This window comes from Vreelandella stevensii S18214 (genome assembly GCF_000275725.1).
GTDB classification, from domain to species: domain Bacteria; phylum Pseudomonadota; class Gammaproteobacteria; order Pseudomonadales; family Halomonadaceae; genus Vreelandella; species Vreelandella stevensii.
This window is the reverse complement of sequence record NZ_AJTS01000051.1, coordinates 1-57,671: the sequence shown is the minus strand read 5'-3', so window position 1 is coordinate 57,671 and position 57,671 is coordinate 1. Positions and strand designations below refer to the sequence as shown.

At 59.5% G+C, this 57,671-nt stretch carries 46 protein-coding genes, 1 pseudogene and 1 riboswitch (1 of these 48 running past the window's edge); of the genes and pseudogenes, 17 read left to right on the top strand and 30 right to left on the bottom strand.

Annotated features, from left to right (window positions below; translation table 11 throughout):
- Together HSS18214_RS0116895 and HSS18214_RS0116890 are read right to left on the bottom strand one after the other, a co-directional pair.
- A protein-coding gene (locus tag HSS18214_RS0116895) for an SLC5/6 family protein (protein ID WP_016916456.1) crosses the window boundary here: on the bottom strand, positions 1-933 show its 5' portion. The gene continues 459 nt to the left of window position 1, outside the view; 933 of the gene's 1,392 nt are visible here — the first part of the coding sequence; the start codon lies at positions 931-933; the stop codon falls past the left edge of the window.
- Positions 923-1,026: riboswitch (TPP riboswitch) on the bottom strand. It overlaps the preceding gene by 11 nt.
- 68 nt (positions 1,027-1,094) lie before the next feature.
- A complete protein-coding gene (locus HSS18214_RS0116890) occupies positions 1,095-1,682 on the bottom strand; it encodes a peroxidase-related enzyme (protein ID WP_016916455.1) in 588 nt (195 codons plus the stop codon).
- Between the two features lie 174 nt (positions 1,683-1,856).
- Here HSS18214_RS0116890 and HSS18214_RS0116885 point away from each other — a divergent pair, with 174 nt between their 5' ends.
- Complete coding sequence (locus tag HSS18214_RS0116885) at positions 1,857-2,546, top strand: hypothetical protein (RefSeq protein WP_016916454.1); 690 nt, start codon at positions 1,857-1,859, stop codon at positions 2,544-2,546.
- Positions 2,547-2,605: 59 nt separating this feature from the next.
- Here HSS18214_RS0116885 and HSS18214_RS0116880 read toward each other — a convergent pair whose 3' ends face one another.
- Positions 2,606-4,102, bottom strand: coding sequence for a CoA-acylating methylmalonate-semialdehyde dehydrogenase (locus tag HSS18214_RS0116880; protein WP_026002010.1), 1,497 nt, complete (start codon positions 4,100-4,102; stop codon positions 2,606-2,608).
- Between the two features lie 223 nt (positions 4,103-4,325).
- On the opposite strand from HSS18214_RS0116880, the gene HSS18214_RS0116875 reads away from it, so the two are divergent.
- Positions 4,326-5,387: a zinc-binding metallopeptidase family protein gene (locus HSS18214_RS0116875; protein WP_016916451.1), complete on the top strand. Its 1,062-nt coding sequence runs from the start codon at positions 4,326-4,328 to the stop codon at positions 5,385-5,387.
- Here HSS18214_RS0116875 and HSS18214_RS0116870 read toward each other — a convergent pair whose 3' ends face one another.
- Together HSS18214_RS0116870 and HSS18214_RS0116865 are read right to left on the bottom strand one after the other, a co-directional pair.
- Complete coding sequence (locus HSS18214_RS0116870; protein WP_016916450.1) at positions 5,388-6,386, bottom strand: alpha-E domain-containing protein; 999 nt, start codon at positions 6,384-6,386, stop codon at positions 5,388-5,390.
- A gap of 4 nt (positions 6,387-6,390) precedes the next feature.
- A complete protein-coding gene (locus HSS18214_RS0116865) occupies positions 6,391-7,875 on the bottom strand; it encodes a circularly permuted type 2 ATP-grasp protein (RefSeq protein ID WP_016916449.1) in 1,485 nt (494 codons plus the stop codon).
- 429 nt (positions 7,876-8,304) lie between these two features.
- On the opposite strand from HSS18214_RS0116865, the gene HSS18214_RS0116860 reads away from it, so the two are divergent.
- The 3 genes from HSS18214_RS0116860 to HSS18214_RS0116850 all read left to right on the top strand — a co-directional run bounded on the left by HSS18214_RS0116860 (position 8,305) and on the right by HSS18214_RS0116850 (position 15,014).
- Positions 8,305-11,658 carry a transglutaminase family protein gene (locus HSS18214_RS0116860; RefSeq protein WP_016916448.1) on the top strand — a complete coding sequence of 1,118 codons (3,354 nt, stop codon included), beginning with the start codon at positions 8,305-8,307 and terminating at the stop codon, positions 11,656-11,658.
- 72 nt (positions 11,659-11,730) lie between these two features.
- The gene (locus HSS18214_RS0116855; protein ID WP_016916447.1) at positions 11,731-14,139 is read left to right on the top strand and encodes a circularly permuted type 2 ATP-grasp protein; all 2,409 of its coding nucleotides are present in this window, start codon (positions 11,731-11,733) and stop codon (positions 14,137-14,139) included.
- A complete protein-coding gene (locus tag HSS18214_RS0116850) occupies positions 14,136-15,014 on the top strand; it encodes a transglutaminase family protein (protein WP_016916446.1) in 879 nt (292 codons plus the stop codon). Before HSS18214_RS0116855 ends, HSS18214_RS0116850 begins: the two co-directional genes overlap by 4 nt.
- Positions 15,015-15,050: 36 nt before the next feature.
- On the opposite strand, the gene HSS18214_RS0116845 is transcribed toward HSS18214_RS0116850, so the two are convergent.
- The 5 genes from HSS18214_RS0116845 to HSS18214_RS0116820 all read right to left on the bottom strand — a co-directional run bounded on the left by HSS18214_RS0116845 (position 15,051) and on the right by HSS18214_RS0116820 (position 20,421).
- Positions 15,051-16,316: a TRAP transporter large permease gene (locus HSS18214_RS0116845; RefSeq protein ID WP_016916445.1), complete on the bottom strand. Its 1,266-nt coding sequence runs from the start codon at positions 16,314-16,316 to the stop codon at positions 15,051-15,053.
- Entirely contained in the window at positions 16,313-16,855 is a 543-nt protein-coding gene (locus HSS18214_RS0116840) for a TRAP transporter small permease (RefSeq protein WP_016916444.1), read from the bottom strand. Before HSS18214_RS0116840 ends, HSS18214_RS0116845 begins: the two co-directional genes overlap by 4 nt.
- 20 nt (positions 16,856-16,875) lie before the next feature.
- Positions 16,876-17,862: a TRAP transporter substrate-binding protein gene (locus HSS18214_RS0116835; protein WP_016916443.1), complete on the bottom strand. Its 987-nt coding sequence runs from the start codon at positions 17,860-17,862 to the stop codon at positions 16,876-16,878.
- 297 nt (positions 17,863-18,159) lie between these two features.
- Entirely contained in the window at positions 18,160-19,317 is a 1,158-nt protein-coding gene (locus tag HSS18214_RS0116830) for an RNA-guided endonuclease TnpB family protein (RefSeq protein WP_016916442.1), read from the bottom strand.
- A gap of 396 nt (positions 19,318-19,713) precedes the next feature.
- Complete coding sequence (locus tag HSS18214_RS0116820; protein ID WP_016916440.1) at positions 19,714-20,421, bottom strand: DUF3581 family protein; 708 nt, start codon at positions 20,419-20,421, stop codon at positions 19,714-19,716.
- Between the two features lie 107 nt (positions 20,422-20,528).
- On the opposite strand from HSS18214_RS0116820, the gene HSS18214_RS0116815 reads away from it, so the two are divergent.
- A complete protein-coding gene (locus tag HSS18214_RS0116815) occupies positions 20,529-23,486 on the top strand; it encodes a translocation/assembly module TamB domain-containing protein (RefSeq protein WP_016916439.1) in 2,958 nt (985 codons plus the stop codon).
- 14 nt (positions 23,487-23,500) lie between these two features.
- Here the strand turns inward: HSS18214_RS0116815 and HSS18214_RS18390 are convergent, their stop codons facing one another.
- Positions 23,501-24,235: a trimeric intracellular cation channel family protein gene (locus tag HSS18214_RS18390; RefSeq protein ID WP_016916438.1), complete on the bottom strand. Its 735-nt coding sequence runs from the start codon at positions 24,233-24,235 to the stop codon at positions 23,501-23,503.
- 88 nt (positions 24,236-24,323) lie between these two features.
- Positions 24,324-24,746, bottom strand: coding sequence for a CopM family metallochaperone (gene copM, locus HSS18214_RS0116805; RefSeq protein ID WP_016916437.1), 423 nt, complete (start codon positions 24,744-24,746; stop codon positions 24,324-24,326).
- Between the two features lie 446 nt (positions 24,747-25,192).
- Between copM and HSS18214_RS19155 the strand changes: the two genes are divergently transcribed.
- Positions 25,193-26,962, top strand: a complete 1,770-nt coding sequence (locus HSS18214_RS19155; protein WP_156808548.1) for a hypothetical protein — start codon at positions 25,193-25,195, stop codon at positions 26,960-26,962.
- A 110-nt stretch (positions 26,963-27,072) separates the two neighbouring features.
- Here the strand turns inward: HSS18214_RS19155 and HSS18214_RS0116785 are convergent, their stop codons facing one another.
- Complete coding sequence (locus HSS18214_RS0116785; protein ID WP_016916433.1) at positions 27,073-27,993, bottom strand: bile acid:sodium symporter family protein; 921 nt, start codon at positions 27,991-27,993, stop codon at positions 27,073-27,075.
- Between the two features lie 202 nt (positions 27,994-28,195).
- Here HSS18214_RS0116785 and HSS18214_RS0116780 point away from each other — a divergent pair, with 202 nt between their 5' ends.
- The 4 genes from HSS18214_RS0116780 to HSS18214_RS0116765 all read left to right on the top strand — a co-directional run bounded on the left by HSS18214_RS0116780 (position 28,196) and on the right by HSS18214_RS0116765 (position 31,785).
- Positions 28,196-29,110: a cation diffusion facilitator family transporter gene (locus tag HSS18214_RS0116780; protein WP_016916432.1), complete on the top strand. Its 915-nt coding sequence runs from the start codon at positions 28,196-28,198 to the stop codon at positions 29,108-29,110.
- A gap of 113 nt (positions 29,111-29,223) precedes the next feature.
- Positions 29,224-29,901 (top strand): DsbA family protein, encoded by a 678-nt coding sequence (locus tag HSS18214_RS0116775; protein ID WP_016916431.1) that lies wholly within the window; start codon positions 29,224-29,226, stop codon positions 29,899-29,901.
- Complete coding sequence (locus HSS18214_RS18385) at positions 29,901-30,890, top strand: M23 family metallopeptidase (protein WP_016916430.1); 990 nt, start codon at positions 29,901-29,903, stop codon at positions 30,888-30,890. Before HSS18214_RS0116775 ends, HSS18214_RS18385 begins: the two co-directional genes overlap by 1 nt.
- Positions 30,891-31,002: 112 nt before the next feature.
- A complete protein-coding gene (locus tag HSS18214_RS0116765) occupies positions 31,003-31,785 on the top strand; it encodes a ZIP family metal transporter (RefSeq protein WP_016916429.1) in 783 nt (260 codons plus the stop codon).
- Between the two features lie 28 nt (positions 31,786-31,813).
- Here the strand turns inward: HSS18214_RS0116765 and HSS18214_RS0116760 are convergent, their stop codons facing one another.
- Positions 31,814-32,272: a MerR family transcriptional regulator gene (locus HSS18214_RS0116760; protein ID WP_016916428.1), complete on the bottom strand. Its 459-nt coding sequence runs from the start codon at positions 32,270-32,272 to the stop codon at positions 31,814-31,816.
- Positions 32,273-32,358: 86 nt separating this feature from the next.
- Between HSS18214_RS0116760 and HSS18214_RS0116755 the strand changes: the two genes are divergently transcribed.
- Genes HSS18214_RS0116755 through HSS18214_RS0116740 form a run of 4 tightly spaced genes read left to right on the top strand, consistent with a single transcriptional unit; the run spans position 32,359 to position 37,679 of the window.
- Entirely contained in the window at positions 32,359-34,545 is a 2,187-nt protein-coding gene (locus HSS18214_RS0116755; protein WP_016916427.1) for a heavy metal translocating P-type ATPase, read from the top strand.
- Positions 34,542-35,045, top strand: a complete 504-nt coding sequence (gene lspA / locus HSS18214_RS0116750) for a signal peptidase II (protein ID WP_016916426.1) — start codon at positions 34,542-34,544, stop codon at positions 35,043-35,045. Before HSS18214_RS0116755 ends, lspA begins: the two co-directional genes overlap by 4 nt.
- Before the next feature lie 4 nt (positions 35,046-35,049).
- Complete coding sequence (gene lnt / locus HSS18214_RS0116745) at positions 35,050-36,582, top strand: apolipoprotein N-acyltransferase (protein WP_016916425.1); 1,533 nt, start codon at positions 35,050-35,052, stop codon at positions 36,580-36,582.
- A 53-nt stretch (positions 36,583-36,635) separates the two neighbouring features.
- Positions 36,636-37,679, top strand: coding sequence for a L,D-transpeptidase family protein (locus HSS18214_RS0116740; protein ID WP_016916424.1), 1,044 nt, complete (start codon positions 36,636-36,638; stop codon positions 37,677-37,679).
- A gap of 126 nt (positions 37,680-37,805) precedes the next feature.
- On the opposite strand, the gene HSS18214_RS0116735 is transcribed toward HSS18214_RS0116740, so the two are convergent.
- The 7 genes and pseudogenes from HSS18214_RS0116735 to HSS18214_RS0116715 form a co-directional block, all read right to left on the bottom strand.
- Complete coding sequence (locus HSS18214_RS0116735) at positions 37,806-38,711, bottom strand: hypothetical protein (protein WP_016916423.1); 906 nt, start codon at positions 38,709-38,711, stop codon at positions 37,806-37,808.
- 518 nt (positions 38,712-39,229) lie between these two features.
- Positions 39,230-40,318 carry a TniQ family protein gene (locus HSS18214_RS19805; protein ID WP_081139052.1) on the bottom strand — a complete coding sequence of 363 codons (1,089 nt, stop codon included), beginning with the start codon at positions 40,316-40,318 and terminating at the stop codon, positions 39,230-39,232.
- Positions 40,318-41,120: pseudogene (locus HSS18214_RS18380) on the bottom strand (TniB family NTP-binding protein). The gene HSS18214_RS19805 and the pseudogene HSS18214_RS18380 overlap by 1 nt, the downstream one beginning before the upstream one ends.
- A 65-nt stretch (positions 41,121-41,185) precedes the next feature.
- Entirely contained in the window at positions 41,186-43,114 is a 1,929-nt protein-coding gene (locus tag HSS18214_RS0116725) for a TnsB C-terminal domain-containing protein (protein ID WP_016916422.1), read from the bottom strand.
- Entirely contained in the window at positions 43,107-43,379 is a 273-nt protein-coding gene (locus HSS18214_RS19800; RefSeq protein WP_371827799.1) for a TnsA endonuclease C-terminal domain-containing protein, read from the bottom strand. Before HSS18214_RS19800 ends, HSS18214_RS0116725 begins: the two co-directional genes overlap by 8 nt.
- Before the next feature lie 63 nt (positions 43,380-43,442).
- A complete protein-coding gene (locus HSS18214_RS19795) occupies positions 43,443-43,787 on the bottom strand; it encodes a TnsA endonuclease N-terminal domain-containing protein (protein ID WP_202801290.1) in 345 nt (114 codons plus the stop codon).
- A gap of 120 nt (positions 43,788-43,907) precedes the next feature.
- Positions 43,908-44,966, bottom strand: a complete 1,059-nt coding sequence (locus HSS18214_RS0116715; RefSeq protein ID WP_016916420.1) for a transposase — start codon at positions 44,964-44,966, stop codon at positions 43,908-43,910.
- A gap of 190 nt (positions 44,967-45,156) precedes the next feature.
- Between HSS18214_RS0116715 and HSS18214_RS0116710 the strand changes: the two genes are divergently transcribed.
- Both HSS18214_RS0116710 and HSS18214_RS0116705 read left to right on the top strand, forming a co-directional pair.
- The gene (locus HSS18214_RS0116710; RefSeq protein WP_016916419.1) at positions 45,157-45,651 is read left to right on the top strand and encodes an NfeD family protein; all 495 of its coding nucleotides are present in this window, start codon (positions 45,157-45,159) and stop codon (positions 45,649-45,651) included.
- A 2-nt stretch (positions 45,652-45,653) separates the two neighbouring features.
- A complete protein-coding gene (locus tag HSS18214_RS0116705) occupies positions 45,654-46,706 on the top strand; it encodes an SPFH domain-containing protein (RefSeq protein ID WP_016916418.1) in 1,053 nt (350 codons plus the stop codon).
- Positions 46,707-46,894: 188 nt separating this feature from the next.
- Here the strand turns inward: HSS18214_RS0116705 and HSS18214_RS0116700 are convergent, their stop codons facing one another.
- The 9 genes from HSS18214_RS0116700 to HSS18214_RS19625 all read right to left on the bottom strand — a co-directional run.
- Positions 46,895-47,923 (bottom strand): methionine synthase, encoded by a 1,029-nt coding sequence (locus HSS18214_RS0116700; RefSeq protein ID WP_016916417.1) that lies wholly within the window; start codon positions 47,921-47,923, stop codon positions 46,895-46,897.
- 25 nt (positions 47,924-47,948) lie between these two features.
- Positions 47,949-48,926 (bottom strand): DUF1852 domain-containing protein, encoded by a 978-nt coding sequence (locus HSS18214_RS0116695; RefSeq protein ID WP_016916416.1) that lies wholly within the window; start codon positions 48,924-48,926, stop codon positions 47,949-47,951.
- A 210-nt stretch (positions 48,927-49,136) separates the two neighbouring features.
- Positions 49,137-50,486, bottom strand: coding sequence for an N-succinylarginine dihydrolase (gene astB, locus HSS18214_RS0116685; protein ID WP_016916414.1), 1,350 nt, complete (start codon positions 50,484-50,486; stop codon positions 49,137-49,139).
- Entirely contained in the window at positions 50,483-51,955 is a 1,473-nt protein-coding gene (gene astD / locus HSS18214_RS0116680; protein WP_026002008.1) for a succinylglutamate-semialdehyde dehydrogenase, read from the bottom strand. Before astD ends, astB begins: the two co-directional genes overlap by 4 nt.
- 74 nt (positions 51,956-52,029) lie before the next feature.
- Positions 52,030-53,061 carry an arginine N-succinyltransferase gene (gene astA, locus HSS18214_RS0116675; RefSeq protein WP_016916412.1) on the bottom strand — a complete coding sequence of 344 codons (1,032 nt, stop codon included), beginning with the start codon at positions 53,059-53,061 and terminating at the stop codon, positions 52,030-52,032.
- The gene (locus HSS18214_RS0116670) at positions 53,061-54,125 is read right to left on the bottom strand and encodes an arginine N-succinyltransferase (protein ID WP_016916411.1); all 1,065 of its coding nucleotides are present in this window, start codon (positions 54,123-54,125) and stop codon (positions 53,061-53,063) included. Before HSS18214_RS0116670 ends, astA begins: the two co-directional genes overlap by 1 nt.
- A gap of 35 nt (positions 54,126-54,160) precedes the next feature.
- Positions 54,161-55,375, bottom strand: coding sequence for an aspartate aminotransferase family protein (locus tag HSS18214_RS0116665; protein WP_016916410.1), 1,215 nt, complete (start codon positions 55,373-55,375; stop codon positions 54,161-54,163).
- A gap of 100 nt (positions 55,376-55,475) precedes the next feature.
- Positions 55,476-56,450 carry a GlxA family transcriptional regulator gene (locus HSS18214_RS0116660; protein WP_026002007.1) on the bottom strand — a complete coding sequence of 325 codons (975 nt, stop codon included), beginning with the start codon at positions 56,448-56,450 and terminating at the stop codon, positions 55,476-55,478.
- A gap of 155 nt (positions 56,451-56,605) precedes the next feature.
- Positions 56,606-57,671: RNA-guided endonuclease InsQ/TnpB family protein (locus HSS18214_RS19625; RefSeq protein WP_016914995.1), on the bottom strand; the 1,066-nt coding region annotated here is incomplete at its 5' end.

Genomic DNA, 57,671 nt, shown 5'->3' with positions numbered 1-57,671 from the left:
GACGGCCAGCACCAGAGCCGGGAGTGTGATCCAGACAGGAGCCTCTGCCAACAGGGCAAAAAAGGGCATCGGTGGCTCGCCCAGGCTCACCCCACTGAGTGCCGCCATCATGCCGACACCACCAATCACCATGACCACCAGCACCGTCATGACGGCCCCCAGCCACGCGCCACGGCCAAGACTGGCGCTATCCTGAGCCGCCCAGAGCCGCTGCCAGTAGCCCTGGTGAAACAAATTGGCCGCGGTCACGGCAATGATCAGCGTCAGCGCCACGCTCAGCGACGCCCCGAGGGGGACGTCCGGTAGCGCCGCATCGCTGGGCATGGAAGGCAGGCGCCATAACGTGACGCCCGCCACGGCGCATAACAGTATCAAGAGCAGCCAGGCCTGCCAGCGGTCGGTGGCCAGGCTAGCGCGCAGGCCACCGAGCACGGTATAGATGAGAGTCGTCAGCGCCACACCAATGATGACCCAGGCAGGCGGAACGTCTGACAGTAGCGCGGTAATGGCGCCGATGGCCGTCAGCTCAGCTGCCAGAAAGCACCCCATATACGCCACGGAGGCCAGCGTGACATAGTGACGGACCCCCTTGCCATAACACGCTTCGGCAAACTCGGCGATACTGCGCCCGGCGGGTAGCGCACGACGTATTCTGGGGCCATAAAGCCCCAGCACCAGGAAGGGCAGCGCCGAGCCCACGGCATAGCCCAGCAGCGCCACCGGCCCCACGAAGGCGCCAATTTCAGGCGGCGCAAAGAGAATCCAGGCCCCCATTCCCGAGGCCAGAAAAGAGAACCCCAGGGTCGTTGCCGTTTGCGAGTTGCGCGCCGTGACGTAGTCATCCAGCGAGCTTCCCCCAAAACGCGCCCGAAGGCCTAAAAATGCAAAGCAGCACAGCGCTGCGCCCAGCACTGCAGACGTCAGGTACGGCATGTCGCGCTTCCTCCGCCGGTACTATCCGGATCAGGTTCCAGGGTCTGCATGGCGTGCATTCTCAGCCCACGAAGGGCTCCCCTGGCGACAGTGAATGAAGGCGGTATCTTCACTGAAAGGAGCGCCCCGGTAAAGCGCTGCCGTGCGTACTGCGCTCTGGCCTAAGCAGGTTTGGGCACGCGCCCCATCAGGTAGAACTCCGGGTTGGGCGGCGTGCCTGCCAGGGTGACCAGACGATTCGACATGCCAAAGAAGGCGGCCACGGCACCGATGTCCCAGCAATCATCCAGCGTAAAGCCCACTTCCGCCAGCCGGGTTTGCCATTCGGGCGTCAGCTCGCCCAGCTCGATGGCGCTGTGTAGCGCAAAATCGAGCATGCGCCGATGCCGCTCGCTCAACCCCGCCGCCTGGTGGTTGATGGCAACGTTATCGGCCAACAGAGGGTCTTTGGTGTAAATACGTACCAGCGCGCCATGTGCCACAACGCAGTAAAGGCAGCGATTGCGCGCGCTGGTAGTGACCACAATCATTTCCTTTTCGGCCTTGCTCAGGGTGTCGGACTCCCGCTCCATCAAGGCGTCGTGGTAGGCAAAGAAGGCACGAAACTCCGCTGGACGGTGGGCCAACATGAGGAACACATTGGGCACGAACCCGGCTTTTTCCTGTACCGCCAATATGGCCGTGCGAATGTCGTCAGGCAGGTCGTCCAGGGTTTCGGGAATTTTAAAACGGCTTAATGACGCAGACATGCTTACCTCTTTTTTGTCGTGTTGATAAACGCCTTGCGCGATACGTGGTCATGGTTAACAAAATGCTAACGGATTAGACTTTCATTACACCTTGAGGCTCGCCATACTCTTATCGACTGTATTTCATAAAAAAGGCAGCGTTGAGCAAACGGCGTCTGTAACAGGGAAACCACCATGTCTTATTCTGAAGCAAGAGAGCACACGCCGGGGCGTTTGCATGCATTGTTCGCCGACCCTTACCGTGCGTTCGAAAACGACACGGATGAACGCCAGCTGCATATCCGTATCATGCTTCATGCCTTATTGGCCCGCCCCATCGCCCGGGGTCAAATTACGCTACGTGTCATTCACGGCTGGGAGAATGGCGGTTTCGAGCCAGCCGACCTGCAACATGCGGACTTCCATCTCAACAGCCTGGCAGATTTTCATGCTGCTGCTGCGCGCTTTACGGCGGCGAATCAGCAAAATGCACCGCTGCCAGCCGATGGCAGCGCCATTCTGGCAGAACCGCTGGCCGACGCCATTGCCGATGCCGAGGCCGAAGGTCTGGTCTTGAACGAAGACATTCGAGAAACACCCGCTCGCTGGCAAGCGTTCGAAGGGGGGCTAGCGCTGTACACGCTGTTCAAGATGTATCACCGCCTGGTGTACGGCGAAGACGACACCTATCGCTGCTCTCAGTGCGAAACTCCTCACGGGCTGCGAGAAATCCATGAGTTCCATCTTGAAGAGGGCGAGTTTGCACTCCTTGCGCCACTCAACGATGAACAGGATGCTCCTTACCTGCTGGTGCTGCATGAAAGCCAACTGGAGCCTATAGAACAGCTCCTGCGCGACAGCCTGCCTTTATTCGAACCCGTCTGATCCCCAGGGCCCTCTGCCGCGGCAGAGGGCCCCTGATGCGTCAGCGGTTCGCCAAATATCTAGAGCGCAATGGTGCTATTGATGCCGCTGGAGACGTTTTCGGGCTCGAACCAGCGTGCGGTCACCGTTTTGGTTTGCGTCCAGAACGCGATGGCCTGCTTGCCGTTGGGGCCCAAATCCCCCAGTTTGGAAGCCCGAGAGCCGGTGAAGCTGAAGTAGGCCACCGGCACCGGGATCGGCACGTTGATACCGATCTGACCAACGTCGATATCGGTTTCGAATCGGCGCGCCACCCAGCCCGAGTTGGTGAAAATCGACGTGCCGTTGCCGTTCGGGTTGGCGTTGATGAAGTCGATGGCATCATCCAGCGTCTCGACCCCCACCACGCATAGCACCGGACCAAATATCTCTTCCCGGTAAATGGTCATCTCCGGCGTGACGTTGGCAAACAGCGTCGGCCCCACGAAGTTGCCCTCCGGATACCCTTCTACTGTGTAGCCTCGGCCATCCACCAGCAGCGTGGCCCCCTCTTTTTCACCGGCGGTGATCAAGCGCTCGACACGCTCCTTGGCCTGAGGAGACACCAGCGGCCCCAGGTCGGCATCCCGCTGGGTACCGGGGCCGACCTTCATGCTACGGGCGCCTGCTTCGATATCGCTCAGCCACTCTTGCGCCTCGCCTACCAGCACCACCACCGAGTTGGCCATACAGCGCTGACCCGCTGCCCCAAAGGCCGACCCCAGCAGGCTGTCGATGGCCTGACTACGGTTGGCATCCGGCATCACCACACAGTGGTTCTTGGCCCCCATCATGGACTGCATACGCTTCCCTGCCGCCGCCGCACGACCATACAGCAGCGATCCCACATGGGTAGAGCCAATGAACGACAGCGCCTTGATGTCCTGGTGGTCGGCAATCTGGTTGGCGACTTCGGGTCCGCCATGCACCACGTTGAGCACGCCCGCCGGAATACCCGCCTCATGGGCCAGTTCCACCAGCCGCATGGTCGAGCTGGGGTCCTGCTCGGAAGGCTTCAGAACGAACGTATTGCCCGTGGCAATGGCCAGCGGAAACATGAAGCAAGGCAGCATGATGGGGAAGTTGAACGCCGTGATCCCGGCGCCCACGCCCAGCGGCTGATGCATGGTATACACATCGACCTCATTGGCCGCGTTTTCGGCGAGTTCACCCAGTTGCAGAGACGTAATCGAGCAGGCGTGCTCGACCACTTCCAGCCCGCGGCCTACTTCGCCTTCTGCGTCAGGCAGCGTCTTGCCATGCTCTTCGGTGATCAGCGCGGCGAGTTCCGCGGTGTGCTCACGAATCAGGGCCTGAAGTTTCAGCATGATGCGCATGCGCTTGCCCAGCGGCACCTTGCGCCACTCCTTGAACGCGGTTTTGGCACTGGCAATGGCACGCTCTACCTCGTCAGGGGTACAGAAAGGCACCCGGGCCACGACCTGCTGGGTCGCCGGATTGACGACATCGCGCCACTCCTGGCTTTGCGACTCGACCGGCTGGCCATCGATATACATGGGTATCTGGCGAACGGACATACAGACGTTCCTCGTGGTTGTGTTTGTTATGGGGTTGAATAAGGAGCCCCTAGGGTATATCAGTAAGTTGACGTAAACGTCAATTAGCCACTCGATAAAGCTAAATTCACCGCACTGGGGAAATAGCCTTTCCCTCAAGGAAAGAGCCTCGCTATGCTGTCAGGGCGCCTTCTCAACCTGCCTATCGACGATGCATAACGTGGCTTTCCACAAGGAGGTATCCATGCAAGCGTTCAATTGCCAGTGCGGCAACCCGCTGTTCTTCGAGAACACCCATTGTGTTGCCTGTGAGTCGGAAGTCGGCTGGTGCCCGGCCTGCAGCAATATCGTTGCCTTGGCCCCTTTGGAAGGCGGGGGATACCGCTGCACCCACGAAGGCTGCGGCACCCTCTTGATGAAGTGCCATAATTACGCGGTAGAGAACGTATGCAACCGCATGGTGATCATGACCGAAGGCGAAGCCGACACGCTGTGCGACTGCTGCCGCTACAACGATGTGATTCCCGACCTGAATGTAGAGGGTCACCGCGAGCGCTGGGCCGCACTGGAAGCTGCCAAGCGTCGTCTGTTCCACACCCTGGAGATTCTCAAGCTCCCCCACGGAACCCAGGGCGATGATATTCGCGTCCCCTTGAACTTCTCGTTCATGGCCGACGCCCTCCCTGACAAAGGGCTCTGGCGCTCCACGGCGAATCAGGAGAAAGTCTATACCGGCCATGCCAACGGCCATATCACCATCAACGTCAAGGAAGCCGACGACGTCGAGCGTGAGCGACTGCGGGTGGACATGAACGAGTCCCACCGCACCCTGATCGGTCATTTTCGCCATGAGGTGGGGCATTACTACTGGGACTTGTTGGTCAAGGATCAGGATGAGGCCGCCAGCGTCCGAGTGTTTGGCGACCATAACGCCCCCACCTACGGTGATGCGCTGGAAACCTACTATCAGCAAGGCGCGCCGGCCGACTGGCCAACACGGTTCATTTCTGCCTATGCCGCCATGCACCCGTGGGAGGACTTCGCCGAAACCTTTGCGTTTTATCTGGACATGGTGGCCGTGCTGGACACCGCTCTACACATGGGGATTTCACGGGCCGAATATGACGGCACGCTGGACAGCATGTTAAGAGCGTTTCATCAGGTGGGGATGGTCGTCAATGAGCTCAACCGTGATATGGGGCTACTGGACCTGGCACCGGGGGTACTGCCTCCCCCGGTGCGTGACAAGCTGGCGTACCTTCATGAGTTAGTACACAGCGCCAGCGCTAACGCTCGATCTACTTGATCAATCGTTATCATGATCCCCCAGGTGGCCCTGACTTTGTCGCTGGGTCACCTTGGGCACGTTGTCGCTATTCACGAAGTACGTTGCCCTGAGCGTGTCATGGATCGCGGCAAAGCCAATCTGTAGCTCATCCACGAACGCATGCAACTTGCTGGGGGAGTGAGCCAACGCCTGGATATCGGCATCGACCACATCGGCACGCACCAGCGACACCGTGGCGGCCACCCGGTCCTGCCTGGGCAGTAGCTGTAGCTCATGGCCCAGCGTTTCCAGGCTACAGGCAATCGAGCGCGGCAGGTTCGGGTCCTGCAGCAGATAGCGCAGCACATCGGGGCCCCGCACTCTCAGCCGCACTTCCTGACGGTACATTTGATAGGCCGTCAGCGACTTGAGCACGCTCATCCACTGAAGGTTTTCGAACGGCAATAGCTCTTCGGGGTTCTGGGGCAGCAGGCTCGCGGAACGTACGTCCACAATACGCGTGGTCATGTCGGCCCGCTCCAGATGTCTGCCCAACTGGATGAAGGTACGGGCCGGCCCATGGCTCAAGGTGCCTTCGATCAGGCCAGTCAGCGTCTGGCAGCCGCGAATCACGTTCTTCAGGAAGGCATCGCGACGGCGCGGGCTGACACCGTTTTCCGCATGGTCGGCCACGCTCAAATAGAGCTGGTTGACCTCCTCCCAGATCTCCCTGGGCACCACGTCTCGGGTAGTGCGCAGGTTTTCCCGAGCACTGGCCAGCGCCGAAAGAATCGAACTGCCATTCTGCGCATCGGCACACAAAAAATGCACTACGCTACGCTCGTCAAAGCTGGAATGGCGCTCGTTAAACGCATCCAGAGTACCGGTCATTTCGATCAGTGGCGCCCAGCCCAACGGCAGGTGGCGCGGCAGGTCGAGCATCAGGTGGCTATTGACGCTCAGCAGCCGCGCGGTGTCTTCGGCCCGCTCGATGTAGCGCGCCATCCAGTACAGGTTTTCAGCTACGCGTGACAGCATGGCGTTAGACTCCTTCCTGCTCGGCGGCATCAGCCGCGTTCTCATCGACCTCGACGATCCAGGTATCCTTGCTGCCGCCCCCCTGGGACGAGTTGACCACCAGCGACCCCTCCACCAGTGCCACGCGGGTCAAACCACCCGTGGTGACATGGGTTTCGGGGCCGGAGAGAATGAACGGGCGCAGGTCCACATGACGCGGCTGCGGCAAGCCGTTGGCCAGGGTGGGCGTGGTGGAGAGCGCCAGCGTAGGCTGGGCCATGTAGTTGCGCGGGTTCTCCTTGATCAGGCGGGCAAACTCGTCGCGGGTTTCCCTGGTGGAGCGAGGCCCGATCAGCATGCCGTAGCCCCCGGACTCATTGGCAGGCTTCACCACCAGCTCGTCGAGGTGATCCAGTACGTACTTGCGGTCGTCATCGAACATGCACAGGTAGCTGGGCACGTTGGGCAGCAGCGGCTCCTGATCCAGATAGTAGCGAATCAACTCGGGCACGAAGGCGTAGACCACCTTGTCGTCTGCCACGCCTGCCCCTGGCGCATTGGCCAACGCCACCTTGCCCGCCCGCCAGGCGCGCATCAGCCCAGGCACGCCCAGCATCGAATGCGGATTGAAGGCTTCAGGGTCCAGAAACTCGTCATCCACACGACGATAAATGACATCCACCCGTCGCAGACCCTCCACCGTACGCATGTGGACCACGTCATCATCGTCCACCAGCATGTCGCTACCCTGCACCAGCTCGACCCCCATCTGCTGGGCAAGATAGGCGTGTTCGAAATAGGCCGAGTTGTAAATACCAGGGGTCAATACCACGACCTGAGGGTCATCACCGGGACGGGGAGACATGGCCGCCAGCATGTCATACAGCTGCGCCACGTAGTCGTCTACTGGCAGGATTTTGCCCGACGCAAACAGCTCGGGTAGCACCCGTTTGGTGACGTTGCGGTTTTCCAGCATGTAGGAGACCCCGGAAGGAATCCGCAGATTGTCCTCAAGCACGTAGAGCGTGCCATCGCCACCGCGTACCAAATCAGAGCCACAAATATGCGCCCAGATACCATGGGGCGGGTTAATGCCCACACACTGCGGGCGAAAATTGGCCGACTGAGCAAGCACTTCCGCAGGCAGCACTTTGTCCTTGACCACTTTCTGATCGTGATAAAGATCGTCGATAAAGAGATTGAGTGCTTGAACGCGCTGTTTTAAACCGGCTTCCGTCTTGCGCCACTCATGGGCCGGTATGATCCTGGGCACAATATCGAATGGCCAGGCGCGGTCGATCATTGCCCCTTCGGAATACACGGTAAACGTAATCCCCATGGTACGAATGGCGATTTCCGCAGCGGTTTTTCTTTCCGCCAACTCTTCGGCGCTAAACCGAGCCAGCATATTACAAAGCTCATCGGCAGAAGCTCTGGGTTTACCCGGCGCTTCTAGCAACTCATCGTAAAAATCACGGCACGCATAGTTGTTCCAATTGACCTGGCTCATGGGCGCTCTCCTGGCGCTGGGGTGGAAGCGGCAACTTCCTTGAACAATAGTGTAGGCCTGCCGCGTGCAATCGACGTACTTATTGAGCTATATAACCACGCAATCCCCGTACCACCTTTCCCGATATTTCAACGCTACGGCAGCCACGTTTGATAAAACGCGGCCACTTTGTAATGCCGCGATACCTTCCCACCCCCTCACTGAACCAAACTTGTGCCTTGACAAAAAAACTCTCGAAAAAAAGCACCAATTTGGTGCAAGATTTAATTAAAAGCGATGCGATCACAATTTTCCACACTTCTTAAACGCCCTTGGGCATATTGCAGCTGCAAAAAAGTTCAACTCCAACGATACTCTTGGGTAAATGTCTTGTTGCGTCGCAGTTCATCAGTAGCTGCGAGAATTTACGCTTTTATTTGAGGGTGGCTCATGACCATTCGCGTTGCCTTGCATCACCGCACAACCTATCGATTTGACCGCCCCGTCAAACTGTCACCCCATGTCGTCCGCCTGCGCCCGGCCCCCCACTGCCGTACTCATATCGATGCCTACTCGCTGAATATTTCAGGGGATGACCACTTTCTGAATTGGCAGCAAGACCCCTTTGGCAACTTTAATGCGCGTATCGTGTTTCCAGAGCCACGCAAGGAACTCACCATTGCCGTCGAGCTGGTGGCCCCCATGACGGTCATCAACCCTTTCGACTTTTTTCTCGACGATGCCGCGCAAAAAATTCCGTTCCATTATTCCGATGAGCTTCTCAAGGAGCTAGGCCCCTATCTGGAAGTCACCGAAGCAGGGCCGCGCCTAAAAGCATGGCTTAAGGAAGTACCTCGGGAGCCCACCACCAGCGTCGATTTTCTGGTGGCGCTCAACCAGCGTCTGCAACAGGACATCAGCTACCTGGTGCGTATGGAGCCCGGCGTACAAAGCTGTGAAGAAACCCTAACTCTGGCCAGTGGTTCCTGCCGCGACAGCGCCTGGTTACTGGTACAGATCCTGCGCCATTTGGGGCTGGCGGCTCGCTTTGTATCCGGCTATCTGATTCAGCTGGCCCCGGACGTCAAAGCGCTGGATGGCCCCAGCGGTACCGAGGTTGACTTTACCGACCTGCATGCCTGGACCGAAGTCTTCCTGCCGGGCGCAGGCTGGGTGGGCCTGGACCCCACCTCCGGCCTGTTCGCTGGTGAAGGGCATATTCCGCTGGCCGCCACCCCCACCACCGGCAGCGCCGCGGCCATTACCGGTTTTTCCGACAAGTGCGAAGTGGAATTCGATGTCGAGATGCGCGTGGAGCGCATCCATGAAGACCCGCGCGTCACCCGCCCCTACAGCGATCAGCAGTGGCAGGCCATTCTGGCGCTGGGCGACCAGGTGGATGAAGTCCTCCAGCAGCAGGATGTTCGCCTGACCATGGGGGGCGAGCCGACCTTCGTTTCCATCGACGACATGGAGAGCCCCCAGTGGAACACCGAAGCGCTGGGCGAGCACAAGCGTGAGCGCGCCGAGGCGCTGCTGACCCGACTGCAGGAAGCCTACGCGGCCGGTAGCGTCATTCAGCAGCAACAGGGCAAGTGGTACCCTGGCGAACCGCTGCCTCGCTGGGCGCTGGCCTGTTACTGGCGCAAGGATGGCGCGCCCCTGTGGCGCGACCCCAAGTGGCTGGCCAGCACCGAAGGCGCGCCCCACGCCAAGGTCGACAACGCCATGGTAGAGCGCTTCATCCATACGCTGGGCGAACGCCTGGGCGTGGCGCAGCGCCACTGGATTCCCGCCTACGAAGATGCCTACTACTACCTTTGGAAAGAGCAGACCCTACCGGTCAGCGTCGACCCGCGTAATGCCGACCTGAAAGACGATGCCGAACGCCGCCGCCTGGCACGGCTGCTGGAGCAGGACCTGGGCGCCGTCGTGGGCTATGCGCTCCCGTTGCGTCACTCGATTTCCCAGTCTCATCGCTGGGAAAGCGGCCGTTGGCCGCTCAAACGCGATCACCTGTTCCTGGTGCCAGGCGACTCCCCCATGGGCCTGCGTCTGCCGCTGTCGGCGCTCCCCTGGGCCGACCCGGAAGAGCAGCCGCAGCCCCAGTCGCTGTTTGCACCGCGACCTGCGCTGGGCGACATTCACGGGGAAGTGGCGCGCCGCAATGCCGAACAGCATCGCTTCACCAGCGCCGAGCGCCATGGCCAGAGCCTGCACCCTAGCCATAGCCACCCGGAAGGCGAAGCCGTTCAGCAGCAGCCAAGCGCCGCCGACGACCGCGAACACAAGGTGATCCATACCAGCCTGTGCGTCGAGCCCCGGGAGGGCCGCCTGCACGTCTTCCTGCCGCCGCTGACCCACCTGGAGCACTATCTAGACCTGTTGAGCAGCATCGAGGAAACCGCCCAGGCGCTGGCGTGCCCGGTCATGATCGAAGGCTATGCGCCGCCCCGAGACCCGCGCTTGTCCAGCTTCCAGATCACCCCGGACCCCGGTGTCATTGAGGTCAACATCATGCCGGCCGACAGCTGGCCAGCGCTGGTCGCCCAGACCGAACGGCTCTACGATGAAGCCCGCCAGGCGCGGCTGGGCACCGAAAAATTCATGGTCGATGGCCGCCATACCGGCACCGGCGGCGGCAACCATGTCACGCTGGGCGGCATGACACCGGAGGACTCCCCGTTTCTGCGTCGGCCGGACCTGCTGGCCAGCCTGGTGACCTACTGGCAGCACCACCCGAGCCTGTCGTATCTGTTTTCCGGGCTATTCATTGGCCCGACCAGTCAGGCCCCGCGAGTGGATGAAGCCCGCCACGAGGCGCTCTACGAGCTGGAAATCGCCCTGCAACAGATGCCCGAAGGCGAGGTCGTTCAGCCCTGGCTGGTGGACCGACTGCTGCGTCACCTGCTCACCGACCTGACCGGCAACACCCACCGCGCCGAGTTCTGTATCGACAAGCTCTACTCACCGGACAGCGACAGCGGCCGGTTGGGGCTGCTGGAGCTGCGCGGTTTTGAAATGCCTCCCCACGCGCGTATGGGCCTGATGCAGACGCTGCTCATTCGCGCCCTGGTGGCGCGCTGTTGGAAGACGCCCTACCGTGCGCGCCCGGTACGCTGGGGCAGCGCCCTGCAGGACCGCTGGATGCTGCCCCACTACCTGTGGGAAGACCTGAACGATGTGCTGCACGACCTGCGCCACCATGGGTTCGATTTCGAGCTGGAGTGGTTTGCGCCATTCCGGGAGTTCCGCTTCCCGGTGCATGGCCGCTTGCATACTCCCATGCTCTCCATCGAGCTGCGCCAGGCCATCGAGCCCTGGCACGTGCTGGGTGAAGAAGCTACGGCAGGCGGTACCGCCCGCTATGTGGACTCCTCGGTGGAACGCCTGGAAGTGAAGGTCAACGGCATGAGCGGCGACCGCTACGTGGTGACCTGCAATGGCCGCCGGGTACCGCTCTCCCCCACAGGACGCAACGGTGAAGCCGTCGCAGGCGTGCGCTACCGGGCCTGGCAGCCGCCGTCGGCCCTGCACCCCCAGATTCCCGTTCACGCCCCGCTGGTGTTCGATGTCATCGACACCTGGAACCAGCGTTCGGTGGCGGGCTGCACCTATCACGTCGTGCATCCCACGGGGCGCAGTTTCGAGACGTTCCCGGTCAATGCCTTCGAAGCCGAAGCCAGACGCCTGGGCCACTTTAGCGACAGTGGCCACGGCCATGGCTACCAGGCGCCCATGCCAGAAGCCCTCAGTCAGGAACTGCCGTGTACCCTTGACCTACGCTGGAGCCCGCGCCGATGAGGTAGTAATGCTTTCCTATCGGCGCTAGCTGCAGGATAATCCGCCCCTTACTCGCTCAGGACTCTCAGGATCATGACTGCCCCTGTCTCTCCCTCACTGCTTGAGCTCGGTGCTGCCGGGCTCATCGAGGACTACTTGAATCAGCTAGGCAAGGGACAGCCCGGCACGTTTGATGCGATGCTCGACCGTCAGGGCCAACTGCGCCCCGGCTGGCAGGGCCTGCTTGGCGCTCTGGAAAGCCTGGGTGCCGAGGGCCGCTATCAGCAGCATGAAGAGCTTCAGCGCCTGCTGGCCGAGAACGGCGTCATCTTCAATATGCACGATGACACCCAGGGGCGCGCCTGGCGGCTGGACCCGCTTCCCTGGGTCATCGACCAGGCGCAATGGCAAGCGCTGGAAATCGGCCTGACCCAGCGTACGCGGCTATTCAATGCGCTGTATGACGACCTGTACGGCCCGCGCACGCTATTCGATGCGGGCCTGCTGCCCACCCAGGCGCTGCTGGCCTCGCCCCACTTCCTGCTGCCCTGCCACGGCTCTCAGCCCAGCGACCGTCCTGCGATCAGCTTTCACGGCATCGACGTCATCCAGGATGCCGAAGGGCAGTGGCGCGTCATTGGCGACCGGCTGCAAGCGCCTTCCGGCACCGGTTTCACGCTGGAAAACCGCATTCTCATGGCCCGCGCGCTGCCTGAAATGTACCGCAACGCGCCGCTGAAGCGCCTGGCGGGTTTCCTGGATAAATACCACCGCACGCTGACCGCACTGGCCTACCAGCACCGCGACAACCCGACCGTGGTGCTGTTGACCCCGGGGCCGGGCAGCCCACGCTATTTCGAGCATGCCTACCTGGCCAACTACCTGAACATCGACCTGGCAGAAGGCCAGGACATGGTCGTGCGCGATAGCCAGCTCTGGTTACGTACCCTGGGCGGCCTGCAGCCGGTGGACGTGGTGCTGCGCCACTGCGACGACGCCTACTGCGACCCGCTGGAACTACGCGGTGACTCCCAGCTGGGCGTCCCGGGCCTACTGCAAGCCGCTCGGGCCAGCGGCGTAGCCATGTCGAATGCGCTAGGCGTAGGCGCTTTGGAGCTGCCGGAGCTGGCTGACTACCTGCCAGCACTCTGCCAGCACCTGCTGGGGGAAGCACTGCTACTGCCCAGCGCCAATGCCCAGACGCCTTCTGCCACGGCCCCCCTGTTCGACCCGCACATGCAGCGGCTGTCGCCCACCACCCTGAACCTGCGCTGTTTCGTTTCCAGAGCCCCGGGCAGCGTCGCGACCCGCAGCCAACAGCCCAGCGATTATCACGTCATGCCGGGGGGGCTTGCCTGGGTGGGCACTCCCGGCTCGCCGTCGCTCAGCAGCCCCATCGTCAAGGACGTCTGGGTGACCGCCAACACGCCCCAGCCTCACGTCAGTCAACTGCGTCAGGCACGCGGTCCCGTGGTGGCTACCCGCGATGGCACCGACCTGCCCAGCCGGGTAGCGGAAAGCCTGTTCTGGCTGGGTCGCTACGGCGAACGGCTGGATGCCCGTGCCCGTTTGCTACGCGAAGCCTTGATGCGTCTGATGGAGTATGACCAGGACGAAATTGCCGACCAGCTACTGGACGAGCTGCTGCTGGCGCTGGAAATCACTACCTTGAACGGCGACGGCGAAGGCGCCAAACCCCCGCTGGTGGGCTTTGCCCAAAAACGCACGGCGCTGCTGGCCCAGTTCGACGAGCAAGACGCTCAGGCCCTCAAGCCGCTGTTTGCTCATTTGCTACGTAACGCTCGAAGCGTGCGTGACCATCTGGGCGACGACTCCTGGCGGGTGGTGCATCAGCTACGCCAGCGAGTGGATACGTTCAGCCCCAGCCTGGGCGCCAGCGCGGCGCGGCGCGCCTGTGAAGGATTATCGGCGCAAATTGCCGCTTTCTTTGGGCTGTGCAACGAAACCATGCCCCATCACTACGGCTGGCGGTTCATGGACATCGGGCGCTTTCTGGACCGCGTGCTTGGGCTGCTATCGCTGCTCAAGCTGACCCTGAACGCGCCCCATTCGCCGGGGCTGGCGCTCTGGGAAGTCGTGTTGGCCACCACGGACAACTTCACCGCCTATCGTCGCCGCTACCGCAGCGAGCTGCACCCCGAGGCCATTCTCGACCTGCTGCTGTTCGACGAGACCAACCCTCGCTCGGTGGGCTACATGCTCAAGCGCCTGGAGCGGCAGATGGATCGCCTACCCGGCAGCTCGTCGCCCTACCGCAACGCCGAACGGCGGCTGCTGATCCAGGCCAATGCCGCCCTGCACCTGGCCGACATCGACCGTCTGAGCCATCTGGCCGACACTCCCGATGCCCAGGCCGCGTTGGAACAGCTGCTGGATGAGCTGATTGCGCCGCTCAGCGCCCTTTCGGACGCCATCAGCCACAGTCATTTCAGCCATGTAGAGCGACCGCGCCAACTTGTCAGCATGGAGCCCGACGAATGAATTACACCCTGCGGCACACCACGCGCTACCACTACAGCGCGCCCGTGACCCTGTGCCACAGCGAGGCGCGCGTGCTGCCTCGCAAGACGCAGCACCAGCAGTGCGGGGCCTCCGAGCTGACCATCAGCCCCATGCCTCACGTGCAGGCAGAGCGGCGGGACGTGTTTGGCAATCGGGTACTTTACTTCGCCATGGAAGAGGTGCACCAGACGCTGGACGTGACGGTCGTCACGCCTTTGAACACTCAACCTCTGGGGCCGCTGCCTGCCAGTTCGCCCAGTTGGGAAAGCGTGGCAGCGCAACTGCGCCAGGACAGCCGTTTCGACATGCAGCTGTATCGGCTGGATTCGCCATTCATCCGCCGCAACGATGAGCTGGCCGACTTTGCCCGCACCTGTTTCACGCCCGGCCGCCCGCTGGTAGAAGCCGCCATGGCCCTCAACCAGACCATCTACGATACCTTCGAATACGACCCCAGTTTCACCACTCTGGCCACCCCCTTGAGTGATGTACTGGCCAACCGCCGGGGCGTCTGCCAGGACTTTGCCCACCTGGCCATTGGCGCGCTGCGTTCGGTGGGCCTGCCTGCCCGCTATGTCAGCGGCTATCTGGAAACCCAGCCTCCCCCCGGCCAGCCCCGCCTGATTGGCGCCGATGCTTCCCATGCCTGGCTGGCCGTGTGGATCCCCGATTGGGGCTGGCTAGCCCTGGACCCGACCAACGGTACGCTGGCCGGTGAACAGCACCCGGTGCTGGCCTGGGGGCGCGACTACGCCGATGTGGCCCCCCTGAAAGGGGTCATGAACGGCGGCGGTGAGCACCAGCTCGAAGTGGAAGTGGATGTCATGCCGCTCACCGAGCACAGCGTCGCCTGAACCGCCTGCGCTGGCCGTCAGCGGCACGCCAGCAAGTCAGCGCTGAATCAGGCCATTGGTCAGCCACGGCTGCCAGGCCAGCAGCACCAGCGTGGCCAATGTGGCCAGCAGGAACGGCAGCAAGGCGCGGAAAATTTTCAGCGGCGGCGCGCCGGTCATGGAGGAGGCGATGAACAGCCCCGCTCCCACTGGCGGGGTCAGTAGCCCCATCACCAGCGTCAGGCACACCACCACGCCAAACTGATATGGGCTGATCGCAAACTGACTCTGCGCAATGGGCATCAGAATGGGCACCACCAGGATCAGTGCGGCAATGCCATCGATGATCATGCCCACCAGCAGCAGCGCCGCAATCACCAGCAGCAGGAACACGAAAGGATCACTGGTCAGCGCAGCAATCCACGCGGCGGCCATCTGCGGCAAGCGCTCGTATACCACCACCCAGCCAAACACCCCGGCGGCGGCAATCAGCATGATCACCAGCCCTGCATTCATGGCCGTACGTGCCAACACCTGCGGGAGCTGCCCCAGGCGCAGGTCGCCATACACCCAGCGCCCCATCAGCAGGGCCGCCAGCGATGCCAGGGCAGCCGACTCCGTGGGCGTCGCAATGCCCAGCAGAATGCCGCCAATGATGATCACCGGAATCAGCAGCGCGGGCAGCCCCCAGAACGCGTCGTGAAGCGCCTGCTGGCGGCTGGGCCACTCCCCCTTGGGGTACTGCTGGACCAGCCCCACCAGCGCAATGACCACGAAAAAGCTGGCCCCTAACAGCAGTCCGGGCAGCAGTCCGGCAATGAACATTTCGGCGATCGGCACCTGCGCCATGACGCCAAACAGTACGAACAGCATCGAGGGCGGAATGATCGGCGATAGCAAACCACCGGCGGCGGTAATCGCGGCGCTGTAGGGCTTGTCATACCCCTCCTGCTCCATGGCGGGCACCATGGCCCGCGACATGATGGCGATTTGCGACGCCGCAGAGCCAATGATCGCCGCCATCATCATGTTGGCCACCAGGTTGATATATGCCAGCCCACCGCGAAACCCGCCCACCAGCAGCCGCGCCAGGGCGATCAGCCGTTTGGTCAGGCCGCCTTCGTTCATCAGCTCGCCCGCCAGCATGAACAGCGGAATGGCCAGCAGTCCGTAACTCTCGATGGCGCTGAACAGCTGCTGAGGGTACGAATCGAACAGCACCGCATTGCCCGATGCCTGGATATACCACATGGCCGTGAGCGCCAGCACCAGCGCAATCGGCACCGCTCCCAGCAGCAGAATCAGAAATACCACAACGGTCATGTGCGTTCCCTCAGCCCCTGAACGGATTGCAGCAGGTTGGCCACGCCGTGCAGGCTGAGCGACAGCGCAAACCAGGGCACGATCAGCCACGCCCAGAATTTCTTGATGCCCAGCGTGGAGGTGTTTTCGGCGTAGATGAAATTGAAGGTCTGGCCCTGGAAGGCGCGCACATCGAACCCGGCCTGGGCCAACGCCCAGGGTTGATACCAGCGCCAGCAGAGCCACGCCAACAGCAGCGCAAACAGCAGCACCATGGCGTCCACCGCCAAGGTAATGGCACGCTGACCCGTGGCGGGCAACAGATCGCTGAGCAGCGTCACGGCAATGCCCTGTCGGCGCTTCAAGACCGCCCCGGCAATCAAAAACGTCATCCAGATCATGGCGTAGATGGCCAGTTCACTGACCCAGTAAAGCGGATTGCCCAGCGCCCGAAAGGCAATGTTGGCGAGGATGAGACACGTGACCGCCGCTGCCAGGGCAGCGGCGGTCATCTCTTCGTAACGGGCAAGCCTGAGGGAGAGGCGTTGCAGCATGATCATCGAAAGCCTCTGGTTCAGCGCTACTCGTCGCGCAAGCGGTCAGCTTCCGCCCGCAGGGTTTCCAGCATCGGAGCCTTGGGTGCCCAGATGCCCTCCCACTGAGCAATGGCATCGGCAAAGAACTCGGCATCCGCTTCCACGATGTTGATATCCAGGGCGCGAATTTCCTCTTCCTGGGCGGCGTCCATGGCTTCGAAGCCGCTCAGCACATTGTCGAGATGCTCGGCCATGGCGGTTTCGAACAGCTCGCGATCCTGTTCCGACAGCTCACGCCACACGCGCCCCGATACCACGCCGACCATGGGGAACATCATATGGTTGGAGATCAGCAGGTTTTGCGCCTGCTCATGAAATTTCAGGATCAGGATGGAATCGAAATCCATGTCGATGGCATCGACCTGACCGTTGGCCAGGGCATCGTAGACTTCCAGCAGCGGCATGGGCGCAGGCGCTGCGCCAGTGGCCGTGTAGAAATCACGGATTGGCTCGAAGGGCGTGATGCGCAGGCGCTGGCCACGAAAATCAGCGGCGCTCTCGATGGGGCTGCGGCTGAGTACTTGACGCATACCGACCATGCCATACCCCAGCCCTACCAGGCCCACGCCTTCCGGCATCAGCTCGAGCAGCTCGGCGGCCGCCTCGGAGCGCAGCAGGCGCGCGGCATGGTTGACGTCATCCACCAGATAGGGCGCATACAGTGCACCAAAATCCGGTATCCGGTTGGAGATTTCGGCGATAGTCAAAAATGCCATGTCCAGGGCACCGGTCTGCAGCTGCTGCACCATTTGCGCTTCGTTGCCTAGCTGCTGGGCAGGAAAAACGCTTACGCTGTGCTCGCCGTTCGAGCGTTCGTGCACGGTTTGCGCAAAGGCTTCGGCTTCCGTCGACCAGAGGTGCTGGGCGGGCGTGATCAGCCCCAAGCGAAAGTCCCGCGCCTGGGCGCTCAGGGAAGTGACGGCCAAAGCAGCCGCCGCACAGGCCAGTGTCAGCGTTTTGAGTCGTTTCATGCAAAGCCTCTTGGGATCCCAGCGGCAAGACCAGCGTCTTGCGTTATTTTCGTTAGCGCCTTGAGAATACCCCAGCTACTTCGTTGATAACACCCGTGCTTTTGGTATCCCGCTTGACGCTCCGGCGCAAAAGACAGGATGATAGGCGTTCTTTTGACCTCCTCCCCTCCCTCAGCTTGCGCTGCCGTCTGACGATGGAAAGGAAGGGGATTCCCTGGTTGTTGCCTTCCAGGTTCCTGCTTCGCAGCCCGTTGCCCCTGGTGATAGCACCTCAGGTCTTACACAAGCTCCACAGGCTTAACCTCCCGTGAGCCCCACGGTAGTTTTCTCATGCTGGCGAAGCTTGTCAGCCCCGGCCAGAATGGCTTTGCCCGATTGCAGTATGTTGCGGGCAGCGTTTACGTCGCGGTCAATGCCTTGGGTGCCACAGCCAGGGCAGTCCCAGGTGCGGACGTTCAGTGGCATCTTCTCGGTGATATGACCACAGTGAAAACAACGCTTCGAGCTGGGATACCACTTGTCGATCTGGACGAAATCACGCCCGTATCGTTCGGCCTTGTACGTCAGTTGTTGGGTGAGCTGATGCCAGCCCACATCGCTGATGGCCCTGGCCAGTGAGCGGTTTTTGACCATGTTCTTGATTTGCAAACTCTCGGCAGCAATGACTTGGTTCTCGTGAATAAGCTGCGTGGAAAGTTTGTGGGTGGCGTCACGACGCTGGTCGGCCAGCCTGGCATGCACCCTGGCGACCCGATGCCGCGCTTTGGCGCGGTTCTGCGATCCTTTCTGTTTACGCGACAGGTTCCGTTGCGCCCGTGCCAGCTTACGCTCAGTGCGCCGCAAAAAACGCGGGTTGGGGATTTTGTCGCCGTCACTGGTGATGACGCGGTGCGTCAGCCCCAGATCAATGCCGACCATTTTGGGGGTGACCGGCAGTGGTGTGGCCGCTTCCTCCACCAAAAAACTGACATGGTAACGGCCAGCGGTGTCACAGCTCACCGTGATACTGCTCGGCGTGCCGGAAAAAGACCGGCTCCAGCGGATAGCCAGCGGGTCTTTTTGCTTGGCCAGCCACAGTTTGCCGTCGCGCCAGCGAAAGCCGTTGGCCATGTAAGTGGCCGATTGCTTGCGCTGCTTCTTCTTGAAGGTGGGATACCGCGCCTGGCCTTTGAAGAAGTTGCTGAAGGCCCGATCCAGATGCCGGAGCGACTGTTGCAAGCAGACGTTGGACACCTCGGCCAGGAAGGCGGTGTCCGGCTCTTTCTTGAGGCTGGTGAGCGCTTTGGCCGTGGCGTTGTAGCCCATGCGCTCCTGACGCTCGAACCAGGCATCGGTGCGCTGGCGTAGGAAGTGGTTGTAGACGTACCGCACACAGCCAAACGTCCGGGCAAGCTGATCGGCTTGCTCAGGCGTAGGATAAAAACGATAACGGTAGGCGCGGTGTACGGTCATCATGACTTGAATCTAGCGCGGTAAATATAGCCTGTCAACCAGGAGGCGCTGCGCGCCTCGCGCTATCCTTCCCCGGCCTGGAAGGCCGAGGTTTGACGCGCAATTTGATCAGGACGAAGCCATGCCGCCCCACTCCGCACACCGCGCGCTACCGTTTTCCACCAACTGCATACACTTGATCCCGATGAGAGGGCGCTGGACACGCCGTTTCACAAAGCGCTCGACGAGCCCTTGAGAGCGGGCGACACGCTGCAGCTGGACGGCATGACGCTGAGCGTCGAAGGAATTCTGGGGGAGCGCGTTACCACCGTGGCGCTACAGCTGGCCACGCAGCCACCGGAAACTTGAGAGCAGCGCCCCCATGGCGTCACACCGCCATGGGGGCTTTGACATCGCGCTTCAGGCGGCTTCGTAAGCGGCCTTGAGACGATAGAACTCAGCCACGATGGCCGCCATCTCGCTGTCGTCGTAGTTGCACAGGCCGCTGACCACCAGTTTCTTGGAGCCCACGCCCACGGGCTGGCCAGAGGACTGAATGGAGAACTCCAGCAGCGCATCGGCACGCTTGCCCTGGACTTCGAGAGACGACTGGGTCAAGGCGAGATCCGGTGACAGCGCATCCAGCCGGTCCAGACAGAAGCCCATGCTGTCGTAGATCACCAGCGGGCGCTTGGGGTTGAACATCACCCCGTGCTGCTCCATCAAGGGCTTCAGATAGTGTGGAAAATTCTTGCCCGAGAAGGCCACGTAGCAACGCGCGAAGGCTTCCACGGCCGCTTCGTCACGGGTGACTTCCCCTCGGCGTACCACCTGCAAATAGCACTTTCCGCTATCGTCGCAGACGTGGATATCGCCGTTGTCGGCTTCGCTAAACTTGAGCGGTGTATCAGCGCCTACCATATTGGTGAAGCGAAATTCCATTTGTCGCGACAGCCCGAACTTCACCAGTACCAGTGTGAACAACAAGTCGCCGGGCACGCAGAAACGCCGTGCGTCCGGGTTGTGAATCGGGTTGTAATCGCCGGCCACGCCCTTGGCGAAGCGGCTGGCCTGCTCGGCGGAGATCACCACGTACTCTCCGCGCTGCGCGTAAAAATCCTTGAACATGGCTTTGCTGCCTGCCTAGCGTTGAAATCGAAAACCCATAACTGCCCCACGTCGCGCATAATGCCATAAAACACGCGCCAACAGGAGTCATCTGCCAGGATGCTTGTATGACCAACGAGACGCCCCCCACGCCGCGCCGCCGTTCCCCCTTGATCTACGCCTTGGTGGCCGTGATCCTGGTTGCTCTAGTGTGGCTGGGGGGCAGCTACTGGCTGCTCAATAGCCAGTGGCTGCCGCGCCAGATCTCCACCATCGACGGCGTAGAGGTGCGCTGGTCGAGTGCCCAGAGCCTGCACCCCGGCCGCTGGGAGGTCGAAAACCTCTATCTGGCCCGGGACGATGCCGCCCTGCCCCTCTCGGTAGAAGCCGAACGGGCCACCTTGTCGCTCTCGCTACTGGCCCTGCTGCGTGGCGAACTCTACCTTCACGCCCTGAATGCCGACGGCATTCGCCGCCTGACGGTTGGCGATCTGGCGCTGGAGGCCGAAGGCCAGCTGCAGGTCATGGATACCCAGCTTAGTCAGGATCGGCTGACCTTGCCGCATGTGTCGCTGGACATTACCCAGGGCAGCCTGGTGCGGCTCAGTGATCAGACCACCTTGATCCAACAGATCGACCTGCGCAGTACGGCGTCGCTGGCCGAGACCGCTACCCAGGCATTACGGGGGGAGGCCCTCGAAGAAGCGCTCTTGAGCGCCCTGGATGCGCGGCTGTCGCTGACCGCCCAGGCCGATGCCTGGGACGTGTTCATGCCCTACCTGGAAGCGTTGCCGTGGCTCAACCTGGCGGGCCGCGGTGAGCTGCAGGGTGAGCTTGCGCTGGTGGCAGGCGAACTGCAGCCCGACAGCGAGCTGGTACTGACCGCGCCCGTCCTGGAGCTTGCGCTGGATGAGCAGCGCCTGGCGCGCCGCGATGAAGCACGCCGCTGGCTGCTCGCAGATGCCTCGCCCCCACGCCACACCGCCACCGGCGAAGGCCAGGTACGCCTTGCGGTGGAAGAGCAGCAGCTGCGCTTTTCCACCCGTCTGGCACAGGTGACACTGGCAGAAGCCACACCTTCCGACACCCGCCCCTATGCCACCGATACCCAACTGACCCTGGCCACCGAGCTTCCCAACCAGCGCCTGGACCAGTTGGCGCTACCTACCCATGCCACGCTGGCCCTCTCAGGCCAGGTCACTAGGCTGGACATGCTGGACCGCTACCTGGCCACCACGCTGGAAGGCCAGGGCATCAGGCTCACTGGCGAGGGGAGTATCGATGCCCGGCTTGCCCTGCGCGATGCACGCCCCTACCAAGCCGAGCTGGCCATCGAGGCCCCAGCACTGGGTGCAGCGCTGTTGGACTTCACCACCCAGGGCCAAGGTACCCTGAATGCGCAATTAAACGAAGATGAGCAGCTGCACGCCACGCTGGCACTGCGTGATGCCGAGCTGTATCACCAGACGCGCCAACTGATGGCCAACGCGCAGCTGACCCTGGACGCCACCAGCCCCCTCGACCCCGAACAGGCCAGGCAGCACGCCACGGCACGGCTGAGCTGGGCAGAAGCCACGCTCCCCGACCTGGGCGTACTGCAACCTTACCTGGCAGGCCTGCTGCCCTCTCCCACCCCGTTGACACTACAGCGCGGCAGCGCCACCAGCCGGGGACAACTGGAGTTCGACACACAGGCCGTGCAGGGTGAGCTGCACCTGGCAGGCAATCAGCTGACCACCGGCTGGCAGCGGGGCGATCAGCGCGGCACCCTGGTCAGCAACGCGCAGTTGCAGCTGACGATACGCCAGGCCGCGCTGGACGGCACGGCGCTGGATATCAGTGGCTCACGGCTGCGCTGGCAGGTGGCCGACGAGCACGCCCTGGAGGAGCCACTGGAGAGCATCATCGTGCTTCGTGATGGGCAGTTTCAGCGCCGGGCAGGCGTGCCCAGCGGGCAGTTCCGCGTCGACGGCAGCGTTCAACGGCTCAGTTTTCTCAACGCTTTTTTACCGGATGCCCATGGCATCAGCCTCTCGGGCGAAGGCCAGCTCTTCTTGCAGGGGGCGTTTCGTGACGACCAGTTCCAGGCCCCCACACGCCTGAGGGTCAACGCCAATGAGCTGGCCGTGACCTTTCTGGACTATCTCGCCACAGGGCGTGGAGAGCTGACCGCGCAGCTGGACAGCTCCGAACAGGCGCGGCTTTCACTCGGCATTCCCCAGTTTGCCCTGAGCCATCAGGACGACGGTCGCCCTCATCTTCAAGGCCGCCACCTGGCGCTGACCACCCAGACAGACCGCTTCAGTGAGATGCTGGAAGCCGCCGCCCCGGAGCACTTCGTGACCCGCATCGTGCTGCCCATCACCGAAGTGCCGGACATGACCCGCTACAACCGTTTTCTTCCTGACGATGCCGGGGTGGAGCTGCTCTCCGGCCACGCCAGCCTGAGCAGCGAATGGCTGCTGGAAGGGCTGCAGGCACAAGGGGAGATTACCCTGCGCGCTTTCGAGACCGAGCTGGCCCTGCTGGACCAGCGGCTGCGTGGGGATATCGCAATGCAGCTACGGCTCACCGACGGCGACCTCGATGCTCGCCGTTTCACCGCCAGCGACTCCTATGTGCGGCTGGAGAACATGTTCCGCCAAAGCGAGGAAGGGGCTCAGGACGCGGGCTGGTGGGTGCAGCTCGACCTACAGCAGGCACGGTTGGTGTGGGGCGACCCGCTGCAGCTGACCAGCCAGCTGCGCTTGGGGATGCGCGACTCCGGCTTGTTGGCGCGACTTTTTTTAGCCCGCGCCCGAGAGCGCGACTGGCTGGGTCGGCTGCTCGACGTGCAACCCATCGAGGGCAGCGCTGAACTGAACATCGACGGCGAACAGATTCGGCTGGCCAACCTGGCGCTGACAGGTGGCCCCCTGTTGCTACTGTCGGACATCACCCTGGCCCATCAGCAGGCCAATGGCGCGCTGTATGCCCGCCTGGGGGCGCTGGGTATCGGCGTCGAGCTGGTGGAGAGCGAGCCAACCCTGCGCGTCATTCAGCCTCGGCGCTGGTTCGATCAATGGCGCGCCACCCAACGCCCATAAGTACCGGCAGGCGCTTAGCGACGACGACGCTCGCGGCGAATCATGCGCACCCGCTCCTTGGCCTTCTGGGGCGTCGAGAGCGAGGTGGTGTGTGGCTCTGTCGTGTCGTCGGCTTCGTCGTGTTTGGGCGGCACGGTCACCCAGGCAAACACCGGCAGCGCCAGGTGCCAGTGAATCGCCGCCAAGCGCAGCCCCAGGGTGACACTCAAGGCAGCCGCAATGGCAAGCGTCAGCGGTGCCTGCAAGGATTGGAGCACCACATAGACGATCCCGCCCGCCATGGCGGCGGTGGCATAGATCTCTTCGCGCAGCACCATGGGCACCCGCTGGGCCAACACGTCACGAATCATGCCTCCCGCCACGCCGGTCATCATGCCCATGAGTACCGCCACCACCCCCGACGTGCCCAGCAGCAGCGCCTTGTGGGTACCGATCACGGTAAACAGCGCCAGGCCGAAGGCATCCGCGATGGGTAAAAACCCCCGAGACAGACGATGGATATAGTGAAATCCCACCAACGACACGCCCACCGTGGCGAGGATGACCCACAGATACGTGGGGTCGGTGACCCAGAACACCGGCCGGACACCCAGCACCAGATCCCTCAAGGTGCCGCCGCCGATCCCGGTCACCGCCGCCAGCACCAGCATGCCAAACGGGTCCATCCGCGAACGGCAGGCCAAAATGACTCCCGACAGGGCAAACACGATCACCCCCGCCAAATCCAACCCGTAAATTACCCCCGACACGCGGCGCTCCTTTGATGCAACCCTGAAGAGGCGGGCAGAATATCACTGTTGCGGCCGGTGCGTAGCGGATTATGCGGGCAAGGTGACGTTAATGTTCCTGACGCTCGAGCCACTCGCGCAGAAACGCAATTTCACTCTCTTGAGCCGCGATAATCTCCTCGGCGAGCTGGCGAATCTCTGGGTCATCGCCATATTCGAGCACGATCTCGGCCATCGCAATGGCGCCTTCATGGTGCGGAATCATGCCCTTGGCAAAGTCCACGTCGGGGTCTCCGCTGAAGGCCATGTTCATATCTTCATGCATACGGTCATTGGCCGCCTGAAAAGCGGCGACGGCCGGATTCTCTGAAGGTGATGCGGCCTGCCCATGGGCGTCGCTGTCTGATGAGTGATGATGCGCATGGCTGAGCGGCGCGATCAGCGCCCCTGCGAGCATCATGGCACCTACCCAGTACGGCCTGCGCATGGCGGGTAGAAGGCTCTGGGTGACACTTTGGCAAACGTTGGACATCAGTGTGCTCCTCAATGGCTGATTGGCTTTGCCTGCCTCTGTCAGGCAGGACGCTATCGTCACGATAGATTAAAAGTCTAAAACCTTGGGGCAGCACAGAGGTCAAGAGGCCTAAGGTCTAGGGTCTCCCCATTTTCCGGCGTGTCATCGGCATAGTCCTCCTGAGGAGGTGAACAAGTCTGGTATTCGTGCCTCGGCGTCTGGCGCTCTTCTCCAGAGGGGATAGAAAACACTTCGGCCTTGAGCAAACAGCCGTTGCCAGCCCCGCTGCAGGCTATAGAACGGGAATATCAGCCGGCGGTGTCGCTTCTGACGTTGCGCGTGCCGCACCAACTCCGGCGCTCGGTCCTGATAGGCCGCAAGCAGTGTCATTTCCAACAATTGTTGCGACTAAACAATAATTGCTGCGACAATCTCTATGTTGAGTTTACATAGAGTGCGCCTTTGTGACCGTTTCTCTTAAACAATCCAGAACCTTTAGCTTCCATGATGGCACCCTAAAAAACGAGGCAGAGCGCTTGGTCGTTTGGTGGTACGGGCCTATATTTAAGAACAATCGCTTACGAAGCGTCCCTAAAATCCATATCTTCTTAAGAACCATCGACCATGAAAATAACTTAGGAGGCGTGATGAGACGTGAGACTGTCTTAACGCATCTTGGGCTATTGAGAATAGGGTCAGTATGGGAAAAGGGCGTGAGTAGCTCGCGTATTGCCTACGAGGAAAGAAAATTCTCCGTTTCTTTTTCTCCAGGCGGCTGGCGAATTGTCACCTTAGATGATTTACGACAATCAGGACGAAGCCTCTATACCGCTTTTCATGACTCGAACTACTTACCCCAGAAAAATCAGCACAAAACATACCTGATTGAATTTGACCTTCCAGATGGCAAACACTTGCTCATCCCTTGCACAGAATTTTTTATTCGCGTTTACGGCCGATCTTCTGAAATCAAGCGAGTGCTCGCCACTTACCCTTGGGAAGAAGTCAAAAAACGTCTTTATCGACAGCTTGATGCGCCTGCATCCCCAGGTACGTGGCCTGTCAAATTTACCTATCATGTTCATAAACACGATGCCATTTTGCTCGCGCATATGTTGTACGATCCGTATGCCAAGCGCGCTGCAAAATATATATATTCACAATTTGAAACCAGCTCCACGCCAGATGAGATGCTTTTAAAAGCCACCCCATGGTTTCAAGGCAGCGGGGAAATCTCTGTTTCTGGCGTTCCAATTGATGGTGGCAACACATTCCTAGGCTTGCAGATATTAGGCTGTACGCAGCCCGATGGTGCCACGATCCACCGCGAAAGAGAGAAGTCAACGACAGTACCAGCCACCGATGGCGATGATGCTCCCACTCAATTTCCCTATCATCAGCTTCAAGACATCCCCGATGTCATTGACCTGACGGATGATGAAGAGCCCGACCATGGCTCTTCTTGGCTAGACCTTCCTGAGGACGAATTCGTTATTTTAGGTAAGCCTCGCGCCGTCTTGGATAAACGATATACTCGAAAAAATGTGCCCGATACACGAGGCGTCCCCGTTCCGGGTGACGAAACTATTTTCTCCACTGGGGAGCCGCATGGATCAGGAAAAGGGGTCGGACAGGCCTCTATTCATGCTCCTATTACACTGGAATCACAGGGCTTTCTACGTGATATGTGGAATGCGCTTCTCTATTTGCAATCGGCCTATCCCGAAACGATTCGTGGCGTTAGCTGGTTTACCTTTGAAGACGGCTTTAGCACTTCCCCCGACCCTCGGTTGATCAGCCTCGAACCTTTCGAAATAGACGAGGAGGTGGAAACGTCAGTCGCTAATTGGGTTTACATTGATACTCAGACCAAGGTACCTCGCGGGGTGCTCGTCGTTCGGGTGCATCTGTTAGATCAAACGCTCTATCTCATGGAGATCCAACGACGCCCTCCAAAACCCAGAGCTGGCGGTAGCGAGGAGGCATCCAAGCCTCCTTCCTATAAAGGTTTAGTCTTCACGCTGAGCCACCAAGGCAGCTTCGAGCAGTGGTTACGCCAAGTGCTGTCTAACGTGCGGCACGTAGAAGGTGTTGTCCAAAAACTAGTTGGTCACTGCCCAGGATTCGCCGATACGTTCAAGCACCCTAAATCCAAAAAGGAACAGATACCCTGCGAAGCCTCTGTGTTAAATGCTTTTAGCAAGGTCAGTATTGGTCGCAGTGACTTAGCATAGGTACTATTTGCCACCTTTATGAGTAGCGGTGTCTGTTTTGTCGCTAAGAGCAACCTGTACACCCCGTGTGCAGGTTGCTCTTCTGACGAAGAGCCGATACGGCCATCCCTTCAGTGGCGGGCGAGGATCTTCGCTGCGATGGGCGAAGTGATCATTTGAATCACGGCAAAAAAAGCGGCTGGAATCGCGATCTCTGATGGCAAGCCGGAAACAGCGACAAACGCTGCAGCGATGCTGAATTCCTTTTTACTGACCGTGAAAAGATAGGTAATCACCTCTTTGCGATCAGAGGTGAGTAACCGTGAGGACATACCTACCAGGTACCCAATCAAATTGAGGCACAGGGCCGCGCCCGCAATCACAAACGCATACCAGCCATAGCCAATGATCGTGGTGGCATTCGGCCCGACCACGGCGAGTAGGATCAGCAGATACAGAATCGACCCTATCCCTGCATACGCTGAATCATGCCGTGCAAAGAAAGCCGAGAACCTTGTACGCAAGCTGACCCCAATCACGGTAGGAAGAAGCACGATTAGTGTTAATTCAAGAATAATTGATCCAAGCGGCACGTCTAACTGAAGGCCGGTGAGCCATAAAAACAGGAAGGGAACAATAAACGGACATAACGCGGTGTTGACTGCGTTGAAAACAGCGGCAAGCGCCACATTGCCTTTCGCCATCAGTACCAAAAGAGGAGAAGACACATCTGTCGGCAGCGTGCCGAGCAAGGTTTGGCCAGCAGCCAGCGGGCCGCTTCCAAAAAATAGACGGCCCGTTAGCCACCCGGCAATCGACATAGGCCCATAGACCAGCCCCAATGCCAACAACTGCCGTGACGGCTTTCGGAACACGATGCGCACTGCATGCGCATCGAATGTGAGGCTGATAATCAACATCAGTAATGCCAGTAATGGCCCAATCGCGAACTTAAGCATTATTCCGGTGGCCGGAAAGAGTAAGCCTCCCCCCGCGACGACGATTACAAACCAGACAAGGTGCGCCTCGACAAAATAAATGAATCTACCCATGGTGGATTGGACGTTACCGGTTGAAGTGGATTGAGCCCCGCACCTAAAACATGATCACCTTCGGCCCAGCACACAAAGGCTCCTTGGTAGCTAGGGACGTGCTTCCCAATCCAGCGATGCAAATAGATAATGCTCAAGGGTTGAAGCTTTAGGCTAGAGGTTTTATAGTACCAAGAACAGATAATTCGAGAGAAGGTAACAGATGGGACATCATCATGATCATCCCCACATTGATCCTGCCTCTGGCGACCGGCGCGTCAGCATCTCCATTTGGGCCAATGGGCTCTTAACCATCGCTCAAATCGTCGGTGGCATTATGGCGGGGAGCCTATCGCTGATCGCTGATGCGTTACATAACTTTTCTGACATGGCAGCATTAGTCATTGCCTTTGCTGCTCGTAAAATCGCCAGACGGCCTGCCGATGCGCATATGACCTTTGGCTATGGCCGCATCGAGATAGTGGCAGCACTCATCAATTACACCACCCTCATTATTGTCGGTGTCTACCTGATTTACGAAGGCGCTATGCGGATGGTCGATCCCCCTGAGATAGAGGGATGGACGATCGTGATTATTGGTGGCGTCGCGCTCGTCGTCGATGCCCTTACCGCCATGCTCACGTGGTCAATGCAAAAAGAGAGTGTCAATATCCGCGCCCTTTTTCTGCATAACTTATCGGATGCGTTTGCCTCCATCGCCGTGATTATCGGTGGTTCGCTTATTTTACTGTACGACATGCGCTGGGTGGACCCCGCGATCACGATAGGGATTGCGCTATATATTCTTTACCTAGCCTTCTCTGAAATTGGCGGCCCTATCCGTACGCTAATGCTGGGATCTCCCCCGGACATTGACGGGCAGGCAGTCGTTGAGACCGTACGAGATATCGAGGGAGTCCAGGATATTCACCATGTGCATCTATGGCAGATGCAGGAAAACATGGCAGCCCTTGACTGCCACGTGGTTCTGACAGAAACCGGCTGGCAGCAGCTTGAATCCGTCAAAGCAGAGATCAAGGAGCAGCTTAAAATGCGCTTCAGTATTGCTCATTCCAGCCTAGAGTTTGAGCATAGTGACCACGCGCATCAAAATGCCAATCTATATGGGCACGAGTGATAGACCGAGGCCGACTCCCGGCTCAGGTAGGTAGCGAGCGGCTTACTCCCATAGCGATTGGCTTATTTTTCAACCCTACTTTTCCACCCCATCGTTGAGAAAGAGAGAGAAACATGTTCAAAAAAGCGTCTTTTATATTGGCCGGTACGTTAATGCTGACCGCTGCGATCGTCGCCGTATCGAAACCTGCCCTCTTAGATATGCAAGCTCAGGCAGCAAAGGAGAGCAGTGTCCAGGCAGAGGACTCCTTGGTGCGCTCACACTCCCCCATCTTGGGACGAGAAGACGCGCCGGTGACGATTGTGGAATTCTTCGATCCGGCTTGCGAAGCCTGCCGTGCTTTCTATCCCCTGACAAAAAGTATTCTGGAAACCTACCCAGAAAAAGTGCGGCTCATCGTGCGCTACACTCCTTTCCACGGCGACGTATCGGACAAGGCCATTCGGGTATTAGAAGTTGCTCGTCGTCAGGGCGTCTTTGAACCGGTACTGGAGAGGCTGCTGGCTCGCCAGGATCAATGGGCTTCACATGGCAGTTTTGATGAATCCGCTATCCTCGATATCGCGAGCCAAGGAGGCCTTGATTTAGCGGCTGCCGAAGAGCAACTGACTTCTGCTGAGGTGCAGGCGGTGATTGACCAAGACATGGCGGATGTCAGAGCCAATCAGATTCGCCAAACACCTACCTTTTTTGTCAATGGCGAGCCTTTAGACCCCTTTGGTATGCAAGAGCTGATTGATGCCGTTGAGAGTGAAGTAGCGGAGATCTCTGGGGAAGAGGATGGCCAGTGATGCAGCGCTGGTGGTTACTAGGCTTTGTGGGCTTTTACCCCTTGCTAGCCGAAGCCAATTGGCAAACGCATCTGTCATTGCCTCCGTCTGAACTTAGCCCTGTCAAGTTACAGGCGGCTAGCGAGCAAGAAGGCACATTACCGCTCGATAGCGTTGATACCCTAACCTTTGGGCGTGATGTCGTCATTGATACCACCCTCTACGAGGCCTTGGCAGCAGAAGGTGTCCCAACGCGTTTCGCCACTAAACTGGAAACACTGCTCAGCGAGTTTATCGCAGCGCCGCTGGAGTTTTCTGGCAGTGAACGTATTCAATTAGTGTGGGAGGAAGATCGACGCCAGGACGGCGCCCGTGTTGGGCCACCACGCCTCAGTTATGCCGCTCTGCCTGATCAGGCAGAGCCCTTGGAGGTCATATGGCCGGTCACCCAAAAGGGGGACGTAGCTCTTTTCAAAAGCGACACCCTGCTAGGCACGTTGCGGTTGCCCGTGCTTAGTGCCCGCTTAACGTCTCGCTTTGGGAATCGGCGACATCCTGTGTATGGAGGGATGCGTCCTCATAATGGAATTGACTTGGCTGCGCCGACAGGAACGCCGGTCATTGCCACCGCACCTGGGCGCGTATTCTTTATGGGTCGCCAAGGGGGATATGGGCAGGTGATCGAGGTGGAGCACGACACAGGGGCCATTAGTCGCTACACACACCTTAGCCGATTCTCCCCACAGCTAGTGGTTGGGGATTTAGTCAATGCGGGAGAGTCGCTCGGAGAGGTAGGTTCCTCCGGGGTCGCCACGGGCCCCAACCTGCATTACGAAGTGAGAGTCAATAACCAGCCTGTTGATCCCCTTGGTCAAGGTCAACGCATCATGTTGGGTGAGCAGCCGACTCAAGGTGAATATCAAGCGTCACTTTACGAGGCAAGAGATCGCTTGGAACAAGCTATCGGCACGGCGTCCATTTATGACTTGATCTCGTTTAACGAGCCGTAACCACCCGTGCTTAGCAACGTTGCATGGATTGTTAGTAACGTGAACGTGTGCTTGCCTCGTTATGGAACCCTAGCGCTGTGATCACTCATCTACCACAAGACAGGTAATCGGTATGGAAGAGGTTTCTCTCGTCACCATGGGGGTATTGGGAAGCCTTGCCGCGGGCTTGATGACGGCTGTCGGGGCGCTTCCTATCTTGTTTACCAAAAGACCGAATCGTGGTGTTCGCGATTTAGCGTTGGGGTTCGCCGCTGGCGTCATGCTAGCGGCCTCTTTCTTCTCACTGATCATACCCTCCTTAGAAGCCTCGGAGCTGCGTTACGGAGGTAGCGTGGTACCTGCTGCCATTGCCTGTGCGGCCATCTTGCTAGGGATTGGAATGGTCGCACTACTGAACGAACTCTTACCTCATGAGCACTTCGAACAGGGGCGAGAAGGGCCAGAGGCTGCCTCACTACGTCGTATCTGGTTGTTTATTATTGCCATTACGATACACAACCTGCCAGAAGGGCTAGCCGTTGGCGTGGCCTTCGGCGCAGGGGGAAGCGAAGGAGGCATTCCACTAGCGATTGGCATTGGACTTCAGAATGCCCCAGAAGGACTGGCCGTAGCAGTATCACTGCTAGGCGTGGGCTATTCACGTTGGCGGTCATGGACGATTGCCGCCCTTACGGGGCTTGTTGAGCCGTTGGGTGGCTTATTAGGCGCTGGAGTCATCAGCATGTCACAAGCGCTACTGCCCTGGGGGTTGGCCTTTGCAGCGGGGGCGATGTTGTATGTGATCAGTCATGAGATTATTCCCGAAACTCATCGAAGCGGGCACCAAAAAAAGGCCACGCTGGGCCTCTCCATCGGATTGGTACTCATGCTGTTTTTGGATGTTTCGCTGGGCTGACCATTGGGCGTGGGGCGTAGCGTTAGTGCTAACCCAAGTCGAGAGCCCCTCCGTGCGATTTTTCAGTGATACAGAGTTGATGATCACTGATGACCTCAATGATTCGGCAGCTTTCCACTTTACCACCGGCACACTGCGTGACCATCCGTTGAAGCTCCTCACGCAGTATGGACAGTCGTTGAAGGCGGGACTCCACTTTCTTTAGGTGATGCGTGGCGATGGCATCGACTTCTTGGCAAGGCATATCAGGTTGATCTGACATGGCCAAAAGCTCTCGCACTGACTCCACCGAAAAGCCAAAGTCACGGGCATGACGAATAAAGGTCAAGCGCCGCACAGCGTCGTCTCCATAGCGGCGCTGCCCCCCACCGGTTCGTGTCGCATCGCGCAACAGCCCAATACGCTCGTAATAGCGAACCGTTTCAGGTTTGCAATCGGCTCGTCGTGCTAACTCACCAATGCTGATACTTAGGCCGATCATCGACATGGTAAAACTCCTTAGGCAGGGCTTGAAGCTGTAGTTGCTACAAGGTTTACACTTAAAAACCATAGCCCATTGGCAGGAGAGGCACCATGAAAACATCAACGCCGACAACAGCGCCTACCACCTTGACGCTGCGTGTTGAAGGCATGGACTGCGGCGGTTGTGAGCGCAAGGTTGTATCGGCGCTAGAGCGACTGGAAGGCATTGAGGAAGTCACGGCAAGCTCGGTCACGGGATCAGTGAAGATTCACCACCACGATCACGGGGCCCCCTCGCGAAAGACCATTGAGGGCATCCTGAACGAACTAGGCTATCAAGTGGCTTCCCATGATGGCCAAACACGCGCATCTGGTGCTTCATCCTCTTGGTGGCAAACCGCTAAAGGGCGCTTGGTCATTATCACAGGAAATCTGCTGATAGTGGCCTTCGCGCTTCGTTTAGCATGGCCTGCGCTGGGTAATATGCCTTTCATTTTGGCCACGCTAGTCGGCTTAATACCCATTGCGCAGAGTGCCTGGGGCGCCCTCAAAATGCGCAATCCCTTTACCATCGAGATGCTGATGTGCATCGCTGCGCTTGGCGCATTGGCCATCAATGCTGCCGCTGAAGCTGCGATGGTCGTGTTCTTGTTCGCCGTAGGTGAGCTACTCGAAGGGGTAGCTGCTTCACGAGCGCGCCGCAGTATCTCAGCCTTGGCAAATTTAACACCCTCAACGGCGAGGCTGATGGACAATGGCCAGCTGCGTGACGTCTCGGCGGAGTCACTTAAACCCGGGCAGCGTGTGCTGGTGCGGCCCGGTGATCGCGTACCCTGCGATGGACGCATCCTGGTGGGCACCTCCGACATTGACGAGTCGCCGGTAAACGGCGAGTCCATACCCCGTTCGCGAGCGCCTGGTGATGACATTTTTGCTGGCACAGTGAATCTTGATGCCGCCCTGGAGGTGGAGGTAACACGAGGCGCTGATGACAATACGATCGCTCGCGTTATTCGTCTGGTTGAAGAAGCACAGGCCGCCAAGGCACCGATAGCACGCTTTATTGATCGTTTTGCGTATTACTATATGCCCGCCGTCGTCTTACTCGCCCTACTGATGGCGATAGTGCCACCGCTGGTATCGACCATGGCATGGTCGGAGTCGATTTACCGTGCGTTAGCATTGCTGTTAATCGCATGCCCCTGCGCGTTGGTCATTTCTACCCCAGCCGCCATCGCCGCAGGTCTCTCGGCGGGCGCTCGGCGCGGACTACTGATCAAAGGGGGAGCCGTTCTTGAACAGTTAGGTAAGCTTCGCTTGGTGGCATTAGATAAAACGGGCACCCTCACTGCGGGTACCCCAAGAGTCACAGATGTGGAGTCTTGGATTGCTGAGGAAGACGATAACAGCGTATTGCGGCTCGCCGCCGCAATAGAGCGGGATTCCAGTCACCCTATCGCCACGGCTATCGTTGAGCATGCCAGACAGTCGGGCATCAACCTCCCCACCGTCACTGGCAGCCGCGCTCTGGCGGGGCGCGGTGTTTCCGGCCAGGTGGAGGGTCGCGAGCTGAGCTTAATGACGCCTCGTCACCTTCACGAGAAAGTCATCCTTGAGGAAAGTCTCAGTGCTCGAATTGTCGCGTTAGAAGAAGCCGGTAAGAGCCTCGCTCTCCTCGTCGAAGGCGAGCGTTTACTGGGCTTGATCGCGGTTCGCGATGAGCCACGCGAAGATGCCATTGAAGGCCTAGCGGCGCTATCCCGTTTAGGCGTACAGGCGGTCATGCTCAGCGGTGATAATGCCCGCACCGTCGCTGCCACGGGGGGTCGCTTAGGCATTGAAGCGTACGGCGAACTAATGCCTGAAGACAAGGCAGCGTATGTTCGAGACTGGCAAGCGGCAGGCCGTGGCCCCATCGGTAAAGTAGGTGATGGCATCAACGATGCACCGGCACTCGCGGCAGCAGATGTGGGTATCGCGATGGGGGGTGGCACGGATGTGGCGTTGGAAACCGCCGATGCAGCCTTGCTCAAGAACCGCGTTACCGGCATCGCTGAGCTGATAGACCTCTCTCGTGCCACGCTGCGCAATGTGAAAACCAACGTTGTTCTCGCCCTTGGCTTAAAAGCCATTTTCCTAGTTACAACGGCGCTGGGTATTACCGGCATGTGGATTGCGGTGATGGCCGATACCGGTGCTACCGTCCTGGTGACGTTGAACGCCATGCGACTGCTGGGTTACCGCTTTTCGCCCAGTACCGCAATGACAGGCCTGTCACAAGGAAAAACAACGTCATGAGAACAGCGCCAAACGATAGCCCTTCACGTCGCTGGCCATGGTTCACATTAGCTTGCGTGATGGCTCTAGCCGATCAACTGGTCAAGGAAATTGTGCATGCCCAGATGTCGTTTGGCCAAGTCATTCCGCTAACGCCGTTTTTTAACTGGGTTTATACCGGGAACACAGGAGCCGCTTTCAGCTTTCTCGCAGAAGCAGGGGGTTGGCAGCGCTACCTCTTTCTTGGTTTAGCGTTGGTGGTGGTCGTCGTATTGGTTGTGCAGCTATGCAAACCCCTGTCGCGCTTGGAGGCCTGTGCGTACAGCCTGATTCTTGGCGGCGCGCTCGGTAATACTGTTGATCGCTTAGCGCGAGGGTACGTCGTCGACTATCTGGACATTTACTGGGGCGAATGGCATTGGCCCGCCTTTAACATGGCCGATATCGCGCTATTTGCCGGTGTATTGATGTTCGCGGTGGCGTTATGGCGTGAAAGTCCTGCTTTTAAGCGCTCTGAGTAACGCTATGGATGTGGTCGATAAAGATAAAGAATATACGCTTTTTGCTGGGCGCTCCTCACCAATAGTCGATTGCGTTGTAGCGCTCGCCGCTGGGGTGCTGACCACCTTGAGTGCCGCCCCCTTTTCCCTATGGTGGCTTGGCCCAGTGAGCGTGGCACTGGTCTATTGGAGAATAGCGTCGCTAACGCCCGCCATGGCCACCCTGCGTGGGTGGTGCTATGGGGTAGGCCTGTTCGGTTCAGGCACGTCGTGGGTCTTCGTTGCTATTCACGATTTCAGTGGCACCGGGGCCTTGGTGGCGATGCTCCTCACCACTCTTTTTGTCAGCGTCCTGGCGCTCTTCTTTGCAGTCCCCTTTGGGCTCTATCGACGCATCACGGGGCCACGGTTCGCCTTTCTTAGCTTTGCCGGTATGTGGGTGGTGAGCGAATGGCTACGCACTTGGATGCTCACCGGCTTTCCCTGGTTATTGCTGGGCACCTCTCAGATTGATTCTCCACTAGCCCCATGGGCGCCCGTTGGTGGTGTGTACTTGCTGTCACTCATGACCGCGCTGACAGGTACGTTAGGGGTAGAGGTACTGCGTCGCCGCTGGAGTTTCCTTGTCCCAATGGCCGCCTTGTGGATCGTTCCATTCCTATTGCCCGCCCAATGGACAACCCCGGCTGGCAAGCCCATCCGGGTGGCATTGCTGCAAGGGAATCTTGACCAGCGCATTAAGTGGACTGCCCAAGGGCAGCGCGAAGCGATCAGTATCTACACGACGATGACACGGGAGCAAGCAAGGGATATCGATCTCATCGTTTGGCCTGAGGCAGCCCTTCCCATGCTTGAGCAGGAAGCACAGCAAATACTTGAGCAAGTAGCGTCCGACCTGGGGCCTGACACCGCCTTGTTGACCGGCATTTTGCAACGCGACAGTGAAGGGCGCTCTTATAACAGCGTCATAGGGCTAAATGATGTGCAGGGCGAATACCAGAAGGCGCACTTGGTGCCCTTTGGCGAGTATTTGCCATTCCAAAGTCTCCTCGCTGGCACCCTTGCTTTTTTCGACTTGCCAGTACCTCGCCTGACCCCAGGGTCAGGCGAACAGGCTCCGTTACACGTGGCTGGAGCCACCATTGGCAATGCCATTTGTTACGAAATCATTTTTGCCGACCATGTCGCCCAACAGGCGCGTAATGCCGAGCTGCTATTAACGGTTTCCAACGATACGTGGTTTGGGCGCTCCATTGGCCCACACCAACATCTTCAAATGGCGCGTCTACGTGCCTTAGAAAATGGTCGTCACCTACTTCGAGCTACCAGTAATGGCGTGACGGCCATCATCGATTCACAAGGTCACGTCACAGCCCGTGCCCCACAGTTTGAACAGGCCAGTTTAACGGGCGAGGTGACCCCGATGCAGGGCCTAACTCCTTTCACACGCACCGGTAGTGGCCCCGCTTGGATACTCGCTGCGGTGCTGACACTGCTCGGGTTACAACTGAACTTATCTCGATCAAAAAACGACGCATTAGATGAAAAAGGAACCTAGCGATGCTCTTGGCAAAGAACGCAGCAATACTTAAGAGATTCCTCCCATGGCCAATGCAGATCGGCTTCATCGTGAGTGTGATGGTTTCGTTTCTGGCATGGCTCCCTGTCGCCATGGCGGCACAACCTTCCACTGCCCAGGAGACGGAATGGCCCAAGGGGCATTACCCGCTACCTGAGGAAGGCAATATTATCGGAGAGGCTGACACCTTCATCGTGAAGAATTACGAGGATACTCTGATTGATATTGCCAGACGTCACAACCTTGGCTACCAGGAGATTGTACGTGCTAACCCAGAGGTCAGTATTTGGGTGCCCGGAGTGGGTACTGAAGTAACCATTCCAGGACGCTTCATCCTGCCGAATGTCGAGCGTACTGGGGTCGTCATCAATATCGCCGAGCTGCGGCTTTACTACTACCCAGATGTCAAAACCGGTGAGACACCGCGCGTTGAGACCTATCCTATCGGCATCGGTCGCGAAGGGTTTGATACACCCCTTGGTGTGACCGAGACCACCATGAACATTAAAAACCCCGCATGGTACCCGCCTGAGTCGGTAAAACGTGAAGCGGAAGCACGCGGCGAAACCGCACCAAGCGTTGTACCGCCCGGCCCCGATAACCCGCTAGGAGACCATGCCATCATCCTAGGCTTCGATGGCTATTTGATTCACGGCACCAACCAGCCCGATGGCATTGGCATGCGCGCAAGCCGAGGTTGTATCCGCATGTTACCCAAAGACATCGAATCTATATTTGACCGCATTCCACCCGGCACCCAAGTCAACATCATCAATCAGCCGATCAAGATAGGTTGGGAAGGCGGTCAGCCGCTGATTCAAGCCTTTCCGCCGCTTGGAGAAGAAGAGCACAGTATGACCGCACTCACAGAGACCATGACACGCCTTAACCAATACAATGTCGATAACGTAAACCTCGATTACGAGCAGCTCAGCGATGTCCTGTCACTCTCTAACGGGCTTATAACCCCACTACATCCAAAGCAGGAACAGGAGCCACAGCGCCACAGCCCAGAAGAGAAGGCTATCAAGGGCATTTATGAAGACCTGGTTTTGACGTCATCTCAACGGTCATGACACGCCTTTTGGCACCCCGTTGAGCCCTGGCATATAGGTAGAGAGCCATAGCCCCGTCCAAACGGCGGGGCGACATTCGCCTACAGAGTCGCGGGGCCCTCCAAGTGACTGCGCGCTATCAGTGTCTTAGCACTCAATATCCAGAGGCAGCCAGTAGGTAACGCCACCCACTACCACCTGTATCCCGTCTGTCGTCCGCTCTACGGTCTGTTGTCGAAGCATTTTCTGCGTTAATTTTGTGTCATGGAAATACTCCATGGCAGCAACGATCCATGCCTCCCTCCAGGCCTCTCCTTGATCAGCACACCGGGCCATCGTCATCAGGGTGCGGGCTAGTGTTTCTTTTCGCCGCTTTCTTGCCCGTTTTACATCCACCCGAGGAGCCAACGTGGTGGCATGTTGGCGATTTAAGAAATTAGTAAACCCCGTGACCGAGGCTGCTTGTCCGGGCACCGCATGCAAATAGTTGTCCACATCGCCCTGTTGAGGCAGTCGCTGCCCCTCCCGGTCAGTAGCGAGTAGCAATGCGGCTGCCGCTCTTAGTGCAAGTCGTGCGGAGGTGTGGGACGTTTTGCCCGCCTCTATACGGGTTTCCAATTGCAGCCAATAGGCTTGCAGCACTTGGTCTGATAGCGAAGCGAACGGCATAGAACTGAGACACGCTTGAATACGTCTTTTCTCTGAGTCGATCCGCTTTGCTTGGTGATCCGGCTCTACCCCTTGCTCTTCATGCAACCATCGCATGGGAAGCCTCACACGCCGCAAGCCCTCCGCCCCGAAGTGATGAAGTAGCTCCGAATAGCTCGGTATCCGTGACCATGCCTGGTCGAGCTCAAGGAAGAACGAGAAGAAATGATTGATCTTGAGGGCAGCCTTATGCGGCCCAGTGATACGAATCAGCCATTCACCAAATTCCCCAAAGGCCTCACTTAACGCTTTGGTAGTGATACCGGCTTGGCCAATGGTGATGCGTTTACGGCATGTTCGCGTCCAATAGCAGGGCTCACAGGCATCACCTCGACCCGCTGGCATGGGATTACCACACGATGGGCAGGCAATTTCCCCTTGCTCATTACAGGCTTTGCACAACGCATCCCCGTTGGGTGCCACCACCAATAAACGATGTCGACGACATGCAGAACAGGTACCGTGGTCTGCTGTCGAACAGCGTGGACATAAGCGATGATCATGCCCCATACGCGCCACTCGGGTAAGACGTTGAGATGCTTTCCCACACGCCTCGCAGGGCTCTGGTTCTTTGAAATAGGGAGCGCAGGCGATACAGACAGGGCCGTAGGGAGTGACCTTGCCGATGTTGTAGTCTGAACTGGCTTTTCCACATCGTGCACACGGTTTGTCAACGTTGCACTGACGACAGACGGCGTCTGGGTCATTCTTAGGCAGACGGGCTAACTCACCACATCGTGGGCACATCCGCCGCTTAAACACACGAGCATAGCAAGTTGAACAGTAGCCGTGCCCTTTATGGCGTCGCCACAATTTGGAGACTTCTCGGCCACACTCATCGCAGTCGACCGTTTGGTGTTGATTCAAGAGGTTGGCTCCGCTTTCATTCTGCGTTTTAAACGCGCCCATGAGGCTCTAACAGCGCGTTCCGACATGGGGCGACAAGCCGGGGGAACACGGCGGCGATGCGGCCCATGAGGGTGGTGAGATAACCGTGATAGCAGCGGCAACAACACAACGGGGGGCGACCTTCGGGGATCATGAAGCGCGCTCGTTTTGACATTGCACGCGACCAGAACGCTGAACGTTTCTTCAAGGCCCATACTGAGCAAGCGTTCCAACGCTACCAATAAGGCACTACGCTCGCTGACAGCCAGCAGCTCAAACGCCAGGCCAGACACAGGCATTCGGCAATCCGTAACCGAAATGCCCAATGAAAGAAGCGCATCGGCCAGGGGTGACACAGGCCGCCGACTTGCACGCCGTATAACGCCAATAAAAAAGGCCACCATAGAAAACCAATCGGCGGGTGCGATAGAGGCCTGCCTAAACGTCACCTTATCCTGTTCTAACACACGATCAGCCATCACTTGAACACTGAACGCTTCAGGTAAAGGCGACGTGCATACCGCCTTTCTAAAATCGTTATGACACCGGCTGCATTGAGCTAAATGTTGATCTTCCGCTGTCAGGCGATGGGGCTCTATAGGGGCCTTGCATGCTGGGCACTCATCTACCAGCTGCACCCCATGAAAGCGGCACCCAGTGTGCCAAGCGAATCGCCAGTGCCGGCGCAAGTAGGGGGTTGAGTCCTCTGCCAAGCACAACGTGCATACCTGTTGTCCTCCATGGCGGGTTCGATTTCGGCTGCCGAGTGCCAACAACCAGGGCCAAGTCCGGGTTTCCGGTAACGAGTAACCGACCACTTTCTCACAATCGTCCCGCATCCCCGCTTTCTGAAACTTAGCGGAAGATATCCCCGAGGCATTCACTAATGGGCGCATTCTTGCGAGGGGTATTTCCCTATCAATGTCCCTCGTCCATATACGCCATGTTGGCCAAATAGCCCCGGTGAGCGACAAAGGATCACACCCCTGTCGCAACGCCGCCCGAACGAGCCATGATGAAAGGGACTCCTCAGGCAGCAGGGGCACACTCAGCGCCCAGGTCATTACAGCATCACTTCCCTAATGCCACGGGTGGGCCGCACCCATGATTTACTCTGAATAATTTTCTCATCGATGCACTCAGCTCCAGACAAAATAGCGGCATTTGCACACTCAATCAGCAGCCGGTGCAGGTCACCCAAATTACCGCCAGAAATCGCGTGGAGCTGGGTCGCCAATTGGGGCTCATGCAGTTGGGAAGGATGTTTGAGAGGTAATATCTTCTCAAAGCCAGCGAGCAGCTTCTGAAACTCCTGATTGAGCTCCCACTTTGGTAACGCGACCACATCAAAGCGACTCGCATGCTGTGGGTCTGAATGCAGCACACGCACAGCATCTTGCGTCCCCACACCAACGATGGGAATCATTAGCTCATTGCATAAAAGCTTAATGGCATTCATCGTTTCGCGCTGCTTAACAGCACCACCGGTTAACAGAGAGTGAAACTCATCGATGATCAGTAAGCGCGTATGGCAAGCACGCAGTTGATGAATCACCTGGTAGCGCAGCTTGGGAACAGGATCTGTAGGCCGGTAGGGAGCCCAGAAACTCTCTAGCACTGCGATATACAGACTTTTCTCATCGGCACTCGGGGGAGCCTGAGTGACAACAACAGGCTTCACGGGCTCTACGTCTTCATTCACGTAGCCTTCACCGTACTGCTTACGAAACTTGTCTTTCCGTTGTTGGAGTCACCCACGAGCAAGAGGTTAGGCATACGAGGACGACTGGGCTTCTCCATCAACCCACGCATGACCTCAATGACACGATTGGCCAATGGATAGCCCAACCAGCGCGGTTGATCCATAAACTCCATTCGCTCTTTAGCGGACAGCCCCAAGACGTGACGAAGATCAGGATGAAGGTGTGTGCTCATGCTATGTCCCAGTTCACATCGATATCACCCGTTAAAAGACCGTCCCCTTGAGCGGGTGTCTCTTTAGGGGCCGCAGTTGAGGGCGCATGTAAAAGGGGATCTGCAGGCGTCACCTTCTTCTCATGCTCTTTACGTCGTTGTGCCTGACGGCGACTTCGCTTAGTACGTGCTTGCGACTCCTCCACATGGGTTCGCAGCTCACTAATAGCGCGTAGAATTTCAGTCTCATTGACCGAGTTTCTTCCTTCCTGCCGAAGGCGCGCTTTAGCTTGGGCATACTCCCAAACACTCATCGAGGGGAGGGCAAGATTGGCAAAGGGCACGCGAAAATAGTGCCCGAGCTCCGGGTCTTTGAACCAAATGACACTAATGTCGCGAGGGTCGCGCCGGAAAACAAAGGTGCGTTTCTTGTCTGGCATGTCTGGATCTTTGGCATTGATCCAAGGTCTTAGCGCTTCATCGTAATAGTTTATGCCATCGATGGTCACACCAAAGGTCTGGATCGTACGCTGAAAGCTGGGCAAAAAATCGAGCAATACAGAGAGCCTGTCAGCAGGCCTCGGCGCTAATCCCACTCCCTGCACATCCGCATTGCCAAACACACCAATTTCCCACTTTTTCATCGGCGACATACCAATCCCAGAATGAAGGCGCTGGTGGTAAACCTTGCAAATCAACGTCACCAGCCACTCTTCAAACTCGCTTTTCGTCATGGCCGCGTGCTTCTCTGGATCGTATCCCTCTTTCTCTTTAATGGAGGAGAAGGTCGTCCCAGGCAGGTTATGGATTTCCTTTAGAAGAGAGCCCAGTACCCGCTCAATGTGGCCACCATAACGAGGCTGCTTAACAGGCCGAAACTCAAGGTTGACCCCATAGGCTAGGCATGAGCGCCGAAACGTCTCAGAGCGAAAATCTGGGCCGTTATCGACATGAATCGTGGCGGGTGTGCCCCATACCGGCCACTCAGCCTCCACATTATGCAGTAGCAACCACTCATCTTTAGGAAGCATGGAGTGCGCCACACACATGCCGACAGATGTTTCAGAGGGCGGGTCAAACGACAAGTAATACCCCGTGACCATGCGAGTAAACACGTCCATGGCCAACGTAATCCATGGGCGACCAATCGGCTTGCGATACACGTCATCGACCAAAATAATATCGGCAGGCGTGTGGTCAATCTGCATAACGGCTAACGGATAGTCCGCATTGGGAAATTTTCCGGCAGCCGGCTGGAACTTGTTAATGGCTTTGTCTCTAAAACCATGGCCACGCAACCGGTCACGCTCTGGGATATCACGCAGACGAGCACGAACGGTACCAGGGCTCGGCGGGTCGATGCGCCGTTCATGGCAGCGCCGCATGACTTCCTGTACCGCTTTTTGTGCGGACGGACGCTGCAGCGTCAAATACACCTCTTTGATGACTTCCTGAATCACTGCCTCGGCATGCGCGGGAATACGCGACTTTCCCTTCTTCCACCCTGGCTTTTGAGGAATCAATGCGAGCACCGAGCCCGTCGCTTTATACCGCTTCAACCAACGGTAGATCGTAGCCGTATCAACCCCCGTTTGTTTCGCACGCTCCTCCGCTGCATCCCGCCCCACCGTATGGCGATCCACCAAGGGCTTAATGATGGAAAAGCGATGCTCGGCCTCCCGCCAATCGGCATCCCCAATCTCGGACATATCCTGCTCAGGGGATACGGACCCGCTATTGAGAGGCGCTAGTTCTTTGATGCGAAGCGGGCAACTACGCCCGGACTCAACGGCAATGCCAATGACTGTCTCAAAATCGAGCACCTGGGAAATTCGGTAAACGGTGCCATCTTTCTGAACCTGCTCACCCACCATAATCTGCAAGTGTTGGCGTGTTTGGGCGACGCCGTTATTGGGTTCAGTTGCGCTGCCACGATGGTTATTCATAATCGGGTACCCATACCTCCGATAGAGGACTGAAGGATTGGGCCATATCGCAATCTAACTGCCGAGTCGCCAGTAGATGCCATAAATGCGCAATCCCCTCTGCCCGGTAAATATCGCCCATAAAGTGCCGAGAAAGCAGGTAATCCAAGGTCGCCACCCCCATTTCCCTCACCGTGTTGAGGACTGCCTGGCTTTCGACAGAGGGAAACACCATCCGCTTGTAGCGCGCTAGGAAGGTAATGTTGTCCAAGGTCTTATCACGAATGCGGCTTTCATCATGAATGCGAAACGCCCAGCCCTCATTGTTGGCATGCCGTATCGCCGCCTTCTATTTAGGCGACCATTCACGCCAATGTGCTTGCCACTTTTCCCGTGGTTTGACCTCCACCAGGAGAGGTTTTGGGTAATCCCTGTAATGACGGTTACCGAGACGGTAATAAACCAAATAGTCAGGTGTGTAGGTGTAGCGCCTACCGGTCACGGGATGATGAAACGGGATCTCGCACGGCTGGGATATCACACCAAGGACGCTCACATCAAAGTCAGCCTTGATGAGGAAATCACGTTCGAGCGTCGACTCGAACGCAATAGACTCCTCCCCGCGAAAGGCATAGTAGCCAGACACACTTCGTCGGGTAGGGCCGATTTTACGAACGGATGTAGGCAGTGGCATGGGCAGTCGCACCAAATGTTGAATAAAACAAGACCTGTCGCATCAATTGCTATTAATTCTGTCGCACTCAATCCTGTACAGACTACCATAATAGCCCGATATTACGCCCTGAGGGTCGCACTAATTGCTGAAAATGACAAGCAGTGCCCAGGCCAGGCTGGCCAGCGCCACCAGGTTCTGCAGCGTCGTGAAACGGCGTGCCTGGACACCCTCCAGGTCGAACCCCTGCTTGGTGAACCGGTACCCCTCCTCGCAGGCCCAGCGATCCAGGTAAGCCTGAATCATCCGCTCGCCTTGGCGGCGACCACGCACCGGGCGCGTCGTCACCAGCACCAGGCGCTCCGACTTCTCATGATCGACAACGATCATCCACAGCGGCGTCTCCGGATGCTCCCGCAGTGTGACCTTGGTGATGCCGAACCGCACCGGGATATGCTGCCCACGGCGCAAGTGGCCGCGGTGCTTCAGTGGCAGATCTCGGGCAATCTGCTGCGACGTCTTGGCGGTATCTCGCCACTGCCAGAAGCGCTGATTGGCGGCCCGGACCAGCACATGACGCTCGGCGCGCAGCCAGGCATCCCACAGCCGCCCTCGATCGCCGCCACGATCGATGACCCACAGTGGCCGGCCCTCCACATGGCGCTGCACGGTATCCATCACGCTCAGGATATCGGTGTTTTCACTGCGGTAGCCGCCGCGAGCCGGCGATAGCAGCCGCGTGAGCAGTGGCCAGGTGGTGCCCCGCTTCAGGTCGCGTGCCACCACGCTGATCAGCGGATAACCGCCGACGATCTCGCCGGTATCACCGTCGCGAACGCGGGTTCGGTATTCACTGGTCGGGGCGCCATCCCGGTTCAGGTCGCCCGGATCGATGGCCAGCACCATGTCATCGGTGATATAGGGCGTGATCCGCTGGAGCTGCAGTTGCTCCGCGGCCCAGGCAAGCTCGCTGTGCCGGGACAGCATGCGCGACAACCGCTTCTGCGTGTGGTGTAGCCGACAGGGTTCCTTCAAGGCGCGGGCGATCTCGGCCTGGCGCAAACTACCGCTGGCCAGGATGCCAAAGAGCGTTTCTGCCGCCAGCTTCACGACGGGTCGAGCGAGGTGATCCGACAGGTCGTCACACCAGTCGATCAGGCGAGCTTTCCATTTGGCGCGGTCTTTGGCATCTTGAAGCATCGGGGCTTTCCTTTTGGTTCATGGTGTTAGGGGTAACAACATGATACCGGCGGGAAAGCCCCGATCTCGTTGATAGCACTGAAATTTTCAACGCTATTCAGGCAGTTACAGCACCACCTGTGGAAAAGTGGGGAGACGCTAGGCCTAAGGTACGTTACCCTTGGGGGAGTCCACTTGATAAGGAGTGCTCATGGATTGGAATCCGGCCTACACCTGGCTAGTCATCGCGCTGCTGCTCAGTCTCGGCGAGCTGACCTCTGGCGCCATGGTCCTCCTGGCGCTGGGCATCGCCGCCGCCTTGACCGCCGCCGTCACCGCGCTGGGGCTGACACTGCCCTGGCAACTGCTCAGCATGGGCATCTTCGCGGGTATTCTGGTGCCCGTGGGCGTGATGGTGATTCGCCCGCGCTTTTCGCCCAAGGGGGTCGCCTACGGCACCACCGGTACCGGTGTGGAAAAGAACCAACACTATGTCACCCTGACCCGCGACTTCGATAATGCCACCGGCATCAAGGTCAATGGCGACTTCTATCGACTACGCGTGCTGGAGAGCGGAGCCACCGAGCTGCCCTCCGGCACTCCGGTGGTGTTCAAACGTTTCGAGGGCACCACCGCCCTGGTCATGCTGACCCCTGCCAGCAACCCGGTTCCCCAGGACAACCATTCGCAACGCAAGGAGCTTTAACCATGGATCTACCCATCAGCCCAGGCCTGTTGATCAGCCTGATCATCGTGGTCATCGGTATTCTGATCATTTCCAAGGGCCTGGTGATCGTTCGCCAATCGGAAGTCATGGTGATCGAGCGGCTAGGCTCGTTTCACCGGGTGCTGGAGAGCGGCATCAACATCATCATTCCCTTTATCGAGCAGCCCCGCGCCATCACCATGATTCGCTACAAGAAAATGGGCGAGGAGTACCACCCCATCACCAGCGATGAAATTCGTATCGACCGTCGGGAAACCGTCATGGACTTCCCGGGCCAGCCGGTCGTGACCACCGACAACGTCACGGTGCGGATCAACGGCGCGCTCTACTATCAGATCATCGACCCCAAGCGAGCAGTCTATGAGGTCGAGAACATGAGCCAGGCCGTGGAGGTACTGGCCAAGACCACGCTGCGTTCGGTGGTCGGCAAGATGGAGCTGGATAAGCTGTTCGAATCCCGGGCCGAGGTGAACAACGAGATTCAGGCTGCCATGGAAGAGCCTGCTTCCAAGTGGGGGGTCAAGATCTCCCGGGTCGAAGTTCAGGACATCGCCATGCCGGAAGAGGTAGAGTCGGCCATGCGCCTGCAAATGGCTGCCGAGCGTAAACGTCGTGCAACGGTCACCGAAGCCGAGGGCGAAAAATCAGCAGCCATCGCCATGGCCCAGGGCCAGCGTGAGTCGGCCATCCTCAACGCCCAGGGCGATAAAGAGTCGGCCATTCTGCGTGCCCAGGGCGAGCAGGAGTCCATCAAGCTGGTGCTCAGCGCCATTGGCGACAGCGACGAGCACAAGCGTACGGTAGTGGGCTATCTGCTCGGCCAGAGCTACATCAAGGTGCTGCCCACCATGGCGAAAGACGGCGAGCGCGTCTTCGTGCCCTACGAATCCTCGGCGCTGCTGGGCTCCATGGGCATGTTCCGTGAAATGGCGGGCACCCCGGAAGACGCCGTGGCCAACCATCTGGATCACGCCAACGCTCGCCAGGGCGGCTTCCGCAGTGGCATCGTGGGGGGTGCGGCAAGCGGCCAATAACCTCGCATTAACCTCTTGGGCCACCACGGCGGCTTGATGCGCCTCGTCGGCGAGGCGCGAGAGAGCCGGTGACTTGCCTATGGCACCCCAATGGCGTGCGGCACAGGTGTTTCGATAAGGATTTGGCTTGTTTATCGGGCAAGGCTATCGAGTCTGGTTATCCAAGCGCCTGGTTATCGAGAAGCCTGTTATCGAGAGAGCTCCTGGCGCACGATGTCGGCACCTGCGCTCAATGCCTTCAGCTTGCCTTGCGCCACTTTGCGCGGCAGGGGCGTCATGCCGCAGTTGGTGCAGGGGTAGAGCTTGTCGGCGTCCACAAAACGTAGCGCCTTGCGCAGGGTATCGGCGACTTGTTCCGGGGTTTCGACGGTGTGGGTGGCCACGTCGATGGCCCCGACCATCACCTTCTTGCCGCGAATCAGCTCGATCAGCTCCATGGGCACGTGGGAGTTCTGGCACTCCAGCGAGACGATGTCGATGTTCGAGGCCTGCAGTTTGGGGAAGATTTCCTCGTACTGGCGCCACTCGGACCCGAGCGTCTTCTTCCAATCGGTGTTGGCCTTGATGCCGTAGCCGTAGCAGATATGCACGCCGGTCTCGCAGGTGACGCCTTCGATGGCTTTTTCCAAGGCGGCGATGCCCCAGTCGTTCACCTCATCGAAGAACACATTGAAGGCGGGCTCATCGAACTGAATGATGTCTACCCCCGCCGCCGCCAGATCACGGGCTTCCTGGTTGAGAATCTTGGCAAATTCCCAGGCGAGTTTTTCACGGCTCTTGTAGTGGCCGTCATAGAGGGTGTCGACCATGGTCATGGGGCCTGGCAGCGCCCACTTGATGGGCTGGTCGGTCTGCTGACGCAGGAATTTGGCATCGTCGACGAATACCGGTTTTTCCCGCGAGACAGGGCCCAGCACCGAAGGCACGCTGGCCTCGTAGCGATCACGGATCTTGACCGTCTTGCGCTGCTCGAAATCGACACCATCGAGGTGCTCGATGAACGTCGTCACGAAGTGCTGGCGAGTTTGCTCGCCGTCGCTGACGATGTCGATGCCTGCCTGACGCTGATCGTGCAGGCACGCCCGCAGCGCGTCCTGCTTGCCTTCCGCCAGCTCGTCGCCCTGCAGTTTCCAGGGGGACCAGAGCGTCTCGGGCTCGGCCAGCCAGGCGGGCTTGGGCAAACTACCGGCGGTCGAGGTGGGCAACAGTGTCTTCATAAGAAATAACCTTCATGATGAGGGATCAAAGGGCGTAATCGGCCGACCACTTGTCGAGTATTTGGCGGAAGGGCTTGATGAAATACTGCTCGGTAAAGCGCCCCTGCTCGATGGCCAGTTGGCTGCGCTCTTCACGGTCGTACACGATGCGTGTCAGCGAGTAGTCCTGGTGCTTCAGGCTAGGCTGATAGAGCTTGCCTGCCGCCGAGTTGGCGTTATAGATCTCGGGGCGGTAAATCTTCTGAAACGTCTCCATGGTGCTGATGGCGCTGATCAGTTCGAGGTCGGTGTAATCGGCCAGCAGGTCGCCGGAGAAATAGAACGCCAATGGCGCCACGCTATGGGGCGGCATGAAGTAGCGCACCTGCAGGCCCATCTTGGCGAAGTAGAAATCCGTGAGCGACGGCTCGTCGTTGACGTACTCGACGCCCAGCACGGGGTGGCGATTTTCCGTCTGACGATACACCTTGCTGTGGGACACGCTCAGGCAGATGACCGGCGCCTTGCTGAACGATGCGCGGTAGGCGTCGGAATGAATGAAACGCTTGAACAGCTTGCCATGCAGGTCGCCAAACCCTTCCGGGATGCCAAACTCCGAGCGCCCCTGATTGTGCTCGGCTAGCCACACGCTGAAGTCGTAGTCGCGAACATAGGAAGAGAAATTGTTCCCCATCATGCCCTCGATGCGCTTGTCGAGATGCTGATCGATGATGGTCGTCTTCAGCATTTCAATCGCGGGGAAGGCATCGCTCGCGTTTGCCATGTTCAGCTCGCCGGTGATGATATCCAGCTCGACGGCGTAGCGATCTGCCCTGGGGTTATCCCAATGCGCCAGGGTATTGAAGCGGTTGTTGATCATGGTCAGCGCATTGCGCAGGTTTTCCTGGCAGCGCTCGCCTCTCGCCAGATTGGCGAAGTTGGTCGTGGTACGCGTGCTCTCGGCAGGACGGTAGTTTTCGTCGAACCGGACGCTCTTGATATCGAAGGTAAAGTCGTAGCTCATCGCGAACAAACACCCTGTTGGTCGAGATTGGCGACGGCGCCGCAATGCAGCTCAGCGCTCGATGCCATATGTGACGTTTCGATACACGGGCGTTAGCGCCACGTCATCGAAGAGGATGTGTTCTTTATGCCAGACCACCACATGAATGAAAAGCGACATTAATTCAACTCATCATGAGAGAATCTCATGATGGGCTGTGTGGCAGGGCGCTTACCCCTGTTGAAACGGATACACCGAGCCAATGTTCAGCAGCTGCGTCAGCTCATCCAGCGCGGTGAGGACTTCCGTGACGAGCTGCGGGTCGGCCAGGTCGTCGGTGGCGAGGCGGTCGCGGTAGTGGCGGCTCACCCAGGCGGTGAGGTCGTTATAGAGCGCATCGTCGAGCAGCACGCGGCCGCTGAGGGCTGCGCGCTCGGCGTCGCTGAGCACCACGCGCAGGCGCAGGCAGGCGGGGCCGCCGCCGTTGCGCATGCTCTGCTTCACGTCCTTGACGATCACTTCGCCAATGGGGTTATTGCCTGCCAGGATGAAGTCCTGCAGCGTGCGCCACACGGCCTCCCGCTCCTGACACTCGCTGGGCACCACCAGGGTCATGGTGCCATCCGGGTTGGAAAGCAGCTGGGAGTTGAACAGGTACGACGCCACCGCGTCTTCCATGCTCACCGCTTCCGCCGAGACCCGAATGGGAATCAGCGGCGTACTCATTTTGGCGCGTAGCTCGTCCAGGGTCCGCGCCTCGTCCAGAAACGCCATTTCGTGGTAGAGCAGCACCGGGCCGTTGCCCACGGCAATCACATCGTTGTGGAACACGCCCGCATCGATGGCCTCCGGGTGCTGCTGGGCGAACACGGTCTGGGCGTCGCTTAGCCCGTGCTGGCGAGCCACCGCCTGGCTGGCTTCCAGCGTTTGCCGGGCGGGATAGCGCTTGGGCTCGCTGCGCCCGCCGCCAAACGCCTGGCGACCATACACGAACAGGTGCACGCCGGGCTCGCCGTACTCACCGCACAACCGGGTATGGTTAGCCGCCCCTTCATCGGAAAACGCGGGAGTGGCGGGCAGCACCGGGTGGTGGGCGAAGTGCTGCTCATCGCGGAAAATCGCCTGGAGTACGCGCCCCGTGGTGCGCGGCTCCAGGTAGCGGTGGAAGCTCGACTGCAGGTTGGCCGGGGTAAAGTGTACCCGACCATCCGGCGCATCCACGCCAGGCGTAATGGTGCCCGCGTTGGCGGTCCACATGCTGGAAGCCGAGCACACCGCCCGCAGCAGCTGTGGCGCTTGCTGCGCCGCTCGAGCGAGGATCTCGCGGTTGCTGCCGCTGAAGCCCAAGTCGCGCAGCGCGCCCAGGTCCGGCCGCTGCTGCGGGGGCAGAACACCCTGGGCGTAGCCTGCGTCCATCAGCGACTTCATCTTGGCCAGCCCCTGCAGCGCGCCCTCTCGGGGGTTGGAAACCAGGCCCCCGTGGCTCATGGAGGCCACATTACCGTGGGCCAGTCCCGAGTAGTTGTGGGTAAGCCCGACCAGACCGTCGAAGTTGACTTCCCGAATGCTGTGAACGCTCATAGGGTGACTCCCGGTGGCAGGGTTTCGGGCATTTCCAGACTGTCGGCTTCCATGGAGGCAACGGGGTAGGCGCAGTAGTCGGCGGCATAAAAAGCGCTGGGGCGGTGATTGCCGCTATCGCCTACGCCGCCGAAGGGCGCGTCCCCCGATGCCCCCGTGGTCTGGCGGTTCCAGTTCACGATGCCTGCGCGAATACGCAGCAGGAAGTCGTCCCAATCCGCCGGTTCGCCACCGATCAGCCCCGCCGAAAGGCCATAGCGGGTGTCGTTGGCCAGTGCCAGCGCCTCGTCCCAATCGGCATAGCGATGGATTTTCAGCAGCGGGCCAAAGTGCTCTTCATCGGGCACCTCCAGGCCGGTCACGTCGATCAGCGCGGGGCTGAGCAGGCTGGTGTTCTCTGCCAGGCGCTGCATACGGTTGATCACCGTGCCGCCCATGGCTTCCAGTTCGTCCTGCGCCTTGAGCAGGCCATCGGCCGCGGCCACGCTCACCAGGCCGCCATAGAACGGCGCGGGCTCCTCGTCGAACTGCCCGGCCACGTGCAGTTTGGCAATCGCCTCTGAGAGCGCGTCGATGAGACGATCTCCCGCCTCCCCCTGGGGAATCATCAGACGACGGGCGCAGGTGCAGCGCTGGCCGCCGGAAAGAAACGCCGACTGCAAAATGGTCAGGACGGCTGCGCGCTGGTCATCCACCTCCTTGACCACCAGCGGGTTGTTGCCCCCCAGCTCCAGCGCGAGGATTTTATCCAGCTGCCCGGCAAACTGCTGCTGCAACAGGCCGCCCACTTTGGCGCTGCCGGTAAACAGCAAGCCATCGATACCCGGGTGGGCAGAGAGCGCCTGCCCCACGGCCACACCGCCTTGTACCAGGTTGATCACCCCGGCGGGCAAGCCGGCTTCCAGCCAGCACTGCAGGGTCAAATCCGCGGTGAGCGGGGTCTGGTCGCTGGGCTTGAACACCACCGTGTTACCCGCCAACAGCGCGGGCACCATGTGGCCGTTGGGCAGGTGCCCAGGGAAGTTATAGGGGCCGAATACGGCCATTACCCCGTGGGGCCGATGGCGCAGGACCGCCCTGGCGGTACCCACCTCTTTTTCACGTTCGCCGGTGCGCTCGTGGTACGCCTTGATGGAGAGCGCCACCTTGCCCACCATGGCTCCGACTTCGGTACGCGCTTCCCATAGCGGCTTGCCGGTTTCTGCGGCAATCGCCACGGCCAGGTCTTCCTGGCGCGCCTTGAGCACCTCGACGAACCGCTCCACCAGCGCCTGACGCTCGGCAAAGGGAGTGCGCGCCCAACCGGGGAAGGCGGCCCTGGCGGCCTCGACTGCCCGCCCCACCTGGGGCTGCGACGCCGAAGCGCCTTGCCAGAGCAGCGTGCCTGCCACGGGGTCGTGCTTGGTCACGGGGGCGGCCTCGCCGACCACCCAGGCCCCATCGATCAACTGCTGCTGTTGGGCGGGCATACGCGGGGTGCGTGCGTTCGGGTTATGCATGACGCTCTCCTTTGCTGAGCCGGGTAGTCGGGTATGTGGGCAGATCAGGTTTCCAGCAGACGCAGCGTGTCGCCCGTGGCGACGCCCAGCCGCTCGGCCTCCTGAGGGGTCAGGACGACGGTGCTTTCGTCGGCGGGGCCTCGGCCAATCCAGCCAGCGGTAAAGTGCTGCATCTGAGTGGTGGCCGCCAGCCAGCGGCTGACGCTTTCTGCGGCAGCGTCGGGCGACACCTCCACCTGATAGCAGCGTGAATTGCGGATCGCCCGCACATCATCGATATAGGCTTCCACCGTGGGGCCGCCGTCGAAGATGTCGATGTAGCCTTCCCAGCGCAGCCCCTCTTTCTTGAGCATCTCCAGCGCCGGGCGGGTGTGGCGATGTACCTGACCAATACAGGCCCGCGCCTCTTCCGACATGAACGTGGTGTAAATGGGAAACTTGGGCATCAGCTCGCCAATGAAGCTTTTCTGCCCCAGGCCAGTCAGCCGGTCTGCCTCGCTGAAATCCATGGGGAAGAAGTGCTTGCCCAGGCTTTGCCAGAACGGGCTGACGTTGTTTTCATCGAACACGCCGCGCATTTCGGCGAGCACCTTCTCGGGAAAACGGTCGCGGAACTGAGCCATGAACAGCCAGCGCGCCTTGGAAAGCAGCGCACCGTTGCGCAAATGCTTGTTGGCCTCCCCCCGGTACTCCGGGCGCAGGAACAGCGAGCACACCTCGGCATCGCCGGTATGGTCCGAGCTCAAAAACAGCGTGTCGATGGTGCGATGCAGGTCGAGCTGTACCGAAGAGTGGGCCAGGGTGCCAAGCCGGTAGTTGTAGAACGGCACCTCGCGCCCCACCTGACCTTCAATGGCGCAGCAGCCTGCCAGCTCGCCGTTGGACTCATCTTCCAGTACAAAAAAGTAGAGCCGGTCGTCCACTGGCGTGCGCTCTTCGAACGCACGGGCGGCGGCGTCGATCTTGCCCGCCAGGAACTCACGGTTATCCGGCAGCGAGGTAAAGCCAACGCCTGCCTGCTGCGCCAGCGCCTGGAGCCCATCCAGATCATCACGGGCAATGGGGCGAATGCGCATTACATCTCTCCTTCATCGAGCGCATCGACGGCGCTGGGCAGGGCTAACGGTGCCGCCAATACGGCGCGCCCCTCTTCCACCCCCAGGCGCTGCGCATGCTGCGGGGAAAGCACCAGCTGTCCGGTGGGCGAAAGCGCATAGCGCGCCACGATGCAGCGAAAATCGCTCAGCGTCTGGTTGGCGATCATCGCCGGTTCGGCATCCGGCAAGGCATGCTCCGGGCGCACCCGCACCGGGTGCCAGGCAGCACGACGACAGGTTTCCAGCCGTTCGCGCTCGGCCTTGACGATGGGCCCGGCATCGAAAATATCCACATGCCGGGAACGGACAAAGCCTTCCGCCAGCATTTCCGCCAGCGCTGCTTCATGGGCCGGATGTTCACGGCCTATGGCTGCCCTGGCAGGCGGCGTCAATAGCGGCAGGTAGAGCGGAAACTGGGGCATCACCTCGGCAATGAAGCTTTTCGAGCGCACCCCGGCCATGTGGTTCATCTCCTGGAAGCCGCGGGCAAAGAAGTGGCGGCCCACGCTCTCCCAGAAGGGCGATTCATTCTGGCGATCCAGGTACCCCGGAAACGCCACGGCGAGAATCCGCGAGAAGCGCTCCGGGTACTGGGCAATGAACATCAGCCGCGCCCGCCGCAGCAGGCTCTCGGCGCTGGTGCCCTTGTAACGCGGGTTGAGCGACAGCGCACAGAGCAGCGTGGCGTCCGAGACTTCGTGGGACAGCGCCAGGGTCTGTACTTCCCGGCGCACGTTGAGCTGCTGCGAGGCGTGGATCAGCGTCTCCTGGCGGTAGGTGTAATAGGCCTCGGCGGCCCCCGCCTGGGCGCGGATGGTGGCGGTACCGAGCACTTCATGACGATGATCGTCCGCCAGCACGAACATGTACTGCTCGTTACCCGGAAAATCGACCTCGCTGCCAAACGCCTCCTGGGAGCGCAGGATGCGCTCCTCTAACCGCTCTCGGTTGGCGGGCAGGTTGGTCAGCCGAGGAACGGCGTGCTCGGCCAGCTGTTCCAGGGCAGGCAGGTCGGCCAGGGTGACCGGACGGATAACCAGCATGCTCAACGCTCCTTCTGGTAACGCTTGCGGCCTGCTCATGCGCTGGCAACAAGGCGCTCGATGGCTCGTTCGAGACGCGCCATGCCTTCGGCGATGTCGGCCTCGGGGATCACCAGCGACGGCGCCATGCGCAGCACATTGGGACCTGCGATCAGCGCCATCACGCCCTCTTCCATGGCCAGCGGCAGGATATCCTTGGCGCGACCTTCGAAGGCATCGGACATCTGTGCGCCCATCAACAGGCCCATGCCGCGGATTTCCTTGAACACGCCGTGCTTGCGGTTGATGGTTTCCAGGTGCTCACGGAACAGGTCGTGACGCTGCTTGACCCCTTGCAGCACTTCGGGGGTGTCGATGAACTCGACCGCCGCCAGGGCCACCGCCGATGCCAGCGCGTTGCCGCCGTAAGTGGAGCCATGGGTACCGATCACCAGCGACTTGGCAATGGCGTCGGTGGTCAAGGTGGCGCCGATCGGGAAGCCACCGCCCAGCGATTTGGCGCTGGTGAGAATGTCCGGAGTGATACCGAAGTTCTTGTAGGCGTACAGCTCGCCGCTGCGGCCCACGCCGGTTTGCACTTCATCGAAAATCAGCAGCGCGCTGTGCTCGTCGCACAGATCGCGCAGGCCCTGCAGGAACTCCTGGGTGGCAGGCACGATGCCGCCCTCCCCCTGCATGGGCTCGACCATGATGGCGCAGGTGTCATCGCCCACCAGCTTGCGCACGCTCTCCAGGTCGTTGAAGTTGGCGTGCAGAATGCCGCCGGGCACCGGGCCAAAGCCCTGGGAGTATTTTGGCTGCCCGCCCACGCTCACGGTGAAGAAGGTGCGGCCATGGAACGACTGGTAGAACGAGATGATCTTGTCCTTGTGCTCGCCGTGGTGATCCACCGCCCAGCGGCGCGCCAGCTTCAGCGCCGCCTCGTTGGCTTCACCGCCGGAAGAGCACAGGAATACCTTGTCGGCGAAGGTGCGCTCGGTGAGCGTCCTGGCCAGCTTGAGCGCAGACTCGTTGGTGAACACGTTGGACAAGTGCCAGAGCTTTTCGCCCTGCTCTTTCAGCGCATTGACCAGTACCGGGTGGCAGTGGCCCAGCGAGTTCACCGCAATCCCCCCGGCAAAATCGATGTATTCACGGCCTTGCTGATCCCACAGGCGGCTGCCTTCACCACGCACCGGAATGCTCTGTTGCGGTGAGTAGTTGGGCATCATGTAGTGGTCGAAATCCTGGCGACTTGGGGTGTGGCTCATGAAACAAATCCTCCGGTGGAGTCAGCGATGACATCAGTATACGAGGGGCGGTGGCCGCCCTGCTTTCACGATTGGGACGCTAAATTATGAAAAGCTGCGCCTACCCCAGCCGCTCTTCCCGCGGGGTGATCCCAAAGTGGTTACGGTAGGCAGTGGAAAAGTGCGCGCCCGAGGAGAAACCGGTCATCAGGGCAATGTCGCCCACGGGACGGTCGCTCTCTCTGAGCTGTTTGCGGGCTTCCTGCAGCCGCAAGTCCAGATAATAACGGCTGGGCACCGCCTGCAGGAACTTCTTGAACAGCCGCTCCAACTGACGCCGGGAAATGCCCAGGTGTTCGGCCAGTTCCAGGGTCGAAAGCGGCTCTTCGATATTGGCTTCCATCAGCGTGACCGCATCCACCAGGCTTTGTGGGGCGTGGCCCAGGCGGTGGCGCAGGGGGACGTGCTGGCGCTCATCGGCAAGGCGAATGCGATCGCACACGAACTGCTCCGAGACCTGCTCTGCCAGCCGTGGGCCGTGATGCTTGCCGATCAGCGTCAGCATCATGTCCATGGCGGCGGTGCCGCCCGCGCAGGTCAGACGGTCACGGTCGATCTCGAACAGCTGCTGGGAAAGCGTGACCTGGGGGTACGCCTGGGCAAATGCGTCGAAGCGCTGCCAGGGCAGCGTCGCGCGATAGCCTTCCAGCAACCCGCAGCGGGCCAGCACTTCGGTGCCCCCGGCCAGGCCGCCTAGCGCCACGCCCCTGCCCTGATGACCGCGCAGCCACTCGTGAAGCCTGGCGGGCAGTACGTAGGGTAGCGGTGTCGGTGCACAGACCAGCAGCATGTCCAGCGGCCCAAGAGCGGCTTCCAACGAGTGCTGGGCCAGCAGCGAAAGCTGCGCTGCACTGCGCACGGGCTCGTCATCCAGGCTGAGCGTCAGCGTGTGATACAGCATCTGGCCACTGAGCTGATTGGCCATCTGCAGTGGCTCGATGGCGCTGGCATGGGCCAATAACGAAAACCCGGGAAGCAGCACAAAGGCAACCCGCCGACGCTGATCGGGGGAAGGCGTCAACGGCCGAGTGGGCATGTGAAGATGTGACAAGGTGAGAGGCACTGCATGGAAACCGCCGCTGGCTGTCGAGATAACGTGTTCAAATCAAACGTCATCTTACCCAATTGCGGCGCGGAAGGCAGCGCCATGACCGCAGGAACAAAAACACGGCGCTTGACGTCCTCCCCGCCCTAAAGGACGGGGATTCCAACTTCTTGAGGGCAACGTCCTGCCCCGAGGCTGAGGATATTCCGGGCCGCATTCACGTCCCGGTCGTGGAGTACACCACACTCCACGCACTCCCAGACCCTTACTCGCAACCCGTTGACGCCCTGCGGCCCGCTAAGCGAGCCGCACGACGAACAGGCGCGGGTGGTGTTGGTTTCGCGAACGACCTTGAAGACGATGCCTGCGTGAGCGCATTTATATTCCAGCATCGTTTTCAGTTGTGACCAGCCAGCGTCGTAGACGCTTTTGGCCATCCTGGTCTTCGCGAGCCTGGTTGAGGAAACATCGCCCACGACGATTTCGCCGTACTGGTTGACGAGTTTCCGGGAAAACTTGTGCTGCGCGTCCTGGCGACGGTTCTTGATCTTGGCGTGAATAGCTTTTACCCGCCGCTTGTTGCGGGCACGTTGGGCTGTCGCCAACTGGTCTTCCATGCGGCGGTAGAAGCGGCTGTTTTCCAGCCTTCCTCCATCGCTACAGGTGGCCACATCCTTGAGCCCAAGGTCGATGCCAACGGCGCCCTGCCCAAGCGTCGGCTGCACGTCCACCTCGACCGCAACATTGAAATACCACCGGCCCCGGCTATCTTCGTTGAAACTGCCGGCACGGAACTTGTATGTCGACAGGCCGTAGCTATCCCACACCTTGAAGTAGGTGCCGTTGTGAAATACCTGCCCGTTCTTCCACTTGGCCGCGCCGGTATTGACCGGAATCCAGCCAAGTGAGCGGCGTACACCGCCGGACTTGCGCCAATTCAAGCGGGGCTTTTTGAACTGCTTGCGGCGGGCAACGTATTCAGCAGCGATGCATTGCAGCGTTTGGCTGTGCAGGCCGAGGTCCTTGCCAGCACCCTTGGTATAGGGGTGCATGTCGTAGGCAGACAGAAACAGACCTTTCTCCCGAATGGCTCGGGAAGACAGTTCGTTGAGGTAGTTCCAAACAAAATTCACGCTGCGGGCCATGCGGTTAAGCTCGGCGGCGTGTTTGTCCTTCACTCGAACCTTGAGGGTCTTGGTCTGCTTCATGGCT

Coding starts and splice junctions, on each gene's coding strand:
- HSS18214_RS0116890 (WP_016916455.1), bottom strand. CDS start 1,682: ATGTCTGCGTCATTAAGCCGTTTTAAAATTCCCGAAACCCTGGACGAC.
- HSS18214_RS0116885 (WP_016916454.1), top strand. CDS start 1,857: ATGTCTTATTCTGAAGCAAGAGAGCACACGCCGGGGCGTTTGCATGCA.
- HSS18214_RS0116880 (WP_026002010.1), bottom strand. CDS start 4,102: ATGTCCGTTCGCCAGATACCCATGTATATCGATGGCCAGCCGGTCGAG.
- HSS18214_RS0116875 (WP_016916451.1), top strand. CDS start 4,326: ATGCAAGCGTTCAATTGCCAGTGCGGCAACCCGCTGTTCTTCGAGAAC.
- HSS18214_RS0116870 (WP_016916450.1), bottom strand. CDS start 6,386: ATGCTGTCACGCGTAGCTGAAAACCTGTACTGGATGGCGCGCTACATC.
- HSS18214_RS0116865 (WP_016916449.1), bottom strand. CDS start 7,875: ATGAGCCAGGTCAATTGGAACAACTATGCGTGCCGTGATTTTTACGAT.
- HSS18214_RS0116860 (WP_016916448.1), top strand. CDS start 8,305: ATGACCATTCGCGTTGCCTTGCATCACCGCACAACCTATCGATTTGAC.
- HSS18214_RS0116855 (WP_016916447.1), top strand. CDS start 11,731: ATGACTGCCCCTGTCTCTCCCTCACTGCTTGAGCTCGGTGCTGCCGGG.
- HSS18214_RS0116850 (WP_016916446.1), top strand. CDS start 14,136: ATGAATTACACCCTGCGGCACACCACGCGCTACCACTACAGCGCGCCC.
- HSS18214_RS0116845 (WP_016916445.1), bottom strand. CDS start 16,316: ATGACCGTTGTGGTATTTCTGATTCTGCTGCTGGGAGCGGTGCCGATT.
- HSS18214_RS0116840 (WP_016916444.1), bottom strand. CDS start 16,855: ATGATCATGCTGCAACGCCTCTCCCTCAGGCTTGCCCGTTACGAAGAG.
- HSS18214_RS0116835 (WP_016916443.1), bottom strand. CDS start 17,862: ATGAAACGACTCAAAACGCTGACACTGGCCTGTGCGGCGGCTGCTTTG.
- HSS18214_RS0116830 (WP_016916442.1), bottom strand. CDS start 19,317: ATGATGACCGTACACCGCGCCTACCGTTATCGTTTTTATCCTACGCCT.
- HSS18214_RS0116820 (WP_016916440.1), bottom strand. CDS start 20,421: ATGTTCAAGGATTTTTACGCGCAGCGCGGAGAGTACGTGGTGATCTCC.
- HSS18214_RS0116815 (WP_016916439.1), top strand. CDS start 20,529: ATGACCAACGAGACGCCCCCCACGCCGCGCCGCCGTTCCCCCTTGATC.
- copM (WP_016916437.1), bottom strand. CDS start 24,746: ATGTCCAACGTTTGCCAAAGTGTCACCCAGAGCCTTCTACCCGCCATG.
- HSS18214_RS0116785 (WP_016916433.1), bottom strand. CDS start 27,993: ATGGGTAGATTCATTTATTTTGTCGAGGCGCACCTTGTCTGGTTTGTA.
- HSS18214_RS0116780 (WP_016916432.1), top strand. CDS start 28,196: ATGGGACATCATCATGATCATCCCCACATTGATCCTGCCTCTGGCGAC.
- HSS18214_RS0116775 (WP_016916431.1), top strand. CDS start 29,224: ATGTTCAAAAAAGCGTCTTTTATATTGGCCGGTACGTTAATGCTGACC.
- HSS18214_RS18385 (WP_016916430.1), top strand. CDS start 29,901: ATGCAGCGCTGGTGGTTACTAGGCTTTGTGGGCTTTTACCCCTTGCTA.
- HSS18214_RS0116765 (WP_016916429.1), top strand. CDS start 31,003: ATGGAAGAGGTTTCTCTCGTCACCATGGGGGTATTGGGAAGCCTTGCC.
- HSS18214_RS0116760 (WP_016916428.1), bottom strand. CDS start 32,272: ATGTCGATGATCGGCCTAAGTATCAGCATTGGTGAGTTAGCACGACGA.
- HSS18214_RS0116755 (WP_016916427.1), top strand. CDS start 32,359: ATGAAAACATCAACGCCGACAACAGCGCCTACCACCTTGACGCTGCGT.
- lspA (WP_016916426.1), top strand. CDS start 34,542: ATGAGAACAGCGCCAAACGATAGCCCTTCACGTCGCTGGCCATGGTTC.
- lnt (WP_016916425.1), top strand. CDS start 35,050: ATGGATGTGGTCGATAAAGATAAAGAATATACGCTTTTTGCTGGGCGC.
- HSS18214_RS0116740 (WP_016916424.1), top strand. CDS start 36,636: ATGCAGATCGGCTTCATCGTGAGTGTGATGGTTTCGTTTCTGGCATGG.
- HSS18214_RS0116735 (WP_016916423.1), bottom strand. CDS start 38,711: ATGCCAGCGGGTCGAGGTGATGCCTGTGAGCCCTGCTATTGGACGCGA.
- HSS18214_RS19805 (WP_081139052.1), bottom strand. CDS start 40,318: ATGACCTGGGCGCTGAGTGTGCCCCTGCTGCCTGAGGAGTCCCTTTCA.
- HSS18214_RS0116725 (WP_016916422.1), bottom strand. CDS start 43,114: ATGAATAACCATCGTGGCAGCGCAACTGAACCCAATAACGGCGTCGCC.
- HSS18214_RS19795 (WP_202801290.1), bottom strand. CDS start 43,787: ATGCCACTGCCTACATCCGTTCGTAAAATCGGCCCTACCCGACGAAGT.
- HSS18214_RS0116715 (WP_016916420.1), bottom strand. CDS start 44,966: ATGCTTCAAGATGCCAAAGACCGCGCCAAATGGAAAGCTCGCCTGATC.
- HSS18214_RS0116710 (WP_016916419.1), top strand. CDS start 45,157: ATGGATTGGAATCCGGCCTACACCTGGCTAGTCATCGCGCTGCTGCTC.
- HSS18214_RS0116705 (WP_016916418.1), top strand. CDS start 45,654: ATGGATCTACCCATCAGCCCAGGCCTGTTGATCAGCCTGATCATCGTG.
- HSS18214_RS0116700 (WP_016916417.1), bottom strand. CDS start 47,923: ATGAAGACACTGTTGCCCACCTCGACCGCCGGTAGTTTGCCCAAGCCC.
- HSS18214_RS0116695 (WP_016916416.1), bottom strand. CDS start 48,926: ATGAGCTACGACTTTACCTTCGATATCAAGAGCGTCCGGTTCGACGAA.
- astB (WP_016916414.1), bottom strand. CDS start 50,486: ATGAGCGTTCACAGCATTCGGGAAGTCAACTTCGACGGTCTGGTCGGG.
- astD (WP_026002008.1), bottom strand. CDS start 51,955: ATGCCCGCCCAACAGCAGCAGTTGATCGATGGGGCCTGGGTGGTCGGC.
- astA (WP_016916412.1), bottom strand. CDS start 53,061: ATGCGCATTCGCCCCATTGCCCGTGATGATCTGGATGGGCTCCAGGCG.
- HSS18214_RS0116670 (WP_016916411.1), bottom strand. CDS start 54,125: ATGCTGGTTATCCGTCCGGTCACCCTGGCCGACCTGCCTGCCCTGGAA.
- HSS18214_RS0116665 (WP_016916410.1), bottom strand. CDS start 55,375: ATGAGCCACACCCCAAGTCGCCAGGATTTCGACCACTACATGATGCCC.
- HSS18214_RS0116660 (WP_026002007.1), bottom strand. CDS start 56,450: ATGCCCACTCGGCCGTTGACGCCTTCCCCCGATCAGCGTCGGCGGGTT.